The organism is Streptomyces sp. NPDC004284 (assembly GCF_042874035.1).
GTDB lineage: Bacteria > Actinomycetota > Actinomycetes > Streptomycetales > Streptomycetaceae > Streptomyces.
Genome location: NZ_JBIAMJ010000012.1, coordinates 57,414 through 114,584, shown reverse-complemented (window position 1 = coordinate 114,584; position 57,171 = coordinate 57,414). Strand labels below are relative to the sequence as shown.

The 57,171-nt window shown below is 72.9% G+C and carries 45 protein-coding genes (2 of these 45 running past the window's edge); 12 read left to right on the top strand and 33 right to left on the bottom strand.

Annotated features, from left to right (window positions below; translation table 11 throughout):
* The 4 genes from ACFYUS_RS27360 to ACFYUS_RS27345 form a co-directional block, all read right to left on the bottom strand.
* Positions 1-871, bottom strand: the 5' end (the start) of a protein-coding gene (locus tag ACFYUS_RS27360; RefSeq protein ID WP_388857428.1) for an ATP-binding cassette domain-containing protein. It extends 929 nt beyond the left edge of the window; the window shows 871 of its 1,800 coding nt (coding positions 1-871); the start codon lies at positions 869-871; its stop codon lies off the left edge, out of view.
* A 122-nt stretch (positions 872-993) separates the two neighbouring features.
* A complete protein-coding gene (locus tag ACFYUS_RS27355) occupies positions 994-1,764 on the bottom strand; it encodes an NUDIX domain-containing protein (RefSeq protein ID WP_388857425.1) in 771 nt (256 codons plus the stop codon).
* A 109-nt stretch (positions 1,765-1,873) separates the two neighbouring features.
* On the bottom strand, positions 1,874-3,961 hold the full coding sequence (locus ACFYUS_RS27350) for a glycogen debranching N-terminal domain-containing protein (RefSeq protein ID WP_388857422.1): 2,088 nt from the start codon (positions 3,959-3,961) through the stop codon (positions 1,874-1,876).
* A 115-nt stretch (positions 3,962-4,076) separates the two neighbouring features.
* Positions 4,077-5,549: a DUF4192 domain-containing protein gene (locus ACFYUS_RS27345; RefSeq protein ID WP_388857419.1), complete on the bottom strand. Its 1,473-nt coding sequence runs from the start codon at positions 5,547-5,549 to the stop codon at positions 4,077-4,079.
* Positions 5,550-5,691: 142 nt separating this feature from the next.
* Between ACFYUS_RS27345 and ACFYUS_RS27340 the strand changes: the two genes are divergently transcribed.
* Together ACFYUS_RS27340 and ACFYUS_RS27335 are read left to right on the top strand one after the other, a co-directional pair.
* Entirely contained in the window at positions 5,692-7,875 is a 2,184-nt protein-coding gene (locus ACFYUS_RS27340) for a RecQ family ATP-dependent DNA helicase (protein ID WP_388857416.1), read from the top strand.
* Between the two features lie 231 nt (positions 7,876-8,106).
* Entirely contained in the window at positions 8,107-8,736 is a 630-nt protein-coding gene (locus ACFYUS_RS27335) for a hypothetical protein (RefSeq protein ID WP_388857413.1), read from the top strand.
* 83 nt (positions 8,737-8,819) lie between these two features.
* On the opposite strand, the gene ACFYUS_RS27330 is transcribed toward ACFYUS_RS27335, so the two are convergent.
* The 3 genes from ACFYUS_RS27330 to ACFYUS_RS27320 all read right to left on the bottom strand — a co-directional run bounded on the left by ACFYUS_RS27330 (position 8,820) and on the right by ACFYUS_RS27320 (position 11,021).
* Positions 8,820-9,446, bottom strand: coding sequence for a hypothetical protein (locus tag ACFYUS_RS27330; RefSeq protein ID WP_388857410.1), 627 nt, complete (start codon positions 9,444-9,446; stop codon positions 8,820-8,822).
* 106 nt (positions 9,447-9,552) lie between these two features.
* Positions 9,553-10,263, bottom strand: a complete 711-nt coding sequence (locus ACFYUS_RS27325) for a ribonuclease HII (protein WP_388857407.1) — start codon at positions 10,261-10,263, stop codon at positions 9,553-9,555.
* A 140-nt stretch (positions 10,264-10,403) separates the two neighbouring features.
* Positions 10,404-11,021 carry a TetR/AcrR family transcriptional regulator gene (locus tag ACFYUS_RS27320; RefSeq protein WP_388857404.1) on the bottom strand — a complete coding sequence of 206 codons (618 nt, stop codon included), beginning with the start codon at positions 11,019-11,021 and terminating at the stop codon, positions 10,404-10,406.
* A 134-nt stretch (positions 11,022-11,155) separates the two neighbouring features.
* Between ACFYUS_RS27320 and ACFYUS_RS27315 the strand changes: the two genes are divergently transcribed.
* Positions 11,156-12,709, top strand: a complete 1,554-nt coding sequence (locus tag ACFYUS_RS27315; protein ID WP_388857401.1) for an MFS transporter — start codon at positions 11,156-11,158, stop codon at positions 12,707-12,709.
* A 275-nt stretch (positions 12,710-12,984) separates the two neighbouring features.
* Here the strand turns inward: ACFYUS_RS27315 and ACFYUS_RS27310 are convergent, their stop codons facing one another.
* From ACFYUS_RS27310 to ACFYUS_RS27295, 4 genes are all read right to left on the bottom strand, one after another.
* Entirely contained in the window at positions 12,985-13,893 is a 909-nt protein-coding gene (locus ACFYUS_RS27310) for an ADP-ribosylglycohydrolase family protein (RefSeq protein WP_388857398.1), read from the bottom strand.
* A gap of 12 nt (positions 13,894-13,905) precedes the next feature.
* Positions 13,906-14,565, bottom strand: coding sequence for a histidine phosphatase family protein (locus tag ACFYUS_RS27305; protein ID WP_388857395.1), 660 nt, complete (start codon positions 14,563-14,565; stop codon positions 13,906-13,908).
* A 79-nt stretch (positions 14,566-14,644) separates the two neighbouring features.
* The gene (locus tag ACFYUS_RS27300) at positions 14,645-15,250 is read right to left on the bottom strand and encodes a YdbC family protein (RefSeq protein WP_388857392.1); all 606 of its coding nucleotides are present in this window, start codon (positions 15,248-15,250) and stop codon (positions 14,645-14,647) included.
* Between the two features lie 42 nt (positions 15,251-15,292).
* Positions 15,293-16,027 (bottom strand): arylamine N-acetyltransferase, encoded by a 735-nt coding sequence (locus tag ACFYUS_RS27295; RefSeq protein ID WP_388857389.1) that lies wholly within the window; start codon positions 16,025-16,027, stop codon positions 15,293-15,295.
* A gap of 237 nt (positions 16,028-16,264) precedes the next feature.
* Here ACFYUS_RS27295 and ACFYUS_RS27290 point away from each other — a divergent pair, with 237 nt between their 5' ends.
* Positions 16,265-16,795, top strand: coding sequence for a TerD family protein (locus ACFYUS_RS27290; RefSeq protein WP_388857386.1), 531 nt, complete (start codon positions 16,265-16,267; stop codon positions 16,793-16,795).
* A 118-nt stretch (positions 16,796-16,913) separates the two neighbouring features.
* Here ACFYUS_RS27290 and ACFYUS_RS27285 read toward each other — a convergent pair whose 3' ends face one another.
* Positions 16,914-19,808: a vitamin B12-dependent ribonucleotide reductase gene (locus tag ACFYUS_RS27285; RefSeq protein ID WP_388857383.1), complete on the bottom strand. Its 2,895-nt coding sequence runs from the start codon at positions 19,806-19,808 to the stop codon at positions 16,914-16,916.
* A gap of 173 nt (positions 19,809-19,981) precedes the next feature.
* Positions 19,982-20,488: a transcriptional regulator NrdR gene (nrdR, locus tag ACFYUS_RS27280; protein ID WP_388857379.1), complete on the bottom strand. Its 507-nt coding sequence runs from the start codon at positions 20,486-20,488 to the stop codon at positions 19,982-19,984.
* A gap of 435 nt (positions 20,489-20,923) precedes the next feature.
* Between nrdR and lexA the strand changes: the two genes are divergently transcribed.
* Complete coding sequence (gene lexA / locus ACFYUS_RS27275; protein ID WP_388857376.1) at positions 20,924-21,712, top strand: transcriptional repressor LexA; 789 nt, start codon at positions 20,924-20,926, stop codon at positions 21,710-21,712.
* A 113-nt stretch (positions 21,713-21,825) separates the two neighbouring features.
* On the opposite strand, the gene ACFYUS_RS27270 is transcribed toward lexA, so the two are convergent.
* The 5 genes from ACFYUS_RS27270 to ACFYUS_RS27250 form a co-directional block, all read right to left on the bottom strand.
* Complete coding sequence (locus ACFYUS_RS27270; RefSeq protein WP_388857373.1) at positions 21,826-23,799, bottom strand: ATP-dependent DNA helicase; 1,974 nt, start codon at positions 23,797-23,799, stop codon at positions 21,826-21,828.
* Positions 23,800-23,849: 50 nt separating this feature from the next.
* The gene (locus ACFYUS_RS27265) at positions 23,850-25,694 is read right to left on the bottom strand and encodes an IucA/IucC family protein (RefSeq protein WP_388857370.1); all 1,845 of its coding nucleotides are present in this window, start codon (positions 25,692-25,694) and stop codon (positions 23,850-23,852) included.
* A 60-nt stretch (positions 25,695-25,754) separates the two neighbouring features.
* Positions 25,755-26,411, bottom strand: coding sequence for a GNAT family N-acetyltransferase (locus tag ACFYUS_RS27260; protein WP_388857367.1), 657 nt, complete (start codon positions 26,409-26,411; stop codon positions 25,755-25,757).
* A 54-nt stretch (positions 26,412-26,465) separates the two neighbouring features.
* On the bottom strand, positions 26,466-28,325 hold the full coding sequence (locus ACFYUS_RS27255) for an IucA/IucC family protein (protein WP_388857691.1): 1,860 nt from the start codon (positions 28,323-28,325) through the stop codon (positions 26,466-26,468).
* A gap of 563 nt (positions 28,326-28,888) precedes the next feature.
* On the bottom strand, positions 28,889-30,358 hold the full coding sequence (locus ACFYUS_RS27250; protein WP_388857364.1) for a diaminobutyrate--2-oxoglutarate transaminase: 1,470 nt from the start codon (positions 30,356-30,358) through the stop codon (positions 28,889-28,891).
* 319 nt (positions 30,359-30,677) lie between these two features.
* Between ACFYUS_RS27250 and ACFYUS_RS27245 the strand changes: the two genes are divergently transcribed.
* Together ACFYUS_RS27245 and ACFYUS_RS27240 are read left to right on the top strand one after the other, a co-directional pair.
* Positions 30,678-31,853 carry a trypsin-like serine peptidase gene (locus tag ACFYUS_RS27245; RefSeq protein WP_388857360.1) on the top strand — a complete coding sequence of 392 codons (1,176 nt, stop codon included), beginning with the start codon at positions 30,678-30,680 and terminating at the stop codon, positions 31,851-31,853.
* Positions 31,854-31,971: 118 nt separating this feature from the next.
* Positions 31,972-33,144 (top strand): trypsin-like serine peptidase, encoded by a 1,173-nt coding sequence (locus ACFYUS_RS27240; RefSeq protein ID WP_388857357.1) that lies wholly within the window; start codon positions 31,972-31,974, stop codon positions 33,142-33,144.
* A gap of 83 nt (positions 33,145-33,227) precedes the next feature.
* On the opposite strand, the gene hflX is transcribed toward ACFYUS_RS27240, so the two are convergent.
* From hflX to miaA, 6 genes are all read right to left on the bottom strand, one after another.
* A complete protein-coding gene (gene hflX / locus ACFYUS_RS27235) occupies positions 33,228-34,721 on the bottom strand; it encodes a GTPase HflX (protein ID WP_388857354.1) in 1,494 nt (497 codons plus the stop codon).
* A gap of 229 nt (positions 34,722-34,950) precedes the next feature.
* Complete coding sequence (locus ACFYUS_RS27230) at positions 34,951-36,441, bottom strand: M1 family metallopeptidase (RefSeq protein ID WP_388857351.1); 1,491 nt, start codon at positions 36,439-36,441, stop codon at positions 34,951-34,953.
* Between the two features lie 555 nt (positions 36,442-36,996).
* Positions 36,997-39,153 (bottom strand): RelA/SpoT family protein, encoded by a 2,157-nt coding sequence (locus ACFYUS_RS27225; protein ID WP_388857348.1) that lies wholly within the window; start codon positions 39,151-39,153, stop codon positions 36,997-36,999.
* Between the two features lie 175 nt (positions 39,154-39,328).
* Positions 39,329-40,207 carry a diaminopimelate epimerase gene (gene dapF, locus ACFYUS_RS27220; protein WP_388857346.1) on the bottom strand — a complete coding sequence of 293 codons (879 nt, stop codon included), beginning with the start codon at positions 40,205-40,207 and terminating at the stop codon, positions 39,329-39,331.
* 217 nt (positions 40,208-40,424) lie between these two features.
* Complete coding sequence (locus tag ACFYUS_RS27215; protein ID WP_388857688.1) at positions 40,425-40,943, bottom strand: hypothetical protein; 519 nt, start codon at positions 40,941-40,943, stop codon at positions 40,425-40,427.
* A gap of 108 nt (positions 40,944-41,051) precedes the next feature.
* Positions 41,052-41,990, bottom strand: a complete 939-nt coding sequence (gene miaA, locus ACFYUS_RS27210; protein WP_388857343.1) for a tRNA (adenosine(37)-N6)-dimethylallyltransferase MiaA — start codon at positions 41,988-41,990, stop codon at positions 41,052-41,054.
* A gap of 210 nt (positions 41,991-42,200) precedes the next feature.
* Here miaA and ACFYUS_RS27205 point away from each other — a divergent pair, with 210 nt between their 5' ends.
* Positions 42,201-42,458: an antitoxin gene (locus ACFYUS_RS27205; protein WP_388857340.1), complete on the top strand. Its 258-nt coding sequence runs from the start codon at positions 42,201-42,203 to the stop codon at positions 42,456-42,458.
* A 58-nt stretch (positions 42,459-42,516) separates the two neighbouring features.
* Here the strand turns inward: ACFYUS_RS27205 and ACFYUS_RS27200 are convergent, their stop codons facing one another.
* Positions 42,517-43,230, bottom strand: a complete 714-nt coding sequence (locus tag ACFYUS_RS27200; RefSeq protein ID WP_388857337.1) for a class III extradiol dioxygenase subunit B-like domain-containing protein — start codon at positions 43,228-43,230, stop codon at positions 42,517-42,519.
* Between the two features lie 247 nt (positions 43,231-43,477).
* Positions 43,478-45,001: a tRNA (N6-isopentenyl adenosine(37)-C2)-methylthiotransferase MiaB gene (gene miaB / locus ACFYUS_RS27195; protein WP_388857334.1), complete on the bottom strand. Its 1,524-nt coding sequence runs from the start codon at positions 44,999-45,001 to the stop codon at positions 43,478-43,480.
* A 183-nt stretch (positions 45,002-45,184) separates the two neighbouring features.
* Here miaB and ACFYUS_RS27190 point away from each other — a divergent pair, with 183 nt between their 5' ends.
* From ACFYUS_RS27190 to ACFYUS_RS27180, 3 genes are read left to right on the top strand one after another with little or no spacing between them, the layout of a single operon-like run.
* Positions 45,185-45,865: a DedA family protein gene (locus ACFYUS_RS27190; protein ID WP_388857331.1), complete on the top strand. Its 681-nt coding sequence runs from the start codon at positions 45,185-45,187 to the stop codon at positions 45,863-45,865.
* A 44-nt stretch (positions 45,866-45,909) separates the two neighbouring features.
* Positions 45,910-47,043: a sensor histidine kinase gene (locus ACFYUS_RS27185; RefSeq protein WP_388857328.1), complete on the top strand. Its 1,134-nt coding sequence runs from the start codon at positions 45,910-45,912 to the stop codon at positions 47,041-47,043.
* Complete coding sequence (locus ACFYUS_RS27180; protein WP_388857325.1) at positions 47,034-47,678, top strand: response regulator; 645 nt, start codon at positions 47,034-47,036, stop codon at positions 47,676-47,678. The genes ACFYUS_RS27185 and ACFYUS_RS27180 overlap by 10 nt, the downstream gene beginning before the upstream one ends.
* Here the strand turns inward: ACFYUS_RS27180 and ACFYUS_RS27175 are convergent.
* Positions 47,663-48,748, bottom strand: a complete 1,086-nt coding sequence (locus ACFYUS_RS27175; RefSeq protein WP_388857322.1) for a CaiB/BaiF CoA transferase family protein — start codon at positions 48,746-48,748, stop codon at positions 47,663-47,665. The two genes, ACFYUS_RS27180 and ACFYUS_RS27175, sit on opposite strands and share 16 nt — an antisense overlap.
* Positions 48,749-48,900: 152 nt before the next feature.
* Here ACFYUS_RS27175 and ACFYUS_RS27170 point away from each other — a divergent pair, with 152 nt between their 5' ends.
* Complete coding sequence (locus tag ACFYUS_RS27170; protein ID WP_388857320.1) at positions 48,901-49,317, top strand: organic hydroperoxide resistance protein; 417 nt, start codon at positions 48,901-48,903, stop codon at positions 49,315-49,317.
* 62 nt (positions 49,318-49,379) lie between these two features.
* Here the strand turns inward: ACFYUS_RS27170 and hemL are convergent, their stop codons facing one another.
* The 6 genes from hemL to ACFYUS_RS27140 form a co-directional block, all read right to left on the bottom strand.
* Entirely contained in the window at positions 49,380-50,684 is a 1,305-nt protein-coding gene (gene hemL, locus ACFYUS_RS27165; RefSeq protein ID WP_388857318.1) for a glutamate-1-semialdehyde 2,1-aminomutase, read from the bottom strand.
* Positions 50,681-52,735: an acetate--CoA ligase family protein gene (locus ACFYUS_RS27160; RefSeq protein WP_388857315.1), complete on the bottom strand. Its 2,055-nt coding sequence runs from the start codon at positions 52,733-52,735 to the stop codon at positions 50,681-50,683. The genes hemL and ACFYUS_RS27160 overlap by 4 nt, the downstream gene beginning before the upstream one ends.
* Entirely contained in the window at positions 52,732-54,063 is a 1,332-nt protein-coding gene (hemA, locus tag ACFYUS_RS27155; RefSeq protein WP_388857312.1) for a glutamyl-tRNA reductase, read from the bottom strand. The genes ACFYUS_RS27160 and hemA overlap by 4 nt, the downstream gene beginning before the upstream one ends.
* A gap of 4 nt (positions 54,064-54,067) precedes the next feature.
* Positions 54,068-55,087, bottom strand: a complete 1,020-nt coding sequence (gene hemB / locus ACFYUS_RS27150) for a porphobilinogen synthase (protein ID WP_388857309.1) — start codon at positions 55,085-55,087, stop codon at positions 54,068-54,070.
* Positions 55,088-55,220: 133 nt separating this feature from the next.
* Complete coding sequence (locus ACFYUS_RS27145; protein ID WP_388857306.1) at positions 55,221-56,021, bottom strand: aspartate/glutamate racemase family protein; 801 nt, start codon at positions 56,019-56,021, stop codon at positions 55,221-55,223.
* Positions 55,990-57,171: the 3' portion of an FAD-dependent oxidoreductase gene (locus ACFYUS_RS27140; RefSeq protein ID WP_388857303.1), read on the bottom strand. 84 nt of this gene lie beyond the right edge of the window; the window shows 1,182 of its 1,266 coding nt (coding positions 85-1,266); the start codon falls outside the window, past its right edge; it ends in the stop codon at positions 55,990-55,992. The genes ACFYUS_RS27145 and ACFYUS_RS27140 overlap by 32 nt, the downstream gene beginning before the upstream one ends.

The following is a 57,171-nucleotide window of genomic DNA, read 5'->3' as shown; positions in this document are numbered from 1 at the left end:
CGTCGCCTCCTCTCTCGTCGGCGAGCCGGTGGATCGGTACGCCGTGCCGGAAGGCGGTGTCGCCGACGGCCGCACAGTCGCTGCCGTAGACGGACAGACGGTTGCCGTCCTCGGCGACCACCTCGACGGGGCGGCGGGCGGCCCTGGCCTCCTGGGTCACGGCTGCGGCCAGCCGCGTGGCGTGCGGGGTCCGGACGACGACCCTGGGACGCAGACGGGTACGGGCGAACTCGACGGCCTCCTGGTCCGCGACGAGCCGGCCTCCGTCGAGGGTGACGACGCGGTCGGCGTTACGGGCCGCGTCCTTGGGGTCCTCCGTGGTGTACAGCACGGTTCCGCCCTCGGCGGCATGTGCGCGCAGCAGCTCGTACAGCCGGCCGCTCTCGGGTACGGAGAGACCCGCGGCCGGCTCGTCGAGGAGCAGGGTGTGAGGGGCGCCCAACAAGGCGGAGGCGAGCCCGAGTCGACGGTCCGCGCCGATCGGCAGGGTGCCGATCCGGCGGCACTCCAGGCCGGTGAGTCCCACGGCCCGCACCAGTTCGTCGGCCCGTGCGGCAGGAACTCCGGTGGCGGCGCAGAGCATCCGGAGCTGCCCCCGGAGGGTGCGGGAGGGGTGTCCGGGGACGTCACCGAGGAGCACGCCGACCTCGCGAGGGGGGTGGGCGATGCGGTGCAGCGGTCTGCCTCGGAAGTAGGTGATCCCACGGCCCGGCTCGAGTTCGAGCATGAGCCGGAGAGTGGTGGTCTTGCCGGATCCCCGGGGGCCGAGGAGCGCGGTCACGGTGCCCGGCCGGGCCTCGAAGGTCAGATCGTCCACGGCGGGCGGGCGATCGCGGCGGGGAGTGCTGGTCAGTCCGATTGCCTGGAGCATCGCTTCTCTCGCGGTAGGTGACACCGCTCCGCGGCAGGGCGGCGCTACCGCAGCAAGATAACGCTACATTTCGGACTTTCGGTGCAGGTTTGACGCTCAGGGGCGCCGCACGCGCACGGCTCTCAGACCTCGGGGCGCAGCATCGGCGGATTGAGGAGAGTGGCCCCACCTGCCCGGAAGAGCTGTGCGGGGCGCCCTCCCTGACGGGTCGTGGTGCCTCCGGCCGGCACCAGGAAGCCGGGCGTGCCGGTCACCTTGCGATGGAAGTTGCGCGGGTCGAGGGACACGCCCCAGACCGCCTCGTAGACGCGCCGCAGCTCTCCGACCGTGAACTCCGGCGGGCAGAAGGCCGTGGCCAGGGAGGAGTACTCGATCTTGGAGCGGGCACGCTCCACCCCGTCCGCGAGGATCCGGGCGTGGTCGAAGGCGAGCGCCCCCGGCCCACCGTCCTCGACCGCGGAGGCCCCGTCCTCGCCGAGGAGCTCCTCGACCGGGGCCCAGCGGGCGCTGTTCGCGTCACCGCCCGCGCGCGGCGCGGGAAGGTCCGGCGCCAGCGCCAGGTGCGCGACGCTCACCACCCGCATGCGCGGGTCACGGTCAGGGGCCCCGTACGTCGCCAGCTGCTCCAGGTGCGCACCGTTGCTCGGTACGGGCGGCGGGGCGGCCGGGTCGTGGGCACAGAGGCCCGTCTCCTCGACCAGCTCGCGCGCCGCCGCGGCGCCGAGGTCCTCCTCGGCCTGTACGAAACCGCCGGGCAGCGCCCAACGCCCCTGGTACGGCGCTTCTCCTCGCCGTACGACCAGGGTGCACAGTGCGTGGCGCCGCACGGTGAGCACGACCAGATCGACGGTCACGGCGAAGGGAGGGAAGGCCGAGGGGTCGTAGGGAGGCATGCCGCGATCATAGTCGTCTTCCTGACGATAAACACGCCTCGCGGAAGCATCGACCACGACTTCCTCACCGTGCCACGAGGCTTCCCTCGTCTCCGTGCCCGGCATCCCGTCACACCCCCAGCTGAAGGCCCTCTGCGGCCTCCTCGACCATACCGAGCCCCAGCCTGCCGACCCGTACGGCGAAGGGTTCGCCGGCGACCACGAGCCCCGACAACCGGATCGCGCCGAGCGGGGCCGAGGCCAGCGGGTGCACCGATACGGACCGGCCCGGTGCGTCGGGTCTGATGCCTGCGAGGGCCAGGAGCGCGTGAACCGCTCCGGCAGCCGCGACGGCCGCCGGCCGGCACGCCGCCGGGTGAGGCACCGGGCGCCCGCCCGTCGTCCGCTGCTCTCCCGCGTACATCTCGGGGAGCCGGTGGGTGAAGGCCTCCGCCGCGTCGAGCAGCCCCCGCAGCAGGGAGGCGGCCTCCTTCTCGTGACCGGAGGCGGCAAGACCGGCCACGGCGACCGCCGTCTCGTGCACCCGGACCGCGCCGGCACGGTGGCCGAAGGGGTTGTGGCCCGGCTCCTTGGTTCCCAGGCTGCGCAGTCCCCAGCCGGTGTCGAGCGCCGGGGTACCGAGCAGCCTGGCCACCTGTTCGGTCTCCGTCCGGTCCAGGAGGCCCGGTGCGTGTCGGCCGCCGCCCAGCAGCCCGGTATCGAGCAGGTGCGCGGCCCAGCCGCCCAGCTGGGACCAGGTCCGGCCGTCGGGCGCGCGGGCGACGGCGGGACGACCCCCCGCCGGGTCGTCGAGCCAGAACTCGCGCCGGAACCGCTCGCGCAGAGACCGGGCCTCGTCCCGCAGGGTGTCTCCCCCGGGCCGTCCGCAGCCGTCGAGAAGGTCGGCACCGAGCAGGGCCGCACGGTGGGCGTGGGCCTGGGTCTCGGCCCGCCAGGGCCCGGCGGGCCCCGGGTCCGGCACGAACCCGTTGCGGTCGGCCGTACGCCGGAGCCAGTCGAGGCAGCGCTCCGCCACGGGAAGCAGCTCATCCAGGTCCGCGGACGGGAGGCCCCAGCGGCGTGCCTCGGCGAGCACGGCCGGAAAGGCGAGGGTGGCTTCGATGCCCGTGCAGCGGGGCGGGAGGTACGGGCCGGCGTCCCTGAGCGGCCCCTGGAGGCGTCCGGAGTCGGGTCCGCTGCCGGAGAGTTGGGTGCGCCCGAGGGCCCGCAGGGTGGTGGCGGCGAGCCGGGTGCCGAGGGGCAGGGCCATGCGGGCCGCCCAGAGCGCCTCGGCGGTGACCGGTCCGCAGCGCCAGGGGACGCCGGCCGCGAAGTACACGTCCGCGGGATGGGCCGGGTCGCGCTGGAGCAGGGCCCGCAGGTCCTCGACGGAGATGCGGAGCAGTTCGCCCGGCCGCGGGTCGTCTCCCTCGGCACGGGCCTCGGCGAGGAGGTGGCCGCCAGGTCGTCCGGAGCCCGCCCCCGAGGAGGCGGTGGGGCGGGCGGGCGACTCCCCGCGGACCCGCAGCCGGAGTGTGAACGCGGCTCCGGGGGCCAGCTCGGCCTCCCAGCGCAGTACTCCCGCCGCCGCCAGGGAGTCCATGGGCGGCGGGTCCGCCGTGACGGCGACGGATCGGCCGTCGCCGTCGGTCCATCGCAGTCCGGTGCCGTGGACGCTCGCGGCGAGGTCGGGGCCGGTTCTCCCGGACGCCACCGAGCCCAGGTCCGCGAGATCCGTGCCCAGAGCGACTTCCACGGGGAGCCGGAGGGGCCGGGCAGCGGAGCTGCGCAGGGTGATCCGCTCGGTTCCGTCGGCGCTCCGCGTGCGTTCGACGGTGAGTGCCGGGTCGGGTCCGGCCTCGCCGGGGACCCGTAGGGCTCCGAGGAACACCGCCCGGTCGGCGGCTGCCATGCGGCCCTGGAGCGCGACGGGTTCACGCCCCGCCACCCGCAGGACGCAGCGGGACAGGAGCCGCCTCCCCGCGTCGTACACCCCCTCGGGTCCTTCTCCCGTGAGTTGGCCGTGCTCGGCGCAGACGGTGAGGGCGGGCAGGGCCACGCAGAGGAGCGCACCGTGCACCGAGGGAAGTTCCGCGGGACGCGTCGCGCGCGGGAAGACGACGCCGGCGCCGGACGTGTGTCCGGAGGCGTGGCCGGACGGCTGGGTGCTCGGGTGTCCGGCGGGGCGGCCGGGGGCCGGAACGGGGCTGGGAGCCATGGCGGGTACGGGGTGCTCTCTGTGCGAACCGGGCGGCCGGCAGGGTGTCGGCGGGACGGTTCGTACGACTCCGCCAGAGAGCTGAACGCGCTCGCGGGCGGCCGGGTCACGGTCGTCATCGGTCGCTCCTGGAACCGCGGTGCCCGCCGTGCCGCGGAGTGCCGCCTCCCGGCCTCGTGGTGGCGGGTCCGGCGGGGCGTACTCCGGCGGTCGCCCGGCGCTCGCTGCCGGCGGTCTGCCGCCCCGGCTTCCGGAGGGCCTGCGTGGTGCCCGGCCTGCGGGTGGCTCGCGTCCGGACCCGTCGTGAGGGCGAGGGGGCCTCCTGCTCCGAGGCCGCCCGGGCGTCCCGCTCGCTCCTCAGGCAGGAGCGGAGCGATTCGGGGTCGAGACCTTCGTTGCACGCCTGGTGCAGCAGCCGGGCGAACACGTACTCGGGGTCGGCGTCGAGTGCGAGTCCGAGGGCGACCCGGGCGGTCGGCTCGTCGCCCAGAGACCAGGCCGTCCAGCCCGCGAGGGTGAGGGGTGCGGCGGCGTGCTCCTGGTAGGGCGTGACACAGCGCCGGGCCAGGACGCGCCAGAGCCGCAGGGCCGCGGTCCCCTCCCAGCCCTCCATCCACTCGGCGACGCGGTCCCGGGTGACCCGGTCCTGCAGGCCGAGGACCAGGGCGGCCGCCTCGTCGGTCGTGATCAGGGCGTCGTCGGCCGCGTCGGCCGCGACCGCGGCACCGGCCCGCAGTCCCGGTACGGCCGGCCGTACCGGGACTGCCGTGCTCAGTGCGCCCGCCGCACCGGTCTGGCCATCGTGAATCCCCGAGCTCTTCGCGCTCAGAGGGACCTGCGGGCTCTTCGGGTCGACGAAGCGGCGAAGGGCCTCACGGGCGAGACGCAGCGTCGCTCCGCGCACCTCCTCCCGCCCCTGGCCTTCGGCGCCTTCGAGGATCCGGGGGACGATCGAGGCCGCCGCCGTGTCGAGGGCGGCCCGCTGTTCCTCGTCCCCGGGCCCGCTGCGCGGCTTCAGCCGGGCCTGCATGTCCTTCAGGGAGCCCCGTACCTGCACTCCGGCGTACGCCGCGGCCGCCGCCATCACCGAGGTGCCGCTGAGTGCGAGCGGGGTGCCGTCCGGCGGGCAGCAGCGCTGGTCGGGACAGCAGTACGAGAAGTACAGCCCGTCGGTGATGCAGAGGGCCTCGTAGACGGGGATGTCGAGGGCGCCGCAGGCGGTCCTGAGGCGCTGTGCGAAGGGCCTCAGCCGCTCCATGACCCTGCGGCCCGTCTCGCCGGGCGCGGGGTCCTGGCACAGGAAGACGACGATGCCGTCCGGCCGTGCGCCGGATCGGGCGCCGCCCTCGACGAGGCACTCCGCGAGGTGATCAGCCGTGGACGGCCACTCCTGGGGCGAGCGCGGGATTCCGAGCCTGACCCGGCCGCCGAAGCGGCCGTGCTCGCCGTGGAGGGCGACCAGGACGACGGAGTCTGTGGGGTGGAAGCCCAGCACGAACGGCAGGGCGTCGGCCAGCTCCGCCGGGCCGCGCAGGGTGATCTGCTGGCGACGGGAGGATGCACTGGTTTCGTGGTGATTCGCGTTCATGGTCAGGACGGTCTCGTGATCTCCCGAAATCCGAAACCCCTGTGGATAACTCCCGGGACGGGGCATTCGCCACCTCGTCGAGTTATCCACAGGTTCGCCGTCTCATTCGCGCGATGTCCGAGGCATCGGGTTGCATGGGGGCATGACCCAAGCAGCCCCGCTGGAAGACCGCGCCGCCCTCCGAGCCGCCGCCGACGCCGTGCTCGCCCGTCTCGTCTCCGACCCGACCGGCAGGGCCAGACTGCGCGAGGACCAGTGGCGGGCCATCGAGGCCCTGGTCGCCGATCGGCGCCGTGCCCTGGTGGTGCAGCGGACCGGCTGGGGCAAGTCGGCCGTGTACTTCGTGGCGACCTCACTGCTCCGCGAGCGCGGCGGCGGCCCGACCGTGATCGTCTCCCCGCTGCTCGCGCTGATGCGCAACCAGGTGGAGGCGGCGGCCCGGGCGGGCATCCGCGCCCGGACGATCAACTCCTCGAACACCGAGGAGTGGGAGACGATCCAGGAGGAGGTGGCCGCCGGCGAGGTGGACGTGCTCCTGGTGAGTCCGGAGCGGCTCAACAATCCCGACTTCCGCGACCAGGTACTGCCACGGCTGGCCGCCGCCACCGGGCTGCTCGTGGTCGACGAGGCGCACTGCATCTCGGACTGGGGCCACGACTTCCGGCCCGACTACCGTCGGCTGCGGACGATGCTGGCCGACCTGCCCTCCGGCGTTCCGGTGCTGGCCACCACGGCGACGGCGAACGCGCGGGTGACGGCCGACGTGGCCGAGCAGCTCGGCACGGGGGCGGGCACGGACGCCCTCGTCCTGCGCGGGCCCCTCGACCGGGAGAGCCTGAGTCTGGGCGTGATCAGACTGCCGGACGCCGCGCACCGGCTGGCCTGGCTCGCCGACCATCTCGGCGAGCTCCCCGGCTCCGGGATCATCTACACGCTGACGGTCGCCGCGGCCGACGAAGTCACCGCCTATCTGCGCCAGTGCGGGCACACCGTGTCCTCCTACACCGGCCGGACGGAGAACGCCGATCGGCAGCAGGCGGAGGACGACCTCCAGGCCAACCGGGTCAAGGCGCTCGTGGCGACTTCGGCGCTCGGCATGGGCTTCGACAAGCCGGACCTGGGTTTCGTGGTGCACCTCGGTTCCCCCTCCTCCCCCATCGCGTACTACCAGCAGGTCGGCCGGGCCGGGCGAGGGGTGGAGCACGCGGAGGTGCTGCTCCTGCCGGGGCAGGAGGACGAGGCGATCTGGCGTTACTTCGCCTCGGTGGCCTTTCCGCCCGAGGAGCAGGTGCGCCGCACGATCGACGTGCTCGCGCAGGCGGGCCGGCCTTTGTCCCTGCCCGCCCTGGAACCGTTGGTCGAGCTGCGCAGGACCCGGCTGGAGACCATGCTCAAGGTCCTGGACGTGGACGGCGCGGTGCGCCGCGTCAAGGGCGGCTGGGAGAGCACCGGTCGGCCCTGGGCGTACGACACCGAGCGGTACGCCTGGGTGGCGCGGCAGCGGTCGGCCGAGCAGCAGGCGATGCGCGACTACGCGGCGGCGACCGGGTGCCGGATGGAGTTCCTACGGCGCCAGCTGGACGACGAGGAGGCCGCTCCGTGCGGTCGCTGCGACAACTGCGCGGGCGCCCGCTTCGACCCGAAGGTGTCGGTGGCGGCGCTGGACGCGGCCAAGGGCGAGCTGGGGCGGCCCGGCGTGGAGGTCGAGCCCCGGAAGATGTGGCCCACCGGGCTCGCCGCGGTCGGGGTCGATCTGAAGGGCCGTATCCCGCCCGGGGAGCAGGCGTTCGGCGGCCGGGCCCTGGGGCGGCTCTCGGACATCGGCTGGGGCAACCGGCTGCGTCCGCTGCTTGCCGACGGCACGCCGGACGGGCCCGTGCCGGACGATGTGGTGCAGGCGGTGGTGCAGGTGCTGGCCGACTGGGCCAAGGGGCCCGGGGGGTGGGCATCCGGGGCGCCGGACGCGCCGGCCCGGCCCGCCGGTGTGGTCACGGTCGCCTCCCACCGCAAGCCGCGTCTGGTGGGCTCGCTCGGACAGCAGATCGCCGAGATCGGCAGGATGCCTTTCCTCGGCGCGGTGGAGTACGCGCCGGAGGCGGAGGGGTTCCGGCTCTCGCGGACCAACAGCGCCCAGCGGGTCGTCGGCCTGCAGCGGACTCTGACGGTCCCTCCGGACCTGGCCGGGCGGCTGGCGGGCGCCGGCGGGCCGGTTCTCCTCGTGGACGATTCCTCCGACACCGGCTGGACGTTGGCGGTGGCGGCGCGGCTGCTGCGGCGCGCCGGAGCGGAAGGGGTGTTTCCGCTGGTGCTCGCCGTCCAGGGGTGAAACGGGTGGGGAAACGGGGAGTGAACAATGAGCAACTGGGCAGGGATATGAAAGGCATACCAACTCATTCCCGTCAGCGGCCTCAATTGCTCGTTGCCGCTCGCGCACGGGCCAGCAAGAATTGGGGAACCGCCCCCGCACGGCTCGTCAGCGGTCCGGAAGGACTGTGCCGTGGTGCGCCCTCACCCGACCTTGCCCGCGCCCAGCGGGCGCGTATCCGAAGGGAGGACCGTGACCCTCGGATTCGCTCCGCCCACAGCCGCCTCGCTCAGATCGTCGTCCGAGTCCGCCAGCCGCCTCGCCCGGATACTCGAGCCCTCGGAGTGGGCCGCGGCCGGAATTCCCTTGCTGCGCAATCCTCGTGAGGTCGTCAGCGGACTGCACTCGCGCCATGCGCCCACGCCCTCGACGGCGGTCCTCGCCGTCCTGGACCACGAGGAGCGGCTCGCCGCCAGTGCCTCGTTCGTCCGCCGTCCCGTCGCGGCGGACGGCTGGGAGTTCCGCAATGCGCTCCTGGCGCATCTGCGGCGGGTCATACCGCACGACCTCCGCAGACGCGCGCCCGTGAGAACCGCGGTCCTGCTGTACTGCCGCGAGGGCGACGAGCGCTGGACGGAGGAGGACGGAGCCTGGATGTGGGGGCTCCGGGACGCCTGCACTCTGCACGGGCTCCGCTGCGGCGCGTACATCACGCTGACCGGAGGGGGCTGGCAGGTGCTCGGCGAGGGTCGCGGTGGCCGTCGGCCGAGCTCCGACTCGCTTCCCGTGCCGCTGGGCGAGGGGCCGACCGACTTCGATCGGCTCACGCCGAGGACCGCGAGCGGCGCGATCGAACCCCTGCGCCGGGCCGCCGCGCGCTGACCGCTCGGGCGGCTCCAGGACTCCGCCGTTCCCCCGCCGGGTCCCCGCCGGGCCCGGTGGGGACCCGGCGGGGGAACGGTCGGTCAGACGCCGGCGCCGACTCCGAGGAGCGCCGTGACGCGCTGCGGGTCACCGCAGACGACGAGCAGCGCGCCCGCGCGGTCCATCGCCGCCGGAAGGGCCCGGGCGGCCGTCTCCTCGTCGCCGCCGTTGACGGCGACGATCACCACGGGGCGGGCGGTGGCCCGCTCCACGGCGGAGGCGCCGGCGAAGAACACGTCGTCGCCGGTGTCCTGCTGGGCCCAGTAGGCGGCCTCACCGAAGGACAGCTCGTGAGCTGCCCACGGGTGCGGGTCGCCGGTGGTGAGCACCAGGATCTCGCCGGGCGCCCGTCCGCTCTCCAGGAGCAGGTCCAGGGCCTCCTCTGCGGCGTCGAGCGCGCCGTCGAGCGGGGCCGGGATCAGCTGCAGCTGCGGGGTGGTGCGCTGGTCGGAACGATTCTCCGGGCGCTTGGCCGGAGACTGCCCGGCACCGGGGTTCGACGCCGGTGCGGCGGGCTTGGGCGGACCGGGGCGTCCGGGACGCGGAGAGGCCGCGGAACGCGGGCCGGGTACGGGACGGGGGGTCGACGCGGGGCGGCCGGCGGCCGCGGTGGCGCGGGGACCCTGGGCGCTCTCGTGAATCTGAGGCTCCTCGGGGATGAGAGGCATGAATGGATGTCTATCAAACGCCGCTGCGCGGAGCACCGGCGGGTGGGCACACATGTGCACCCCGGCCACATGGACGGCCCTTCGGGAGGGCTCCGTGACCGGAAGTTCAGAAGTCGAAGCCGAGTTGGCCCCCGCTTTCCAGCGCGGCCGCCTCGGCGGAGAGGCGGACCTTCTTGAGGTGGCGCCACTGGGGCAGCGCGTCCAGGTACGACCAGGAGAGGCGGTGGTACGGGGTGGGTCCCAGCTCTTCGAGCGCCGCCTTGTGGACCGGCGAAGGGTAGCCCGCGTTGGCCCCGAAGGCGTACGCCGCGTACTGGCCGCCCTCGCCCTCCAGCTCGGCCATGAGGGCGTCGCGCCGGACCTTCGCGATGACGGAGGCCGCCGCGACGGCGATGCAGGACTGGTCGCCCTTGATCACCGTACGGACCTGCCAGGGGCTGCCGAGGTAGTCGTGTTTGCCGTCCAGGATCACCGCGTCGGGCCGCACGGGAAGACCTTCGAGGGCCCGGACGGCCGCGAGCCGCAGCGCCGCGGTCATCCCGAGTTCGTCGATCTCCCGCGGAGAGGCATCACCGAGCGCGTACGCGGTGACCCATCCCTCCAGCTCCGCCGCCAGCGTGTTCCGGCGCTTGGGAGCGAGCAGCTTCGAGTCGGTGAGTCCTTCGGGGGGCTTACGAAGGCCGGTGACGGCCGCGCACACCGTGACGGGGCCGGCCCACGCCCCGCGTCCGACCTCGTCGACCCCGGCGACGATCTTGGCGCCGGTGGTGGCTCGGAGCGACCGCTCGACGGTGTGGGTGGGAGGTTCGTACGGCATGGCGCCAGACAGGTTACGCCGCCTGGCGCCACCCGCGATACCCGGATTCGCCTCGGCGGGCGCCGAAGGCCCGTCCCGCGACACCCGTGAGCGCACCTCGGAGCCCGCCGTCGCCCCGCCCTGGAAGCTCCCGGCCCTGCTCAGGCGCGCAGCAGCGGCACCATGACCCGGTCGATCAATCCGGCGATCTCGCCTTCTGACCATTCGCTTCCGCACACCTTGGAGCGGTACATCATCATGGCGGGGATGACATCGAGGACGAGATCGTCGATGGCGTCGGACCGCACCTCTCCACGCGAGATTCCGCGCTCCAGCACGTCCCGGAAGAGGCGCTTCGAGGGTTCGACCACGCCCGTCTCGATCAGCCCGTGGAAGCGCGCGGCGGACTCCGCATCGCATTCGTGAAGCACGGCCCGCAGGGCGAAGCCGGGCTTGGAGTACATCACCTCCCGGACCCGGCAGCACAGCTCGTACAGGTCCTGACGCACACGGCCGGTGTCGGGAGCCTCGTCGAGCCTCGGCAGTCCGGCCTGGAGGGCGTCCGCGACGAGGTCTTCCTTGGACGGCCACCGCCGGTACACCGCCGCTTTGCCGGTCTGCGCGCCGACCGCGACACCCTCCATCGTGAGGCCGCTCCAGCCGACGCTGCCCAGCTGGTCGAGCGTGGCCTCCAGGATCGCCCGCTCGAGCACGGGACCGCGGCGCCGCAGCACCGCCCCCTCCGGCCGGGCGGCGGCCGTGGAGCGCGAAGTAACCATCAGGATCTCTCCGTTGACGCGATTCGATTCGTCGGCAGCGCTCAGTGAACGGTTGCGTTCACTGAGGGGGACTCACTACCGTTGACGAACAGTGAACGGTGTCGTTCACTAATTCTTCCGTGGGGGGATCCATAGTGACAACTTCTCCGGTGGACACACAGACCAAGGACGCGCCAGCTCGCACCGCAGGTCGGCCGGGTATCGCCTTGACCGTCATCGCCGCCTGCCAGCTGATGGTCGTCCTCGACGCCACCATCGTGAACATCGCACTGCCTCACATCCAGAACGCGCTCTCCTTCTCGACCACCGACCTGTCGTGGGTGCTCAGCGCCTACACGCTCACCTTCGGCGGGCTCCTGCTGCTCGGCGGACGTGCCGGCGACATCCTCGGCCGCCGCCGGGTGTTCATGGCGGGCATCCTGCTCTTCACCTTCGCGTCGCTGCTCGGCGGCTTCGCCCAGGAACCGTGGCAGCTGCTCGCCGCACGGGCCTTGCAGGGCGTGGGCGGCGCGATCGCCTCGCCCACCTCGCTCGCGCTGATCACCACGACGTTCCCCGAAGGACCGGAGCGCAACCGGGCGTTCGGCGTGTTCGCCGCGGTCTCCGCCGGTGGTGGCGCGATCGGCCTGCTCGCCGGCGGAGCGCTCACGGAGTGGCTCGACTGGCGCTGGGTCTTCTTCGTCAACGTGCCGATCGGGCTGCTGATCGCCTTCCTGACCCCGCGCTACATCGCGGAGTCCGAGCGCCACCCGGGCCGGTTCGACATCGCGGGCGCCGCGACGTCGACGCTGGGCATGGCGGCGCTGGTCTACGGGTTCATCCGGGCGTCCGGGGAAGGGTGGAAGGACGGCCTGACCATCGGCTCCTTCGCCGCCGCGGTGGTCCTGCTCGTGGCGTTCGCCGTGGTGGAGTCGCGGGCCAGGGAACCGATCACGCCGCTGCGGATGTTCGCGGACCGCAACCGCTCGGGCACGTACGTCATCATGCTCAGCCTGTCGTCCGCGATGTTCGGGATGTTCTTCTTCATCGTGCTGTGGGTGCAGAACGTCCTGGGCTACAGCCCGGTCCAAGCCGGACTGGCGTTCCTTCCGGTGACCGTCGCGATCGGCCTCGGCGCGGGCCTCGCCCAGCGTCTGCTGCCGGTCCTCGGGCCCAAGCCGTTCATGGTGACCGGCGCGACGCTCACCGGCGTCGGCCTCTTCTGGCTGACGTTCATCTCGTCGGACAGCAGTTACGTCGCCGGCGTGCTCGGCCCGATGGTCGTGTTCGGCTGCGGTATGGGCCTGAACTTCGTGACGCTCACGCTCACGGCCGTCTCCGGAGTGGCCCAGCACGAGGCGGGTGCCGCTTCGGGCCTGCTCAACGCGACCCAGCAGGTCGGCGGCTCGCTCGGCCTCTCCATCCTGGTCACCGTCTTCGGCACGGCCGGCCGCGAGGAGAGCGAGAAGCAGCTGCCGGACTTCCTCGCGCACGCGACGCCCGAGCAGCAGGCCGAGGCCCTGAAGGCGAAGGAGCTGCCCGCGCCCTGGGGCCACGAGGTGCTGACCTCCGGCATCTCCTCGGCCTTCACGGCGGCCATCGGCATGGTGCTGATCGCGTTGGTCACGGCCGTCCTGGTGATCCGGGTCCGCAAGAGCGACCTGGAAGCCCTGAGCGGCCGCGCCGAGGCCGCGGGCCCGATGGCCTGACCACGCGCGCGCGTACCCGGGCCGCGGGCTCGCCACACACGCGTACCCGACCAAGGTCCTGATCACGCGCACGTACCGGGCCGAGAACCCGACCACGCGCGCGCACCCGGGCCAAGAGGCTCACCACGCGCGCGTACCCGGCCAGAAGGGCCGCCCACACGCGCGTACCCGGGTCCGTGGCCCGAGCCCGCCGCGTACCCGGAACCGCCCCAGGCCCGTGCACGCGCCGGTGTCCCCCGGATCCCGCTCGGGGATCCGGGGGACACCGTGCCGTTTCAGGCCGTCCCGTCCGGGACCCACCCCGGAAGGTCCTCGGTCTGCCGCAGCCAGTCCGCCGGGGGCGCACCGGTGGCGGCGGAGGCGACCACTCCTCCGGCGATGGCGCAGGTCGTGTCGACGTCGCCACCCACCTGCGCGGTCGTCCAGAACACCCGCTCGAAGTCGCCGAGCCCGCGCGCGGCCGACCAGAGCGCGAAGGGGACCGTGTCGTGGGCGCTCGTCCGGCGACCGCTGCCGAGCACCGCGGCGACCGTGTTCGCGTCGCCGTAGTCGAGCATGTCGCGGGCCCTGCGCAGGCCCGCCCCGACCGCGCTGCGCGGCACGAGGGCGATGACCCCGTCGAGCAGTGCCTCGGGCGTGGGCGGCCCGGCCGGGTCGGCGGCGATCGCGGCCGCGGCGGCGACGGCCATGGCGCCCACCACGGCTTCCCGGTGCTGGTGGGTGGTGTACGCGGAGATCTCGGCCTGGTGTGTCGCCTGCTCCGGGTCGTCGGCGTACCAGGCTCCCAGCGGGGCGATCCGCATCGCGGCGCCGTTGCCCCAGGATCCCTGCCCGTTGAAGAGCGCGGCGGCCAGCTCCCGCCAGTCGCCACCCTCCCGGATGAGCCGGAGCATCCGGTTGACCGCCGGGCCGTAGCCCCGGTCGAAGTCGTGGTGCTGTGCGAAGGACAGGGCCAGGGCGTCCTGGTCGATCCGGCTGTGGTGGACGAGGACGGCCAGGACGGAGCAGGCCATCTCGGTGTCATCGGTCCACTGCCAGGGGCCGGCGGGCAGCTCGCGCCGCTTCAGCAGGGGGTAGTGGGCGGGTACGAAGAACTGGGAGCCCAGGGCGTCTCCCACGGACAGCCCGCGCAGGCTGGCCAGGGCGCGGTCGAAGCGCCGGTCGGGTGAGGAGTCAGCGGTCATCGGTCTGCCACTCTATCCGGTGGGGCCGTACGGTTCCGGGGTACGCCAGCGTTCGAACGGCCTGTCCAGGCGGTATCTGCCGTCCTCGCCGAGGAGGAGCGTGCGGGTCTCGGCGTTGCCGGGGTTGGACAGCGACTCGAAGTCGGCAACGGTCCAGTGGAACCAGCGCATGCAGAACAGTCGCATGGTCAGCCCGTGGGTGACCAGCAGGACGTTGGGCGGATGGTCGGGGGCCTCGAAGCTGCGGTACAGGCTCTCCAGGAAGGCGCCGACGCGGTCGTAGACATCGGCACCGGACTCGCCCTGGGCGAAGCGGTAGAAGAAGTGCCCGTACGCGTCCCGGTAGGCCTTCTGCAGGCGTACGTCCTCCCGCTCCTGCCAGTTGCCCCAGTCCTGCTCCCGCAGCCTCGGCTCCTCCCGCACCCGGACCTGCTCCGCGGGGAGCCGGAAGGCCTGGAGGGTCTCGTGGGTGCGGCGGTACGGCGAGACGTACACGCTGACCGGTTCCTCCCCGAAGAGCTCCCGCAGCCGCTCCCCCGTCTCCTCCGCCTGCCGCCACCCGGTCCCGGTCAGCCTCAGGGCGTGGTCGGGCTCCCGTTCGTACACCGTGTCATCGACATTGCCCTCGGACTCTCCGTGCCGTACGAGAACGATGCGCCGCGGTCTTGCCATACCCCGACCCTAGTTCGCCGCTCTCCGGCGGGCTCAGCCGAGGCGGCGCCCGAAGCCCATCCGGGGAAGATCGGCGGGCTCAGACCGTCCAGGACGGTTCGAGCTGCACCACGTCCCCGTTCAGGGCCGCCACGTCGGCCGCGGTACGGGCCCGCAGCCCGAGCCGCTCCACGCGCTCGACCCGGTACTTTCCGTGCTCGGCGGCGGACTGCCACATCGAGAGCACCAGGAACTCGCTGCCGGGCGCTTCACCGAACAGGCCCCGGAGCATGCCGGGGGACCCGGCCATGGCCGGGTTCCACACCTTCTCCTGCATGAGCGCGAAGTGCTCGGCCCGGTCCTCGTGGACCCGGCAGTGCGCCACCCGTGCCACGTCGGCGTCGGCGAAGCGCGGCTCGAAGCCGGTCTTCACGTCGAAGCGGTGGTCGAAGAGCTTGACCTGGCTGTCCTTGAACGTGCCCACCTGCGCGGCCGCGAGACGGTCGTGCGACCGCGCCATGAACGAGTCGTAGAAAGCCCGGCTCTCCCAGAACGCGAAGATGTGGGCGACGTCCGGGCGACCCCGACTCCACCCGCCGCCCTGGCCCCGGAATCCCGGCTCACCGAGCAGCCCCGCCCATTTCCGCTGCCCCCGCTCGAACCCTCGACGGTCGACCACGGTGCAGCGAATCCACTTGACCAGCACCGCGCCATCGTACGGGGCCGGAGAGCGCCCCGGCAGACCCCGTCAGACTCCCGCTGCCTGCAGTCGCTCCAGGCCCTCGCGCTCCTCGGCGTCCAGTTCGATCCCGAAATCGGCCTCCAGAACCGCCGCCAACTCGACGGCATCCACGGCCCGTTCCTCGGCGGATCCGTCCGTGTGCACGATCGAAAGCGTCTCGCGCAGCAGGGATCTGCGCACCTCCGCGCCGGGCCGCTGGACCACGACCTGGCCGAGGAAACGCGACAGCGGATGGCTGGAGCTGTAGTGGTTCATGATGACGAAGTCCCCCGGGTAGAGGCGCTGCGGCGAGAACGCGTACAGATCGGTCCAGCCCTCCGGCCGCAGCGAACGCAGCACGTGGACGCCCTCGTCCTCGACGCCGATCCCGAACGTCCAGCCGCTCTGCTCCACGCGCGCGCCGTCCCGCAGCGGCACGGGCTCCAGCACCCCCTGCCAGCCGAACCCGACGTCGGCGAGCCACTGTTCGCCCTCGATCGTGACGACGAGCAGCGCGTGGGTGATGGGCGTCAGCGCCGGGCCCCGCGAGCGGACTCTGGCCCCGCGGCCGGCCACCTGGAAGCCGATCCTCTCGAGAGCCGCCGCGAAGAGGGAGTTCTGCTCGTAGCAGTAGCCTCCCCTGCGCCGCTCGACGAGCTTGCCCTGAATGCTCTTCAGATCCAGCGGGATCGACCGGCCGAGGGCCACGTCGAGGTTCTCGAAGGGAACGGCCCCGACGTGCGCCCGGTGAAGGGCCGTCAAGGTCCGCAGATCAGCGGCGAGTTCTCCGTCCCGTCCGCTGTCGTATCCGATTCTGGCCAGATATGCGTCGAGATCCAGCTCGTCACCGCTCCACAAACCGCTCTCCCCCTCAAGCGTCGGGTCCTCTGTCGTAGGCACATGACACCATGAGCAATCGGCCCACGACCACGAACTTTTGAGCGGTCGACGGTACGAGGCGAGGCGTGCGCGGGGGCGTGCGCGGAGAGGGGAAGCACCATGAGCGGACTCAACAAAGGGGTGGGGCGCGTCGAGGTCACGCTCAAGTGGGACCCCGCCCCGGCCGGCGCACCGGCGCACGACCTGGATCTCGTCGCCGGGGTCTTCACCACCGGCGACCCGCACGGCGCTCCGGCCCATCTGGTGCACTTCGGGAGCCGCTCCCCCGACGGCACGATCACGCTTCACCGCGACAGTCGCACGGGCCAGGGATTCGGTTACGACGAGGCCATGACGCTGGAGCTGGACCGGCTGGACCCGCGGTACGCGCGCGTGGTGGTGGGCGTGGCCATACAGCAGGGCGGCGGGCGGCTGACCTTCGGCGACATAGCGAACACGGGCATACGGGTCCGCGAGGGCTACACCGACCTGCTGACCCACGACTTCACGGACGTCCCCGGGGCCCGCTCGGCGACGGTCGTCGAGTTCACCCGCGACGGAGCGGACGGCTGGTCGTACCGCTCGATCAGCCGCGGCTTCGACGCCGACCCGCAGGCCTTCGGCACGCTCCTGGGCTCCGCGGCGTCCTGAGCGCCCCACCGACCATGCGAAAAGGGGCGCCGACCGATGGTCGACGCCCCCTCACGGGCGATCGGAGAGCCGATCCGGTGCGCTCAGCGGCTCCCGCCGCTCAGCGCACCGGCCGCCGTCAGCTGCAGCCGCTGGTCGAGCCGCAGCCCTCGCAGATGTAGCAGGAGCCGGCCCGCTGCATCTTCGTGCCGCAGGAGAAGCAGAGCGGGGCGTCGGCGCTGATGCCGAGCTGCATCTCGACGAGTTCCGCGGAGGTGTGGGCCTGCTTCGGGGCCGGGACCTCGACCTTCGGGGCCGGGGGCGCGACGGCCTTCAGCTCCTGGGTGCGGGGCGCGGACTGGGCCAGGGCCTCGACGTCGACGTCCTCGTCGTCGGGCTGCTCGTACGAGCCGGTGTCCAGGTGGCGCTGGCGCTCCTCGGCCGAGTGGATGCCGAGGGCGGAGCGGGTCTCGAAGGGCAGGAAGTCCAGCGCCAGGCGGCGGAAGATGTAGTCGACGATCGACTGCGCCATCCGCACGTCCGGGTCGTCCGTCATGCCGGCCGGCTCGAAGCGCATGTTGGTGAACTTCGAGACGTAGGTCTCGAGCGGGACGCCGTACTGCAGGCCGACGGAGACGGCGATGGAGAAGGCGTCCATCATGCCGGCGAGGGTGGAGCCCTGCTTGGACATCTTCAGGAAGACCTCGCCGAGACCGTCGTCCGGGTAGGAGTTGGCGGTCATGTAGCCCTCGGCGCCACCGACGGTGAAGGAGGTGGTGATCCCCGGGCGGCCCTTGGGGAGGCGCTTGCGGACCGGGCGGTACTCGACGACCTTCTCGACGGCCTCGCGGATCGTCGCCTCGGACTTCGCGGTGACCTCGGCCTTCTCGTCCTCCTTCTTCTTGGCGGAGAGCGGCTGGCCGACCTTGCAGTTGTCGCGGTAGATCGCGAGCGCCTTGACGCCCATCTTCCAGGCCTCGAAGTAGACCTCCTCGACGTCCTCGACCGTGGCCGTCTCCGGCAGGTTCACGGTCTTGGAGAGGGCGCCCGAGATCCACGGCTGGATGGCGGCCATCATGCGGACGTGGCCCATCGCGGAGATGGAGCGCTCGCCCATGGCGCAGTCGAAGACCTCGTAGTGCTCGGTCTTCAGGCCGGGAGCGTCGACCACGTTGCCGTGCTCGGCGATGTGGGCGACGATCGCCTCGATCTGCTCCTCGTGGTAGCCCAGGCGGCGCAGGGCCTGCGGGACGGTGCCGTTGACGATCTGCATCGAGCCGCCGCCGACGAGCTTCTTGAACTTGACCAGGGCGAGGTCGGGCTCGAGGCCGGTGGTGTCGCAGGACATCGCGAGACCGATGGTGCCGGTGGGGGCGATGACCGAGGCCTGGGCGTTGCGGAAGCCGTTCTTGGCGCCGAGGCGGACGACGTCCTGCCAGGCCTCCGTGGCGGCGGCCCAGATCGGCGAGTCGAGGTCGTCGAAGCGGACGGCCTTGGTGTTCTCGTCGGCGTGCTGCTGCATGACGCGCTGGTGCGGCTCGGCGTTGAGGGCGTAGCCGTCGTACGCGCCGACGACCGCGGCGAGTTCGGCGGAGCGCTTGTACGAGGTGCCGGTCATCAGGGAGGTGATGGCGCCGGCCAGGGCGCGGCCGCCGTCGGAGTCGTACGCGTGGCCGGTCGCCATCAGCAGGGCGCCGAGGTTGGCGTAGCCGATGCCGAGCTGGCGGAAGGCGCGGGTGTTCTCGCCGATCTTCTGGGTGGGGAAGTCGGCGAAGCAGATGGAGATGTCCATCGCGGTGATGACGAGCTCGACGACCTTGGCGAAGCGCTCGACGTCGAAGGACTGGTTGCCCTTGCCGTCGTCCTTGAGGAACTTCATCAGGTTCAGCGAGGCGAGGTTGCAGGACGTGTTGTCCAGGTGCATGTACTCGCTGCACGGGTTCGAGCCGTTGATGCGGCCGGACTCGGGGCAGGTGTGCCAGTGGTTGATCGTGTCGTCGTACTGGATGCCCGGGTCGGCACAGGCCCACGCGGCCTCGGCCATCTTGCGGAAGAGCGCCTTGGCGTCGACCTCCTCGATGACCTCGCCGGTCATGCGGGCGCGCAGGCCGAACTTCCCGCCGGACTCGACGGCCTTCATGAACTCGTCGTTCACGCGGACGGAGTTGTTGGCGTTCTGGTACTGGACGGACGTGATGTCGTCGCCGCCCAGGTCCATGTCGAAGCCCGCGTCGCGGAGGGCGCGGATCTTCTCCTCCTCCTTGACCTTGGTCTCGATGAAGTCCTCGATGTCGGGGTGGTCGACGTCGAGGATGACCATCTTGGCCGCGCGGCGGGTGGCGCCGCCCGACTTGATCGTTCCCGCGGAGGCGTCGGCGCCGCGCATGAAGGAGACCGGACCGGAGGCGTTGCCGCCGGAGGAGAGCAGCTCCTTGGAGGAGCGGATGCGGGAGAGGTTCAGGCCGGCGCCGGAGCCGCCCTTGAAGATCATGCCTTCTTCCTTGTACCAGTCGAGGATGGACTCCATGGAGTCGTCGACGGACAGGATGAAGCAGGCGGAGACCTGCTGGGGCTGCGGCGTGCCGACGTTGAACCAGACCGGCGAGTTGAAGCTGAAGATCTGGTGCAGGAGGGCGTAGGCCAGCTCGTGCTCGAAGATCTCGGCGTCGGCGGGCGAGGCGAAGTAGCCGTAGTCCTCGCCGGCCTTCGTGTACGTCTTCACGATCCGGTCGATGAGCTGCTTGAGACCGGTCTCGCGCTGCGGGGTGCCGACCGCACCGCGGAAGTACTTGCTGGTGACGATGTTGACCGCGTTCACCGACCAGAAGTCGGGGAACTCGACGCCACGCTGCTCGAAGTTGATCGAGCCGTCGCGCCAGTTGGTCATGACGACGTCACGGCGCTCCCAGGCCACCTCGTCGTACGGATGCACGCCGGGGGTGGTGTGGATGCGCTCGATACGCAGGCCCTTGCTCGCCGACTTGGCTCCCTTGGTGCGGGAACCACGTGCCGGGCCGCTCGCCGTCTCTGTCATGCCGCCTCCCATATAAGGGCAAAACACTCTTTGGCACCCAGATAGTCCCAGGGCACCATCTTCTGTACGTCTTTCTGTACTGCTGCCACAGGGACCGCAGGGGTCACCCGGGGCACGTCTACCAGGCCGCACGGCGGCCGGTCGCCGGGCCGTCGAGCGGCCCGGACCGCCGATCAGTCGGCGGCGGTGGCGGGAACGGGGACCTCGGGGGTCGCACCGGTCCCGTTCTCAGCGGGAGGCCGCACGCGGAGTTCCGCGATGGCGGCCTCGAAGTCTTCGAGGCTGTCGAAAGCCTTGTACACGGACGCGAAGCGCAGGTACGCGACGAGGTCGAGCTCCTGCAGGGGGCCGAGGATGGCCAGGCCCACGTCGTGGGTGGTCAGCTCGGCGCTCCCGGTGGCGCGCACCGCCTCCTCGACCCGCTGGCCGAGCATGGCGAGGGCGTCCTCCGTGACCGGTCGCCCCTGGCACGCCTTGCGAACGCCGGAGATGACCTTGGTACGGCTGAAGGGCTCGGTGACGCCGGAGCGCTTCACCACCATGAGCGAGCACGTCTCCACCGTCGTGAAACGACGGGAGCAGTCGGGGCACTGGCGGCGGCGTCGGATCGACGTCCCGTCGTCGGTGGTGCGACTGTCGACGACACGGCTGTCGGGGTGCCTGCAGAAGGGGCAGTGCATTGGTTCCGACCCTCCTCACGGCACGACTGACGAGCCTCGCACGGCCCGTCAAGGCCTTGCGAAGCGACCACCAGCATAGGCGATACGAGCACCCCCGGCAGACCGGGACCACTATCCCTGGGTGGTCGATGCCATCCAACCACTAGATCTTGGGTTGAGGCGGTTTCGAACCCTCCGCGTGTCGCGACGCGGGCGCTGCCCCGGATTCAGGCCTCCGGGTGCGACATTGGGGGGTGCACCGGTTGCGCGCGGCCCAGCGGCGAAGGCTACCTTAACGACCGATTTGGGACAGCGGTACAAGCGTGCTCATACACCCCCACACATACGCGCGTAAGGCAATTCGCGAATTTTCACTCGAACGTGTGTTTGGCGCAACCTTTCGAAAGCCACTACCGTTGTGCCAGCCAGGGAGACCATTCGAGAGGGGCCGACGACGTGACCACCACCGCAGACAGTGCCACCATCACCGCCCAGGACCGCTCCCAGGGCCGACTCGAGCCGGTGCACGCCATGAACGACGTAAGCATGAACGGCGAGGAGCCCGGGCGACCCGCCCGCGCCCTCCCCGGGCGACCTCCAGGCATCCGCGCCGACAGCTCCGGTCTCACGGACCGGCAGCGCAGGGTCATCGAAGTCATCCGCGACTCGGTCCAGCGGCGCGGCTACCCGCCGTCGATGCGGGAGATCGGTCAGGCCGTCGGCCTCTCCAGCACCTCCTCCGTGGCGCACCAGCTCATGGCGCTGGAGCGCAAGGGCTTCCTCCGTCGCGACCCGCACCGGCCCCGCGCGTACGAGGTCCGCGGCTCCGACCAGCCGAGCACCCAGCCGACGGACACCACCGGCAAGCCGGCCGCGTCGTACGTCCCGCTGGTCGGCCGGATCGCGGCCGGTGGCCCGATCCTGGCCGAGGAGTCCGTCGAGGACGTCTTCCCCCTCCCCCGCCAGCTGGTCGGCGACGGCGAGCTGTTCGTCCTGAAGGTCGTCGGCGACTCGATGATCGAGGCCGCCATCTGTGACGGGGACTGGGTCACCGTCCGCCGCCAGCCCGTCGCGGAGAACGGCGACATCGTCGCCGCGATGCTCGACGGCGAGGCCACCGTCAAGCGCTTCAAGCGTGAGGACGGCCACGTCTGGCTGCTTCCGCACAACTCGGCGTACCAGCCCATCCCCGGCGACGAGGCCACCATCCTCGGCAAGGTCGTGGCGGTGCTGCGGCGGGTGTGACCCTCCCCGTCGGCTCTGACCGGGCCCCGGGACCCCCTGCGCCGGTCCCGGGGCCCTGCCGTGTCCTGGCACGAAGGAAATCCGTCGGACAGGACGCTCCGGGCCTCCGCTGTCTAGGCCCCCGTCGTCTTCGAGGCGGCGTCGATGGCCGCGAGCGACTTCCGTACCTGGTTGCGGTCCGTGGTGTACCAGAAGTCGGGCAGTGAAGCCTTCAGATAGCTGCCGTAGCGGGCCGTGGCCAGCCGGGGATCGAGGACCGCCACGACCCCCCGGTCACCGGTGGCCCGCACCAGTCGGCCGGCGCCCTGGGCCATCAGCAAGGCCGCGTGGGTCGCCGCGACCGCCATGAAGCCGTTGCCCCCGGCCTCCTCGACGGCCTTCTGCCGGGCACTCATCAGCGGGTCGTCCGGGCGCGGGAACGGGATCTTGTCCATGACGACCAGCTGACAGCTGGGCCCCGGGACGTCCACCCCCTGCCAGAGCGACAGCGTGCCGAAGAGACAGGTCTTCGGATCGGCCGCGAAGTTCTTGATCAGCTCGCCCAGCGTGTCCTCGCCCTGGAGCAGGATCGGCAGCTCCGGGACCCGGGTCCGCAGTTCCTCCGCCGCCTGCTGCGCCGCGCGCATGGAGGAGAAGAGACCGAGGGTCCGCCCGCCGGCCGCCTGCATGAGCTCGGTGAGCTCGTCGAGCATGTCGCCCCGCTGCCCGTCGCGCGCGGGCTTCGAGAGGTGCTTGGCGACGTACAGGATGCCCTGCTTCGGATAGTCGAACGGGGAACCGACGTCGATGCCCTTCCAGACGGGCAGGTCGTCTCCTGTGGTGCCCTCGGGGGCCAGCCCGAGAGAGGCCCCGACCCCGTTGAAGTCGCCGCCTAGCTTGAGCGTGGCCGAGGCGAGCACCACAGACCGCTCCGTGAACAGCTTCTCCCGCAGCAGCCCGGAAACGGTCAGCGGCGCGACCCGCAGCGAGGCACCGAACCGGTCGTGACGCTCGTACCAGACGACGTCGTACTCGGAACCGTGGGTGATCCGCTCCGCGACGCCGTGCACGGTCTCCACGGACGCCATCGCCTGCTTGCGGACCGCGTCCTCGTCCTGCACGGACCGGTCCCGGGTGTTGCCCAGGGCCGTGATCACGGCGCGGGCCGCGTCCCGCAGGGCCATCAACGCGTACGCGAGGTCCTCCGGGACCTCCTCCAGGCGGCCCGGCAGCGCCAGCTCCATGACGCGCTCGAAGCCCTCCGCCGCCGTCTGCAGCTGATCGGCCGTCTTCTCGTCCACGAGCTTCGCGGCCCGGCGCACCGCACGGTTGACCTGGCCCGGCGTGAGCTCGCCGGTGGCGACACCCGTGACGCGGGAGACCAGCTCGTGGGCCTCGTCGACGATCAGCACCTCGTGCTGCGGGAGCACCGGGGCGCCCTCGATGGCGTCGATGGCGAGCAGGGCGTGGTTGGTGACGACGACGTCCGCGAGCTTGGCACGCTCGCGGGCCGCCTCGGCGAAGCACTCCGGCCCGTACGCGCACTTGCTCGCGCCGAGGCACTCCCGGGAGGAGACCGAGACCTGGGCCCAGGCCTTGTCGGACACGCCCGGCGTCAGGTCGTCCCGGTCGCCGGTCTCCGTCTCGTCCGACCAGTCCCGCAGCCGCAGCAGGTCCTGGCCCAGCTTGCTCGTGGGCGCGGCCGCCTCGAAGGGGTCGAAGAGGCCCTCCTCCTCGTCCTGCGGGACGCCTTCGTGGAGCCGGTGCAGACAGAGGTAGTTCGACCGGCCCTTGAGCATGGCGAACTGCGGCCGGCGGCGCAGCTGCGGATGCAGCGCGTCGACCGTCCGGGGAAGATCGCGCTCGACGAGCTGGCGCTGGAGCGCCAGGGTGGCCGTGGCCACCACCACCCGCTCGCCCTGGGCCAGCGCCGGCACGAGATAGCCGAGCGACTTGCCCGTGCCGGTGCCGGCCTGGACGAGGAGGTGGGAGTTGTCGTCGATGGCCTCGGCCACGGCCTCGGCCATGGTGACCTGGCCGGGCCGCTCCGTGCCGCCGACGGCGGTGACGGCGGCGTGGAGGAGGTCGGGGAGGGATGGCTTCGTCATAGCCCTTCCAGCCTACGGGGCGGCACTGACAGTCGGGGCACGCGCACACCTCACGCGAGCGGGTTGGGGACGGTGCCGTGGACGGCCGCGTGCGGACGCTCGGGCCGGTCCCGGTATCCGTCCAGGTGCAGACGGTTGCGGTTGAGACAGAGCCGCTCGATCCGCGGGGTCAGGAGGTCGAAGAGCTCGAACCGTTCCTTCAGCTCGGGGAAGCGCGTCTGGTGCCGCAGGATCTCCGCCCGGACGAGGCTCCAGAAGTCCTCTTCGGGCACGCCGAGTTGTTCCTCGCACAGCGGCGCCAGGTAACGGAAGACTCCGACGAAGAGCCCCGAATGGATGAACTGGATCAGGAAGCCGGGCTCCTCCGTCAACAGGACGGCGCGGACATCATCCGAAAGGGTGGCGTGTTCGGGAAGGGGCTGGGCACAGATGTTCACATCGTCGACGAAGTCCTTGATCGCCAGGCGCACGGGGACGTCGTCGCCGTCGTACACGACGATGGCGTTCTCTCCGTGAGGCGAGAAGACGGTGCCGTACCGGTAGAGGAAGTGCAGCAGCGGGGGGAGCAGTGCGGTGAAGAGGTGCTGGAGCCAGACGGCCGGGGCGAGCCCGGAGCGCTCGACGAGCTCGGCGACGAACGCCCGCCCTTCGGGGTCGGTGTGGAGGAGGGAGGCGAGGGTGCGGGCCCGCTCGCCCGGGGGCAGCCGCAGCGGTTCGCGCCAGATCGCGCCGAGCAGTTCCTTGTACTGGTACGGGACTTCGGGCAGCCGGTCGTACAGGGGGTGCTCGACCGTGACGGAGGCGACCTCGCCGAGGAGGATCACTCCGCACTCGTCCCGCAGGAACGGGTCGTCCTCGCGCAGGCCCTGGACCCAGGCGGTCACGGCGGGCGCGGCGAGGGTCCGCTCGGTGGGCAGTCCGCGCCAGACGAGGGTGTTGAGCACCGACAGCGGCAGTTTGACGGTGTGCCGGTCGGGGCGACTGGTGTTGAGGAAGGTGCGGACGGACTGCTGCGGCAGACGCAGATCACCGTCGGCGGGGAGCGGGACGATGGTTCCGGCGGCGATGGCCGAGGCGTAGAGCGGCAGCAGGATCTCGTCCCACTGCCAGGGGTGGACGGGCAGCAGGAGGTAGCCGTCGGGTTCGTGGCCGCGGGCGGTCAGCGCCGCGCGGAAGGCGGCGTGCGTCTCGGGGTCGAGTTCCCTGGCGTACAGCAGGTCGGGGGTGTCGAGGCCGGGCACTCCCCGGTAGGCGGCGAGGCGGTTGCTGACGGCGATCCACGGCAGTCGGGTCGCGCGGCGGGCCTCGGGTGCCCAGCGGGCGGCGTCGGTGGCGGAGAAGCCGATGCGGCCTTTGTTGAGGACGAGCCAGGGGTGGCCGGTCTGGTGGCCTTCGAGTTCCGCGTAGGAGAGCTCGGCCAGGCGGGCGGCGGTGAGGGCCGTGTGGTCGAGGCGGGCGTCGGCGGCGAGCGTCGTGGAGAGCTCGCGGATCAGATGGCCGAGGGTGGCGCCGTCGAGTTGGAGGAGGCGGCGGGCACGGAGCAGGAATTCGAAGGGGTCGGTGAGGGGCCGGCCCTCGTGGGTGATCGAGCCGACGGTGACGCGCCAGCTGCCGTAGGCGCCGCGGCGGGCACGGAAGGTGAGCGTGGTGCCGTCGTCGAGGCGGAGTGCGTGACGGTCGGGCTCTCCTTCGTCCATGGGGACGGGTTCGACGATCTCCTCGTAGGCGAACTCGGAGAGGGCCTTGGCGAGGAGGCGGGAGGACGCCCGTGCCCAGGCGGCGGCGTTCAGCTCGGGGGGCGCGAGCAGTTCGGGTGCCGGCACGGGGCCGGTGGTGGGAGCCGGGGCGGGAGGGGCGGGTCGTGCGGAGTCGTGAGGTGCAGGGGATGTCGACACGAGGACTCCTCGGGGTGGGAACCGCTGGGGGACGAGCGGAGTTTGCGAGACAGGGGGTGTTCACAGAACGTGACGCAGGGCCCGGTCACGGATCATGAGCGCGGCTCTTTTGTCGGGAAGGTCGACTTCCGCCGCGAAGCGGAAGCCGCCGCTGAGGAACGCGGAGACGGAGGGGGTGTTACGGATGTCGGGTTCGGCGAGGACGCGGGTGCAGCGGGGACGGTGGTCGAGGACCAGATCGGCGACGGCGCGCAGCAGCGTGGTGCCGACGCCGCGCCCCCGGTCGGTGACGCCTCCGATCAGCAGGTGGATACCCGTGTCGTGGGGAAGCGCCGGGTAGTGCCGGGCGAGCGGGTCGAGATCGGCGCGGTAGATCTCGAAGTAGCTCATGGGTGTGCCGTCGAGGACGCCGAGGCAGGGGACGCTCCGGCCGTCGCCCTCCAGTTGGGCACGGACGTGCTCGGCGGTGACGGTGTCGGGTCCGGCGAGCTCCCAGAAGGCGGCGACCGCGGGGTCGTTCATCCACCGGGTGAGCAGCGGCAGGTCCCGTTCGAGTCGCACGGGTAGGAGCCGGAAGGAGCCCGCGGGGGTGGAGACGGGCCCCCAGGCGGCGACGGAGTCCAGCAGGTCGCCGTCGAGGAGGGCGACGAGGTCGTCGACCCTCAGGTCCAGGGTGTCGTCCCCGGGCGGGTCGACCGGTGGGCGGGTGGGTGACACGGTGTCGCTCTCCTCTCGGCGGTGCGGTCGGGGCGTGGGGCGCCGTCGGCGGTTTCAGGTACGGAGGGGGTTGGTGACGGTGACGTACACGGACTGGGTGTCGACGGGCCCGACGAGCTCGTCCAGGCCGTGCAGGCGGGTGAGGAGATTGGCCTTGGTGCGCAGGGTCGCGGCTTCCAGGAGCCGGTGCGGAAGGGGCGAGCCCAGGCTGGTGGAGGAGGTGAGGAAGCTGCGGAAGGCGGCGAGCAGGACGCGTTCGTCGGCGAGGTGCTGGGCGCCGAAGGCGCCGATCAGACCGAGGACGTTGTTGATGCCGAGGTAGTAGGCGAAGCGCTCGTCGGTGACCTGGTCGGAGACGAAGGTGTCGCTGTCGGCGCCGATGCCGGGGAGGCGGCTCTCCAGCTCGCCCCGGTGGGACTCGCGGAAGTAGTAGCCCTGGTTGTCACGGTAGCGGCCGCCGATCGGCCAGCCGTCCGGGTCCAGGAGCACCAGGGTGTTCTGCTGGTGGGCCTCCAGGGCGATGCCGGCATGACCGTCGAGCCAGAGGACGGGGCGGATGACCTGATCGAGGTAGCGGAGGAACCACTCGGTGGCGACGGCGGTCGTGGGACGGCCGGTGCGGACGGAGAGCCGGCCGATGACGTCGGCGAGCCGGGAGCGCATGGTGGTGGCTCCGGGCCAGGGGCGGGGTGTCGTGAGGGAGGCGATGCAGACGGCGTCGTCGCCGGGCCCGAAGGGGTTGTGGCGGATCATGACGTCGAGGCCGGGGACGGGGGTGCCGTCGGGGGCGTCGACGGCGAGCCAGGCGGGGTCGCGGACGATGTCGAAGCCCGGGTGGGCGGCCTGCCACTCGTCGACGAGGCCGGTACGGAGCAGCCGGTGGACCTCGACGCCGCGGTGGAGTTCCTTGCGGAGGTTCTCCCGGCGGGAGTTGGTGATGCGCAGGCCGAGGGAGAGCTTGAGCATGGCCCGGGCGCCCGGGCGGTGCACGGTGCGGACGGAGGAGGTGGGGTGCCAGGGGCTGCCGTGGAGACCGAGGTCGTGGAGGAGTCCGGCGTCGAGGAGGGCCCGGACGTCGGGGCGGTGCAGGAGTTCGCGGGCCTGCCAGGGGTGCAGGGGCAGCGGTGCGGTGCCGGCGGGGAGCGCGAGCCCTTCGGTGAGACCCGAGGCGAGTTGTTCGGCGCTGACGGGCCGGCCCTGTTCGGTCCAGGCGGAGTCGGTGGCGAGGAGGGTGCGGTCGACGGCGAACCAGTGGAGGGGGAAGGAGCCGTGGAGTTCGGGTGAGTAGATCCGTCCCTCTGCCTCGGAGAGTCCTTCGCGGCTCTTGGGGGTGGGGTGGAGCGGGTGGCCGAGCAGCAGCGCCTGCTCGGCGGCGAGGAAGAGGTCGGCGTCCGGGTGTGGTTGGGGCCGGCGGCGGCACTCGGTCAGGAAGTCGGCGGTGCGGCGGGCGGAGTCCGCGACCCGGCCGACGAGCTCGGTGCCCTCGGCGCGGCCGGTCTCCCGGCTGAGCAGAGCGGCCACCGTGACGGCGTCGGCGGCCGGCGCCGAGGCCGGGAGCCCTTCGAGGGCGGGGGCCCCGAAGCGGTGCCAGCCGGTGGGTGACCAGTAGCGGACGGGGACGAGGAGGGCGGTGCCGCTGGCGTCGAGGGGGATGCGCAGGGTGGCGGAGCCGGGTGCCGGGAGGTTCTTCTCCCGGACCCAGCAGCGGAGGAGGTTCTCGACGGCGGCGCCATCGGCGGCGCGCTGCGGGTCGGGGTCGTCCAGCGGGTCGGGGCCACCGGCCGGGCGGGGCGTCCGGGGCTCGTACGGTCCGGCGTGCTGGCGCGGGACCGTGTGTTCCTCGGCGGCCCGTGCCCCCGGGCCGAACGTCTCAGAGGCGAACGCCTCGGAGCCGAAAGCCTCGGAGGCGAGCATCTCGGAGCCGAAAGCCTCAGGGCCGAGCGGATCCGAGCCGAGCAGATCGGGCTTGAACGTCTCGGAAGCGAGTGCTTCCCGGCCGAACACCCCGGCGTCGAGCGGCTCCGGGCCGCGCGAATCGGAGCCGCGCGAATCGGAGCCGAGCGCTTCGGAGCCGAGCGCTTCGGAAGCAAGCGCTTCTCGGCCGAACGCTTCGGCGCCGAGCGCTTCCGAGCCGAACGCTTCCGAGCCGAACGCCTCGGAGTCGAACGCTTCGGAGTCGAGCAGATCGGGGCCGAACGTCTGGGGGCCGAACGTCTCGGGGTCGAGCGGTTCTCGGTCGGAGGGCTCGGGGGTGAGGGGAGCCGGGTCGAGGTTTTCAGGCCGGAGTGGCTCCGGGCGAGGGGTGGGGTTGTTCCGGTGCCCGCTGGGGGGCGCTTCGGGGTGGAGGACTCCCGTGTGGAGCGCTTCGGGGTGGAGGGCTCCCGGGTGGAGGGGGGTGGGGTGGAAGGGCTCCGGATGGAGGGGGGTGGGGGTGTGGGGGGGTTCGGTGGTGGGGGCCGGGGAGGTGGGGGTGGCGTTCACGGGGCTTCCTTGGGGGTGGGGCCGGTGGGACGGTCCGCGGCGTTCCGGGGGGTCGTGGCCCGGCGGGAGGCGGGCGGGTGGGGGGTGTGGGCCCGTTCGGCCGCGGCCAGGGCGTCGGCGAAGCGGTCGAGGACGGCGGTGGCCTGCTCGTCGGTGAGGGTGAGCGGGGGCAGGAGCCGGACCACCGCCGAGTGGCGGCCGCCGAGTTCGACGATGAGGCCGCGGGCGAGGCACTCCTGCTGGACGGCGAGGGCCAGGGCGGGGGCGGGGGGCGGTGCGGTGTCGTGCGGTCCGGCGGCGTCGGGATCGACGAGTTCGACGCCGATCATCAGGCCCCGGCCGCGGACGTCGCCGACGCAGGGGTGGTCGGTGGCGAGGCCCTGGAGTCGGCCGAGGATGTGGGCGCCGAGGGTGCCGGCCCGTTCGGCGAGTTTGTTCTCGCGGACGTACGCGAGGGTGGCGGTGCCGGCGGCCATGGCGAGCTGGTTGCCTCGGAAGGTGCCGGCGTGGGCGCCGGGTTCCCAGGCGTCGAGCGCCGAGCTGTAGACGATGACCGCGAGCGGGAGGGAGCCGCCGATGGCTTTGGAGAGGACCATGACGTCGGGCACGACGCCGCTGTGCTCGACGGCCCAGAAGGTGCCGGTGCGGCCGACCCCGGTCTGGACCTCGTCGACGATCAGGGGGATGGAGCGGTCGGCGGTGATGCGGCGCATCCGGCGCATCCAGTCGTCGGGGGCGGGGATGACGCCGCCCTCGCCCTGGACGGCCTCGACGATCATTCCGGCGGGGGTGGTGACGCCGCTCTTGGGGTCGTCGAGGAGGTTCTCGGTCCAGTGGGCGGCCAGTTCGGCGCCGCGCTCGCCGCCGACGCCGAAGGGGCAGCGGTACCGCTGGGGGTAGGGCAGCCGGGTCACGCGGACGTCGGTCGCTCCTCCGGAGGCGTCGAGGGCTCCGGCCGTCATGCCGTGGTAGGCGCCGGTGAAGGCGAGGAGGCCGCTCCGGCCGGTGGCCGTCCGGACGAGCTTGAGGGCCGCCTCGACGGCGTCGGTGCCCGCCGGTCCGCAGAACTGGATGCGGGCGTCGTCGGCGAGTTCGCCGGGGAGGGTGGCGAACAGTTCGGAGGTGAAGGCGTCCTTGACGGGGGTGGCGAGGTCGAGGACGTGGAGGGGCGCCCCCGAGTCGAGGACCTTCCTGATGGCTTCCAGGACCACGGGGTGGTTGTGGCCGAGGGCGAGTGTCCCGGCGCCGGACAGGCAGTCCAGGTAGCGGCGGCCGTCGGCGCCCTCGATGGTCAGCCCCCGGGCCCGCACGGGGACGATCGGAAGGGATCGGGCGTAGGTGCGCGCGGCGGACTCGCGCTGGGACTGGCGGCGCAGGATGCCCTCGTACTCGCCCCCTTGGTCCGTCGGCCGGGTCTGCGTGCGCGCGGCCGGTGGAACGGCCGGAGCTGATTCGGTCACGGCCACGGCTCGGTGTCCTCCCGCGGTAACAGTTGCGTTGCACATCGGGACGTCGCGGAGCCGCCGCAAGGGCCGCCCTGAACGCCACCGTCGTGTCCCCCGTACGTACCAACGACGGGAACTGCCGGGGATCACGGGCCGGGAGGCAGGAACTTGGCGTGTCCCGGATCACGGCACGGCAACGGCTGAACGATGCCCGGAACCGTGGACGGGGCGCGTACCGTCCCCTCCGGCACCGGCATAGTGGGGGCCGTCGGCCGTGTCCGCGAGGACCGGCCGCTGTTCGCCCATGCACACGTTGACGTAGTCCCAGGGGGATCACCAGATGCGATCGATTCGTCCGCTGCTGATGGCGGCTTCCGCCGTCGCGGCGCTGACGCTCACCGTCACCGGCTGCGGTCCGAGCGAGGAGAACGCGGGGGGAGACAAGCCCGTTGCACCCGTGAGCCTGGACCCGAACAAGATCAAGATTCCGGAGGACCTGAAGAACCGTCTGAAGGAACACGGGATCGACCTCGACAAGTGGCGGAACGGCGAGTGGAAGAACTGGGACCGCGACAAGTGGCTCCGTGAGGCCAAGGACTTCGTCAACCCGATCATCGAGGACCTCTGGGACCCGGACCGGATGCGCGAGGCCGAGCGTCCCGACAAGCCGGTCGAGGAGGAGGACATCTCGGGCGACAAGGGTGTCACCGACCCGACTCCGGACCCGGTGAAGGCGAAGGCGGTGGCGGCGCAGTACCACGCCAACGCCGCCGAGTCCGGCAAGGTCTTCTTCGACAGCCCCGAGGGCTCGATGGTCTGCTCGGCCACGGTCGTGCAGGACCCCGCCCACCCGGGCAAGTCCAACCTGGTCTGGACGGCCGGGCACTGCGTGCACAAGGGCAAGCAGGGCGGCTGGTACCGCAACATCGCCTTCGTGCCCTCGTACAACGACTCGGCGATGGAGACCTCCGCGCTGGAGAAGGCGACGCGGGAGCAGATCGCGCCGTACGGCGTGTGGTGGGCGGACTGGGTCAAGACCTCCGACCAGTGGATCGCCGAGGGTGCGTCCACCGGCGGCGCCGGCGCTCCGTACGACTTCGCGGTCATCAAGGTGACCCCGGAGAAGGGCGGCTCGGGCAAGTCGCTGGAGGAGACGGTCGGTTCGGCGCTCCCGGTGAACTTCAACGCCCCCGCGGTGCCGAAGATCGCGGGCATGACGGCGACCGGCTACCCGGCGGCGCCGCCGTTCGACGGCCAGAAGATGTTCCAGTGCCAGGACAAGCCGGGCCGGCTGTCCCTGAAGGCCGAGCAGCCGACGATGTACCGGATCGGCTGCACGATGACCGGCGGTTCGTCCGGCGGCGGTTGGGTCGCCAAGGGTGCCGACGGCAAGCCGGCGCTGGTGTCGAACACCTCGATCGGCCCGTCGACGGCGGGTTGGCTCGCGGGTCCGCGCTTCGGTCCTGAGGCCAAGGCCGTCTACGAAGAGGTCAGCAAGAAGTACGCCGGCCAGTAGGCACGGCATGCCGGGGAGGCGGGGCCCCAGGGTCCCGCCTCCCTCCGCGTTCCGCACAACCGGCATACTGTGCACCGCTCATGACACGTCCATGGCAATACCAACGGGGAATGTCTTCATGCGTTCTGTACGGCTCATACCCGCCGCCCTCGGCCTGGTCACCGCGCTCGCGCTGACCACCACGGCCTGCGGCCCCACCGAGACCCCGGCCGACTCCAAGCCGGCCACCGGAGCGAGCAGCTCCGCACCCGCCACCGACGGCGGCGACGCCGGCGCCGACCTCACCAAGGACCTCGCCGACAAGCTCAAGAAGCACGGCGTCGACCTGGACAAGTGGAAGAACGGCGAGTGGAAGAACTGGGACCGCGACAAGTGGCTCCGTGAGGCCCAGGACTTCGTCAACCCGGTCATCGAAGGACTCTGGGACCCGGCGCGCATGCAGTCGGCGAAGAGCCCGGACCAGACGATCACCGCGCAGGCCGGCACCGGCGGCACCGACCCGACGCCCCGGCCCGTCACCGCGCAGCGCGAGAAGACGCCGTACCACAGCCACGCGGCCCCGGTCGGCAAGATCTTCTTCGACTCGCCCGAGGGCTCCATGGTCTGCTCCGGCACCATCGTGAAGGACCCGCGCCACCCCGGGAAGTCCAACCTGGTCTGGACGGCCGGCCACTGCGTCCACGCGGGCAAGAAGGGCGGCTGGTACCGCAACATCGCCTTCGTCCCGGCCTTCAACGACCTGGGCAAGTCCCCCGCCGCGCTCCAGAACGCGCAGCCGCAGGAGGTGTACCCCTACGGCCAGTTCTGGGCCGACTGGGCCGTGACCTCGGGCGAGTGGATCAACGCGGGCGGCACCAACCAGGCCTGGCCGTACGACTACGCCGTGCTGCACGTGCAGCCGGAGCGTGGTTCGAAGTCCCTGGAGGAGACCGTCGGCGCCGCCCTGCCGGTCGACTTCTCCGCGCCGACGGCCGCGCAGTCCGGGACGATGGGCGCCTGGGGCTACCCGGCGGCGCCGCCGTACAACGGCATGATCATGCACAAGTGCCTCGACCGGCCGACGCGGCTCACCACGGCTCCGGCCACGCCGACGATGTACCGGATCGGCTGCACCATGACCGGCGGTTCGTCCGGCGGCGGCTGGTTCCGCGTGCTGCCGAACGGCAAGACGGCGCTCGTGTCGAACACGTCGATCGGCCCGGCCGGCGGCAACGGCTGGCTCGCCGGACCCCAGCTGGGCCGCGGCGCCCAGGCGGTCCACGAGATGGTCAGCAAGAAGTTCGCCCGCTGATCCGAGGGCCTGGAGAAAAACGCCAGAGGGCGCTGCCCCTCCCGTGACGGGAGGGGCAGCGCCCTCTGGCGTACTGCCGTGGATCAGTGCGCGGCCGGGACGTACGGCGCGAGCAGCGCCGCCAGTTCCTCGTGCACACGGGCCTTGAGCAGGGTGCCCTCCGGGGTGTGCTCCTCGGACTGCACCTCGCCCTCGGCGTGCACCCGCGAGACCAGACCGCCCTGCGTGTACGGCACGAGGACCTCCAGCTCGACCTCCGGGCGCGGCAGCTCGGAGTCGATGAGCGCGAGCAGCTCGTCGATGCCCTGGCCCGAGCGGGCCGAGACCACGAGGGAGTGCTTCTCCATCCGCAGCAGACGCTGGAGGACCAGCGGGTCGGCCGCGTCGGCCTTGTTGATGATGACGATCTCCGGCACGTCCACCGCGCCGACGTCCCGGAAGACCTCGCGCACGGCGGCCAGCTGCTCCTCCGGGGCGGGGTGCGAGCCGTCCACGACGTGCAGGATGAGGTCGGACTCGGCGACCTCCTCCATCGTGGAGCGGAACGCCTCGACCAGGTGGTGCGGCAGGTGCCGGACGAAGCCGACGGTGTCGGCCAGGGTGTAGACCCGGCCGGTGGGCGTCTCGGCCCGGCGGACGGTCGGGTCGAGGGTGGCGAACAGCGCGTTCTCCACCAGCACGCCCGCGCCCGTGAGCCGGTTGAGCAGGGAGGACTTGCCGGCGTTGGTGTATCCGGCGATGGCGACCGACGGCACCTTGTTGCGGCGGCGCTCCTGCCGCTTGATGTCGCGGCCGGTCTTCATCTCCGCGATCTCCCGGCGCATCTTCGCCATCTTCTCGCGGATGCGGCGCCGGTCGGTCTCGATCTTGGTCTCACCGGGACCGCGGGTGGCCATGCCGCCACCGCCGCCGCCGCCCATCTGACGGGAGAGCGACTGACCCCAGCCGCGCAGTCGCGGCAGCATGTACTGCATCTGCGCGAGCGCGACCTGCGCCTTGCCCTCTCGGGACTTGGCGTGCTGGGCGAAGATGTCGAGGATGAGGGCGGTCCGGTCGACCACCTTCACCTTGACGACGTCTTCGAGGGCGATGAGCTGGCCGGGGCTGAGCTCGCCGTCGCAGACGACGGTGTCGGCGCCGGTCTCGAGCACGATGTCGCGCAGCTCGCGCGCCTTGCCCGAGCCGATGAAGGTGGCCGGGTCCGGCTTGTCGCGGCGCTGGATCACGCCGTCGAGCACGAGGGCGCCCGCCGTCTCGGCGAGGGCAGCGAGCTCCGCGAGGGAGTTCTCCGCGTCCTGCACCGTCCCGGAGGTCCAGACACCGACCAGCACGACGCGCTCGAGGCGCAGCTGGCGGTACTCGACCTCGGTGACGTCCTCGAGCTCGGTGGAGAGGCCCGCGACACGGCGCAGGGCCGCGCGCTCGGAGCGGTCGAACTGGTCGCCGTCCCGCTCTCCGTCGATCTCGTGGCTCCAGGCGACGTCCTCTTCCATCAGGGCATCGGCCCGAAGGCTCTCGGTACGGCTCGTCTCCGCGAAGCTCTGCTCGTCCTGGGAAGGGGAAGAAGAGGAGGTCATTGGGTCCTAACGTCGATGGGTGGAGATGTGTGTCTGTGCCGGTCACAACGCCTGCGGGCACCGGAAGATTCCCGGCCGCGGCCGCGTCGCCGACCTGAAGATGGTGACACGGCCGCGCCGGGGGCGTCACCCCGGTTTCGATGCGGTTCCCGCCGGGGCCGCCGCCCCGGTTCCGGTGCGGTTCCCGCCGAGTCGTCACCCGGATTCCGGTGCGGTTCCCGCCGGGGCCTCACCGGGGTTTCGGCGCGGTCCGCGTGGTCTCGGCGGGGCGGCTGCGCCAGTCCGGGTGTCCGGGCATGGGCGGGGTCTTCGCCTCGTACAGCCAGGCGTGGAGGAAGGCGGTGAGGTCCCGGCCGGCGACCTCGCCGGCGAGCGCGATGAAGTCGGCGGTGGTGGCGGTGCCGTCCCGGTGCTCGGCGACCCAGCGGCGCTCCAGGCGCTGGAAGGCCTCGGTGCCGATCTCCTGGCGGAGCGCGTAGAGGACGAGGGCGCTGCCGTCGTAGACGACGGGCCGGAAGAGGCTGATCTTGTGATCGGGCGAGGGGGGCTCGGGGGCGGCCGGCGGCCCGCCGGCGGCGCGCCAGCCGTCGGAGGAGGCGTAGGCGGCCTTCATGCGCCGCTCCAGGGACTTGCCGGCGGTCTCCTCGGCGTACAGCGCCTCGTACCAGCTGGCGTGTCCCTCGTTGAGCCACAGGTCGGACCAGGCGCGGGGCGAGACGCTGTCGCCGAACCACTGGTGGGCCAGCTCGTGGACCATGACGGAGTCGACGTACCACTCCGGGAAGACGGGCTCGGTGAAGAGGCCGCGCTCGAAGAGCGAGAGGGTCTGGGTCTCCAGCTCGAAGCCGGTGTCCGCGTCGGCGATGAGCACCCCGTACGTCTCGAAGGGGTACGGGCCGACCTGCTTCTCCATCCACTCCAGGTGGCCGGGGGTGCGGCGCAGCCAGGGCTCCATGAGCTGCCGGTCGGCGGTGGCCACCACGTCCCGTACGGGCAGCCCGTGGGGGCCGGCGCGGTGGACGACGGTGGAGCGGCCGATGGAGATCTGGGCGAGCTCCGTGGCCATGGGGTGCCGGGTGCGGTACGTCCAGGTGGTGGTGGCGCCGTGGTCGACGCGGCCCTCGGGGAGGCCGTTGGCGACGACGGTGAGCTCGCTCGGGGCGGTGATCCGGAAGGTGAAGTACGCCTTGTCCGAGGGGTGGTCGTTGGAGGGGAAGACCCGGTGGCCGGCGTCGGCCTGGTTGGCCATGGCGAGGCCGTCGCCGGTGCGGACCCAGCCGCCGGTCTCGGCGGGGCCGGTGGGATCGCTGGTGTGGGTGACGGCGATCTCGACCTCCTCCCCCGCGTCGATCGGGACGACCGGGGTGACCACCAGGTCCTCGCCGCTGCTGGTGTACTCGGCGGGCAGGCCGTCGACGGTGACGGCGGAGACCGTGCCGTGGGTGAAGTCGAGGTTGAGCCGCTCCAGGTCGTCGGTGGCGCGGGCGTCGATCCTGGTGACGGCGGCGAGCGGCTTCGTGTTGACCCCCGGGTAGGTGACGTCGAGCGTGTACGCGAGGACGTCGTAGCCGGGGTTGCCGAGCTGCGGGAAGAGCGGGTCCCCGATGCCGAGCGGCGCCGGGGCGGGCAGCGCGGCGGCGACCAGCCCGGCCGACGCGGCGACCAGGACGGCGGAGCGGAGCCACCGCGCGCGGGGCAGGGGGGTTCGGACGAGCGGCATGGGCCAGGGCCTTTCCGGAGGAATCGCCCTACGGCTACCAGTGCTGCCGCCGCACACCGGGGCGGCGCGCGGCCCGGCCACCCGAAGGGGGTCGTCGGCTCGGGCCGCGCGAGTGGCGGGCGCCGGGAGAAGGTCGCCGGGAGAAGGTCGCCAGGAGGCGGGCTCCGGGAGACGGTCGCCCGAAGGCGGATGCCTGAAGGGTCGCCCGAGGGCAGGGGGGCGGCCCAGGCCGCGCAAGGGGCGTGTGCCAGGAGGCAGGCGCCGGGGCCAGGCGCCCGAAGCCGATCACCCGAGGGCGGTGGTCCGCTCAGACCGCGCGTGGTCACCCGAGGACGGTGGTCGGGCCCCGGCCACGCGAGGAGCGGGCAGCCGAAGCGGCTGCGTCGGCCCCGGCCGCGCCAGTCACCGGCGGCCGGAGCCGTGGCGTCAGTTCAGGCCGCGCCAGTCACCGGCAGCCGAAGCAGCGGTGTCGGCCCCGGCCGCACCGGTCACCGGCAGCCGAAGCAGCGGCGTCGGCCCCGGCCGCGCCAGTCACCGGCGGCCGGAGCCGTGGGGTCAGTTCAGGCCGCGTGGAGGGTGGGCGCGGCTGACGTCGTAGACGCCGGGGACGTCTCGCATGGCCTTCATGAGGGCGGTGAGGCCGGCCGCGTCGGGGAGGTGGAGGGTGTAGGTGTGGCGGACCCGCTGTTCGCTGGGGGGCTCGACGTTCGCGGAGACGACGGCGGCGCCGAAGGTGGCGATGGCCTCGGTGAGGTCGGCGAGGAGTCCGGGGCGTCCGAAGGACTCGGCGACGAGGGTGACGCGGCCCTGCGGGGTGTCGCCCCAGCGGACGGCGACGGGCTCGCGGCCGAGGCCGCGCATGGCGTCGACGGCGGAGCAGCGGGCGCGGTGGACGGTGACCGATCCGCCGCGCACCCGGAAGCCGGTGATCTCGTCGGGCGGTACGGGGGTGCAGCACCCCGCGGGCCGGACGGCGGCGGGCGGCTCGCCGTCCAGGTCGGCGTGGAGTTCGGCGCCGGGGCGGCGGTCGGCGGGGACGCTGGGCTGCGGCCGGGGGTCGGTGGGGGCGGCGGGCGGTGCGGCGCTCTCGGGGTGCGCCTGGAGCCAGCCGGTGATCGCGATCCGGGCGGCGGGCGTACGGGCGTGGTCCAGCCACTCCGGGGACGGCCCGGAGACGGCGTCCTGGGCGAGGAGGAGCTGGACGGTGTCGCCGTCGCCGAGGACGGTGCTGAGCGGCGCGAGGCGGCCGTTGACGCGGGCGCCGAGACAGCCGTGGGCGGCCTCGCCGTGCTGTGCGTACGCGGCGTCGACGCAGCTGGCGCCGGCGGGCAGGCTGATCGTGCCGGGGGCGCTGCCGTCGGCGCGGAAGACGGTGATCTCGTCGTCCTCGGCGAGGTCGGCGCGGAGCGAGGTCCAGAAGGTGTCGGGGTCGGGGGCGGACTGCTGCCAGTCGAGGAGGCGGGAGAGCCAGCCGGGGCGGGTGGGGTCGACGCGCTCGCCGTCGTCGGTCCCCGGAAGGCCGGCCCCCTGGAGGGGGCCGTCCGGTTCCTGGCCCACGTGGGGGTTGCCGAGGGCGACGACTCCGGCCTCGGCGACCTTGTGCATCCGGTGGGTGCGGATGAGGACCTCGGCGACGGCGCCGTCGGGGGCGGCGATCGCGGTGTGCAGGGACTGGTACAGGTTGAACTTGGGGGCCGCGATGAAGTCCTTGAACTCGGAGATCACCGGGGTGAAGCAGGTGTGGAGCTCGCCGAGGACCGCGTAGCAGTCGGCGTCCTCGGCGACGAGGACGAGGAGCCGCCCGAAGTCGCAGCCGCGCAGCTCGCCGCGCTTGAGGCGGACGCGGTGGACGGAGACGAAGTGCCGGGGGCGGACGAGGACCTCGGCGCCGATGCCGGCCTCGCGCAGGACGGCGGCGGCCTGTTCGGCGACGGCGCCGAGCTCGTCGCCGGCGCCGGGGTGGTCCGCGATGAGCGCGCGGGTGGTCTCGTACTCCTCGGGGTGGAGGATCGCGAAGACGAGGTCCTCCAGCTCGGTCTTGAGGGCCTGGACGCCGAGCCGCTCGGCGAGCGGGATGAGGACGTCGCGGGTGACCTTGGCGATCCTGGCCTGTTTCTCGGGGCGCATCACGCCGAGGGTGCGCATGTTGTGGAGGCGGTCGGCGAGCTTGATCGACATGACCCGGACGTCGCTGCCGGTGGCGACGAGCATCTTGCGGAAGGTCTCGGGCTCGGCGGCGGCGCCGTAGTCGATCTTCTCGACCTTGGTGACGCCGTCGACGAGGTAGGCGACCTCGTCGCCGAACTCGCGGCGCACCTGGTCGAGCGTCACCTCGGTGTCCTCGACGGTGTCGTGGAGGAGGGAGGCGGTCAGGGTGGTGGTCTCCGCGCCGAGCTCGGCGAGGATGAGGGTGACGGCGAGCGGGTGGGTGATGTACGGCTCGCCGCTCTTGCGGAACTGGCCTCGGTGCGAGGACTCGGCGAGGGCGTACGCCCGGCCGAGCACCGTCGGGTCGGCCTCGGGATGGTGGGCGCGGTGCGCCTCCGTGACGTGGCTGATGGCGTCGGGGAGCCGGTCACGGGGTGCCGGTCCGGCGGTGGCGTTCAGCAGGGCGGCGCGGCCGAGGCGGCGCAGATCGATCCGGGCGCGTCCGCGTCTGCGGACGGTCACGTCGGTGGGGGCGGCCTCGGGGTTGGTGGCCTCTGCGCTCATGGGGCACCTCCGGCGGAATCGACCGGCGGTGGGCGGGCCAGGCGTGCCCGGGGGGCCGGTGCTTGATGCTACCGACCCCACCACGTGGCGCAGTCACGCTCTCGCTCAGCGTGAATCGGATCACCCATTCGAGCGATACATCAGTCGTTGACAGTTTCGATTCCGTCGCGCGCGATCACGCGTCGGCCGTCAGCCACGTCGGGTCGACGACGCCCTCGGCGACGATGACGGCGGGGCCCGTCATGTCGACGCGGCCGTCGGGGTGCTCGGTGATGACCAGGGTCCCGCCGAGCACGTCCACGGTGTACGTGACGGGGGTGCCGGTCTCGGCGGGGTCGACGCCGTCCCGGCGGGCGGTGGCGACGGCGACGGCGCAGGCGCCGGTGCCGCAGGAGCGGGTCTCGGCGGCGCCGCGCTCGTGGACGCGCATGGCGACGTGGCGGGGGCCCCGGTCGGCGACGAACTCGATGTTCACCCCGTCCGGGTAGACCGCGGCGGGCTCGTACGGCGGCTCGTCGTACAGGTTCCCGGCGTGGCCGAGGTCCTCGACGAAGGCGACGGCGTGCGGGTTGCCCATGTTCACGTTGCGGGCGGGCCAGCTGCGGCCGTCGACGGTGACGGTGACGCCGGCGTCGGGGAGGACCGCGCGGCCCATGGCGACGGTGACGGAGCCGTCCTTGTCCAGGTGGACGTGCTTGACGCCGCCGCGGGTGGCGACGGCGACCTCGCCGGCGGTGACGTGTCCGGCGTGCTCCAGGTAGCGGGCGAAGACCCGGACCCCGTTCCCGCACATCTCGGCGACCGAGCCGTCGGCGTTGCGGTAGTCCATGAACCACTCCGCCTCGTCGGCCAGGTGGCGCGCGTCGGGGTGGGCGGCGCTGCGCACGACGTGCAGCACCCCGTCGCCCCCGATGCCGGCCCGCCGGTCGCAGAGCCGCGCCACGACGGCGGCGGGCAGGTCGACCGCGTTCTCCGCGTCGGGGACGATCACGAAGTCGTTCTCGGTGCCGTGGCCCTTGAGGAAGGGGATTGCTGAGGTCTGCGTGCTGGTCACGCGATCAACTGTACGGGGCGGGCCCACCGTCGACCCGTCCTGTCCACAGGCCGGTCCCACCGCCCCCCGCGCGCCCCGGCCCATCCCCTCCCGGGCCCATGTCCGCACGGGCCCGGGCCGGGCCCGCCACGGGACGAGCGGCACCGCACGGGCGAGGGACCGTCGTGCGGGATCGGGCCGGACCGCGGCCCGTACGGGCGCCGGCCCGCGCGGTCGTTCAGCGGAGGCGGGCGACGCGCCAGACGGCGAGGGAGACCAGGGCCGCGATCGTCGACAGGTACAGGGCGAGGACGCGCCAGTCGGGGCGCTCGCCCGAGCCGCGCGGGGGGAGTCCGGGCCAGGTGTAGCCGACCTTGCGGGCGGCCATCATGCCCCAGCCGGCCGCGCAGGAGCTGATGAGGAGGCCGAGCATGGCGACGACGGCGCCGCCGTCCCCCGAGCCGAAGGCGAGCGGGAACGCGAACATGAGCGAGCCGACGGCGGCCAGGCCCACGATCGGGGCGAGCTGCCAGATCCGCAGCCGGCGCTGGGGGCGCAGCTCGACCTCGACCTCGTCGGCGTCGACCTCGACGGTGGTGCCCACCGCGTCGTCGGGACCGTCCGGGGTCAGCCCCGGGGCCCCGAGGGGGACGTCGTCCGTCGGGTGCGGGTGGCCCGGCGTGCCGCCCGACGGATCCGCCGTCGGGTCACCCAGGGCCGCCTCGTGCTGTTCTCTGTCGCGAGGGCCGGCCTCCATCGCCACGCGCCCTCCCCACTCGGACTTCACTTGGTCGATCGATGCTCGATGATGGCACGCTCATGACCGCCGAAATGACGGGCAGTGCGTCCCGATGCCATCACGTGATCAGGCTGTAACCGCTCGTTCGACCAACGACAGCGCCTCCCGCGGGAGTTCCCCGCGGTGATCGGCGGCTCCGCTGAGCCAGTGCACGCGCGGGTCGCGGCGGAACCACGAGTCCTGGCGGCGGGCGAAGCGCTTCGTGGCCCGCACGGTCTCGGCGCGCGCCTCGTCCTCGGTGCACTCCCCCGCGAGCGCCGCGAGCACCTGCTGGTAGCCGAGGGCGCGGGCGGCGGTACGGCCCTCGCGCAGCCCCCGCGCCTCCAGGGCGCGCACCTCGTCGACGAGACCGGCCTCCCACATCCGGTCCACGCGCGTGGTGATCCGTTCGTCGAGCTCGGGGCGGGCGACGTCGACGCCGATCTGGACGGTGTCGTAGACGGAGTCGGGACCGGGGAGGTTGGCGGTGAAGGGCTTGCCGGTGATCTCGATCACCTCCAGGGCCCGGACGATGCGGCGTCCGTTGCTGGGCAGGATCGCGCGGGCCGCCTCGGGGTCGGCGGCGGCGAGCCGGGCGTGCAGGACGCCGGAGCCGCGCTCCTCCAGTTCGGCCTCCAGGCGGGCCCGGACGGCGGGGTCGGTGCCGGGGAACTCCAGGGCGTCGACGGCCCCCCGTACGTACAGGCCGGAACCGCCGACGAGGACCGGGGTGCGGCCGGCGGCGAGCAGCCGGTCGATCTCGGCGCGGGCGAGCCGCTGGTACTCGGCGACGCTGGCGGCCTCGGTGACGTCCCAGATGTCGAGGAGGTGGTGCGGAACGCCGCCGCGCTCCTCGAGCGTCAGCTTGGCGGTCCCGATGTCCATCCCCCGGTAGAGCTGCATCGAGTCGGCGTTGACGACCTCGCCGCCGAGCTGCTGGGCCAGGAATACACCCAGATCGGACTTTCCGGCCGCCGTGGGGCCGACGACGGCGATGACCCGCGGGGCGGGAGCTGCGCTTCTCACCGCCCCAGTCTCGCAAACCTCCCGCCCTGCCCCCGAATGAACTACGGGACGGGCCCATCCGGCTTCGCCGTCCGAGTACGCTATGGAGTGGATATGGGCGTTTTTGCAACGTTTCGCCGTGCGAGGCAGGGCACGGACGAGCCGGGCGAGGGCGCCCGCAGGCGGACACGGAACGCGGGCCCCCGGGGGTCCACGGAGGGAAGGTGCCCCATGGGTCTCCTGGATTCGCTGAAGGCCAAGCTCGGCCCGGCCAAGGACAAGGTCGCCGACCTCGCGCAGCAGCACGGGGAGAAGATCGACCACGGCTTGGACAAGGCGGCGAAGATGGTCGACGAGAAGACCAAGGGCAAGTACAGCGACAAGATCCAGTCCGGTACGGGCAAGGCGAAGGACGCCCTCGACCGGATCGGTCACAAGGACGACGGCAAGCCCGGGAGCGGCGACGCGACGCCGCCGCCGGCCGCCTGACGAACGACGTCGTCCGACAGTCCCTCCGCGGCCGGCCGCGGTTCGTCCTCCTCGGGCCTCAGGACCAGGCCGCCACGAAGTACCCCACGCCGTACGGGGCGTCCTCGAAGAGCAGGCGGCCGTCGAGCCCCGCGCCCTCGGCGGCGCCCGCGAGGACCTGCCAGGGGGCGCGGCCGGCCGCCTTCAGCTCCTCGGCCAGCCCGGCGTCCAGCGCGAGCAGCGCGGCCGCGTCGGCCGTGCCGAGCGCCCGGGCGGCCTCCGCGTCGAAGCCGGCGGCCCGCTCGTCCAGGTAACCGGGGGCCTTCACGGTCCGGCACGCGCTGCCGTCGCCCATCACCAGCAGGGCGACGCGCTCGGCCGAGGCGGCGAGCCGGCGGCCGGCGGCCGCGCAGTCGTCCGCCGTCGCCGACCCGGCCACGCCCAGGCCCTCGATCGGCGCGTCGGCCCATCGGGCACGGGCGAGGAGCCAGGCGCCCACGGCGAGGGAGACGGGCAGGGGGCGGGCGTCGCCGTCGGCCGGCCCCTCTCCGAGCCGTACGGAGAGGTCGACGCCGAATCCGGCGAAGGAGCCCTCCGCGCCGGCCGGGTGGACGCCGTGCGCGCCCTCACCGGCGGCCCCGACGACGTACAGCCGGTCGGGGCGGGCCGCGGCGAGCAGCCCGACGGCGTCCGCGCAGGCCGTCCGCGCGGCGTCGAGCTCGGGGGCGGCCCCGGTCGCGACCTCGGGGACGAGGAGGGGCGGGGAGGGACAGACGGCTGCGGCGACAAGCATGATCGGCAGCCTACTGTGCGGGGCGGGGGCTTTCGGGTGCGGCGCCGCCCGTTGCGGGCCCGCGCCGTCGTGGGCCCGCGCCGTCGTGGGCTGTGCCGTCGTGGGCTGCGCCCCGCCCTGTTGTGCCCACCCTCCTCCGAGCTCTCGGCTTCGCTCGAGCAGGGGACCCCCCTCGCCCCGCGGGACGATTGCCCATACGGGCAGCGGGGCGCGGGCCCACCCGGGGTGGGCCCGCCCCGGGTTCTGCTCAGTGCGTGCCGCAGGCCGGGGTCTCGGCGGGCGGGAGGGGGGCGGGGGCGCCGATCTTCGGGAGGCCGAGGAGGACGCCGGACGGCTTGGGGGCGGTGGTGCGCTTCTCCCAGGCGTCGCCGGCGCGGGTGCGGCGGACGGAGCCGACGGGGCCCTCGGCGAGGAGGTGGTGGGGGGCGGCGTAGGTGATCTCGACGGTCACCACGTCGCCGGGGCGGACGCCCTCGTCCGGCTTCGTGAAGTGGACGAGCCGGTTGTCGGGGGCGCGGCCCGAGAGGCGGTGGGTCTCGCCGTCCTTGCGGCCCTCGCCCTCGGCGACCATGACCTCCAGGGTGCGGCCGACCTGCTTCTTGTTCTCCTCCCAGGAGATCTCCTCCTGGAGGGCGACCAGGCGCTCGTACCGCGCCTGCACGACCTCCTTCGGGATCTGGCCCTCCATGGTCGCCGCCGGGGTGCCGGGGCGCTTGGAGTACTGGAAGGTGAAGGCGTTCGCGAAGCGGGCCTCGCGGACGGTGTGCATCGTCTGCTCGAAGTCCTCCTCGGTCTCGCCGGGGAAGCCCACGATGATGTCGGTGGAGATGGCCGCGTGCGGAATGGCCGCGCGGACCTTCTCCAGGATGCCGAGGAAACGCTCCTGCCGGTACGAGCGGCGCATGGCCTTGAGGATCGAGTCCGAGCCGGACTGGAGCGGCATGTGGAGCTGCGGCATGACGTTCGGCGTCTCGGCCATGGCCGCGATGACGTCGTCGGTGAAGTCGCGGGGGTGGGGGGAGGTGAAGCGGACCCGCTCCAGGCCCTCGATCTGGCCGCAGGCGCGCAGCAGCTTGGAGAAGGCCTCGCGGTCGCCCAGGTCGGAGCCGTACGCGTTGACGTTCTGGCCGAGCAGGGTGATCTCGGAGACGCCTTCGGCGACGAGCGCCTCGATCTCGGCGAGGATGTCGCCGGGCCGGCGGTCCTCCTCCTTGCCGCGCAGGGCCGGGACGATGCAGAAGGTGCAGGTGTTGTTGCAGCCGACGGAGATCGAGACCCAGGCGGCGTACGCGGACTCGCGGCGGGTCGGCAGCGTGGAGGGGAAGGCCTCCAGGGACTCGGCGATCTCGATCTGCGCCTCCTCCTGGACGCGGGCGCGCTCCAGGAGGACCGGCAGCTTGCCGATGTTGTGCGTGCCGAAGACCACGTCGACCCAGGGGGCCTTCTTGACGATGGTGTCGCGGTCCTTCTGCGCGAGACAGCCGCCGACGGCGATCTGCATGCCGGGGCGCGTGGTCTTCATGGGGGCGAGCCGGCCGAGGTTGCCGTACAGCTTGTTGTCGGCGTTCTCGCGGACCGCGCAGGTGTTGAAGACGACGACGTCGGCGTCGCCGTCCGCGCCCTTGGGGGCCCGGACGTAACCCGCCTCTTCCAGCAGACCGGAGAGCCGCTCGGAGTCGTGGACGTTCATCTGGCACCCGTAGGTCCGGATCTCGTAGGTCTTGGTGCCGTCAACGGTCACTGCGGTGCTCCGGTCGCTGCTGCTCGTCATGCGTCCAAGGGTAGGCGGTCCGGGGAGAGCCCCCGTCCCACGCCGGAGGCCGCCGCACCCCTGCGGTTTTCCGCAGGGCGGACGGGCGGGAAGCCCCGTACCGGGGGTGAGGTGGGATTTCTAGCGTGGACGGTGCCGGGGCGGAGGGCCCCGGGAACCCGCTCGCCGTCCTGGAGATCCGCCGTGCCGATCGCTTCGCTCGTCTCTCACCCCGCCCTCGCCCTGGCCGGGGAGCCCGCCGGCGGATTCGCCGGATGGGCCGCCGGACTCGTCGACACCCTGGGCGGGCCCGGTGCCGGGCTCGCCATCGCGCTCGAGAACCTCTTCCCGCCGCTGCCCAGCGAGGTGATCCTGCCGCTGACCGGCTTCGCCGCCGGGCAGGGCGTGCTGAGCCTCGCCTCGGCGCTGTTCTGGACGACGCTGGGTTCGGTGGTGGGGGCGGTGGCGCTCTACTGGATCGGCGCGCTGTTCGGGCAGCGGCGGATGCACGCGCTCTGGGCCAGGCTGCCGCTGGTGAAGGTCTCCGATCTGGAGCGCACCGAGCGGTGGTTCGCCCGGCACGGCACCAAGGCGGTGTTCCTGGGCCGGATGGTGCCGATCTTCCGGAGTCTCATCTCCGTCCCGGCGGGCGTCGAGCGGATGCCCCTGCACGTCTTCCTGGCGCTCACGACCGCCGGCAGTCTCGTCTGGAACAGCGTCCTCGTCCTGGCCGGTTACTGGCTCGGGGACCGCTGGGACCTCGTCGAGGGGTACGTGGGCGTGCTGTCCAAGGCCGTCCTGGTGCTGGTCCTCGTGGCCCTGGCCGCGTTCCTCGCCGTACGGCTCCGGGGGCGCGGGCGGGCCCAGCACCGCCGTACCTCGTGAGCGGGGCGCGGGAAGCCGCACCGTACGAAGTAGGCTCCGGGATCGTGCGAGGGGACGAGGGGGAGGCTTCGGCGGGCCGGCGGTTCGTCGGTGTGCTGCTCGGCTGTCTCAGTCCCCTTCTCTTCCTGGTCTCCGGCGTCGTCCTCGGACCCCTTCTGCTGTGGCCCCGCGCGCGGCCCGTCCTGATGGGCGGGGCCCGACGGCTCGCCGCCCTGGAGCGGAGCCGCCGCTCGGTCTTCTTCGGCGACCGGTTCCCCGGCCCGTACGAGGTGCCCGACCGGCGGATCCTCCGGTACCTCGCCGCCCGTGTGGGGGCCGGTCTGGTGACCGCGCTCGTCCTCGGGCTCCTCGTCTTCGGCGAGGTCCTGGCCGTCCTGCTCGTCCGGGGCCTGGTCCGGGGCTCGCTCGGCTGGACCGAACTCCTCGGTCAGCTGCTGCTCGGCGGCGTCCTGCTCTTCCTCGACGTCCAGGGCCTGTACGCGCTGACCGCGCTCGACGCCCGCCTCGCGCGCGCGTGCTTCGGCCCCTCCGAGCAGGAGCTGCTGCGCCGCCGCATCGACGAACTCGCCCTCAGCCGGGCGGCCGTGGTCCAGGCCGTGGACACCGAGCGCCGGCGGATCGAGCGCGACCTCCACGACGGCGTCCAGCAGCGGCTCGTGGCCCTGGCCATGCTGCTCGGCCGGGCGCGCCGGGGCCGGGAGCGCGACCCCGGACAGGCGGACGCCCTGCTGCGGCAGGCGCACCGGGAGGCCCAGGACGTCCTGGCCGAGCTGCGGGACGTGGCCTGGCGGGTGTATCCCGCGGCCCTCGACAGCCTGGGCCTCGAAGAGGCGCTCGGCGGGGTGGCGCAGCGCTGCGGGATCCCGCTGCGCGTCCGCTTCGAGGCGGGGGACGCGCCGCTGCCCCGGCCGGTGGAGACCGCCGCGTACTTCGTGGTCTCGGAGGCCGTCACCAACGCCGCCAAGCATTCCGCCGCCTCCGCCGTCTCCGTGCGCGTCACGCGCGTCGGCCCGCTGCTCACCGTGCGGGTCGAGGACGACGGCCGGGGCGGCGCGGACCCGGCGGGCAGCGGGCTCACCGGGCTGCGCAGCCGGGTCGCCGCCCTCGACGGGACCCTGCGCGTCGACAGCCCCCTCGGGGGACCCACCACTCTTGTCGCGGAGCTGCCGTGCGCGTGATCCTGGCCGAGGACTCGACCCTGCTGCGGGAGGGCCTGGTGCGACTGCTCGTCGAGGAGGGCCACGAGGTGCTCGCCGCGTTCGGCGACGCGGAGACCCTCGTCGCCGAGGTCGAGGCGCGGCGCCCGGACGTCGTGGTCGCCGACATCCGGATGCCGCCCACCCACACCGACGAGGGTCTGCGCGCCGCCGTGGAGATCCGCGAGCGGCTGCCGGAGACGGGGGTGCTCGTGCTCTCCCAGTACGTCGAGCGCAGCTACGCGGCCCGGCTCCTCGCCGCCGGCGCGGAACGGGTCGGCTACCTCCTGAAGGACCGGGTGGCGCAGGTCGAGGAGTTCCTCGACGCGCTGGAACGGATCCACGCGGGCGGGGCGGCGATCGATCCGCAGGTCGTGCACCAGCTCGTCGTCCGCAGCACCCACGCCGATCCACTGGCCCGGCTCACCCCGCGCGAGCGGGAGGTCCTGGAGGTGCTGGCCCAGGGGTACACGAACGCGGCCATCGCCCGGCAGCTGCACCTCTCGCTGAGCGCGGTGGAGAAGTACCTCAACGCCGTCTTCGACAAGCTGGAGCTCCACCGGACCGACGGCTACAGCCGGCGGATCCTCGCCGTGCTGCGTTATCTGGAGGCCTGAGCCCATTCGGCGAGGACCTCGTCCGTGTGCTCGCCCGGGAGCGGGGCGCGGGACGGGGTCCCGGCCGGGGTGCGGTCGAAGCGGGAGGCGGGGGCGGGCTGGAGGGTGTCACCGACCTCCACGAACGCGCCGCGCGCGGCCAGTTGGTGGTGCTCGGCCGCTTCGGCGGCGGTGAGGACCGGGGCCACTCCGGCGTCCACGGCGTCGAAGAGCTTCACCCAGTGCTCGCGGTCCCGGCCGGCGAAGCGGGCGGCGACGAGGGCGCGCAGCTCGGGCCAGGCGGCCGGGTCGGAGCGGTCGGGGAGGCCGTCCGTCTCCGTCAGGCCGAGTTGCTCCAGGAGGTTCCGGTAGAGCCGGGGCTCGATGGCGGCGACGGCGAGGTGGAGGCCGTCGGCGGCGGCGTAGAGGGAGTAGTGGGGGGCGTCGGTGACGGTGTGGTTGCCGGGGACCGCGCGCCACTGGTGGATCAGGGTGGCGATCAGGGCGGCGCCGTCCGCGAGGGCGGTGTCGACGACCTGGCCCCTGCCGGAGCGCTCCCGCTCGTGGAGCGCGGCGAGCAGCCCGTGCACGTGGGCGTTGGCGCCGCCGGCGAAGCTGGAGAGGTACGCGGTCGGGGGCAGGACCGGAGCCCCGGTCGCCGGATCGGTGTCCAGGGCGCCCGTGAGGGCCAGGACCGCGAGGTCGTGGGCGGCGCGCCCGGCCCACTCGCCCTGACCGCCCCAGCCGCTGAGCCGCCCGTACACCAGGCGCGGGTTGCGGGCGAGGGCCGCCTCGGGGCCGATGCCGAGGCGGTCGGCGACGCCGGGGCGGAAGCCCTCGACGAGGAGGTCGGCGTGCTCGGCGAGCACGAGCGCCTGCTCGATCCCCTCGGGGCTCTTGAGGTCCAGGGCGACCGAGCGGCGGCCGCGGGAGAGCGGGTTCTCCGGGGGCCGCTCGCCCCCGGGGGCGGCGGGCGCCCTGTCGACGCGTACGACATCGGCGCCGAGACCGGACAGGACGGTGCCGACGAACGCGGTGGGCGCCGAGCCCGCGAATTCCAGTACCCGTACTCCGGTCAGCGGTCCCGCCATGGCCAACTCCCTTGAATTCATTGCTCGGTGGTTCACTCCACGCTATTCGGCAGCGCTCCGGGAAGGACTGCGGAGATCCGTAGCGCCGGGAATTCGGCGGCACCGGAGACTGGGGGAATTCCCCTCTTCTCCGCTGTCGAAAGGCATGAAGAATGGCCGTCGTCTACACCGCCGGGGTCACCTCCACCGGAGACGGGCGCAACGGCGCCGTGCGCTCCTCCGACGGGCTCCTCGACCTGCCGCTGTCGAGCCCCAAGGCCGTCGGCGGCTCCGGCACCGCGACCAACCCCGAGCAGCTCTTCGCCGCCGGCTACGCCGCCTGCTTCCACAGCGCGCTCCGGGTCTCCGCGCGCGAGTCCCGCACCGCGCTCACGGACGACACCGTCACCGCCGAGGTGGCGCTGCACAAGGAGGACGACGGCTTCCACCTGTCGGTGGTCCTCACCGTCGAACTGCCCGGGCTCGACGCCGCCGAGGCGCGACGGCTCACCGACGCCGCCCATGGCCGCTGCCCGTACTCGAAGGCGATCCGGGGGAACGTCGACGTGCGCGTGCACCTCGCCGCCTGAATCTCCGGACCGAGAAGGTCGAGCCCCCGTGGATCCCACGGGGGCTTTTCCTTGCCTGCGGCTCAGTGTTCCGGCGAAGCCGCCGCCGCTGCCGCCGCCGCTGCCGGGAGCGCCTCGACCACCCGGCTCACGGCCCGGTCGTCGTGCGAGGCCGAGACGAACCAGGCCTCGAAGGGCGAGGGCGGCAGATAGACGCCCCGGCGCAGCAGCTCGTGGAAGAAGGGGGTGTAGCGGTACGACTCGGTGGCGCGGACCCCGTCGAAGTCGACGACCGCGTCCTCGCCGAAGAAGACCGAGAACATGGTGCCGGAGTACTGCACCCGGTGCGCGACGCCCTCCTTGTCGAGGGCGGCGGAGACCTCGGCGCCGATCGTGGCCGAGACCTGGTCGAGCCGCTCGTACACCTCGGGGGTGCTGTGCCGGAGGGTGGCGAGGCCGGCGGCGGTGGCGACCGGGTTCCCGGAGAGGGTGCCCGCCTGGTAGACGGGTCCGGCCGGGGCGAGGTGGGCCATGACGTCGGCGCGGCCGCCGAAGGCCGCCGCGGGGAAGCCGCCGCCCATGACCTTGCCGAAGGTGAGGAGGTCGGGGGCGACGCCGTCCCGGCCGTACCAGCCGGAGCGGCTGGCGCGGAAGCCGGTCATGACCTCGTCGGAGACGAAGAGCGCGCCGTGGCGGGCGGTGATCTCCTTGAGGCCGGCGTTGAAGCCGGGCAGCGGGGGGACGGCGCCCATGTTGCCGGGGGCCGCCTCGGTGATGACGGCGGCGATCTCGTCGCCGATCTCGGCGAAGACCTTCTCGACCGCCGCCAGGTCGTTGTACGGCAGCACGATCGTGTCGCTCGCCTGGGCGCCGGTGACGCCCGGGGTGTCGGGCAGTGCGAAGGTCGCGAGGCCGGAGCCGGCGGAGGCGAGGAGGGCGTCCACGTGGCCGTGGTAGCAGCCCGCGAACTTCACGATCTTGCCGCGGCCGGTGAAGCCGCGGGCGAGGCGGATCGCGGACATCGTCGCCTCGGTGCCGGAGCTGACCAGGCGGACCTGCTCGACCGGGGCGACCCGGTCGACGATCTCCTCGGCGAGTTCGACCTCTCCGGTGGACGGCGCCCCGAAGGAGGTGCCCCGCTCCACGGCCCGGGTGACCGCCTCGACGACGGCCGGGTGGCGGTGGCCGAGGATCATCGGGCCCCAGGAGCAGATGAGGTCGACGTACTCGTTGCCGTCGCTGTCGGTGAGGTACGGGCCTTCGGCGGAGGCGATGAAGCGGGGGGTGCCGCCGACGGCGCCGAAGGCGCGGACCGGTGAGTTGACGCCGCCGGGGGTGACCCTGCGGGCGCGCTCGAAGAGGGCCTTGCTGTTCTCCGTACCGCTCATCGGGCCGTCTCCTCGGAGTCGTCGACGCTCAGCGCCGCGTCCAGGACGACCGCGCCCTTCTCCAGGACCCGGACCGGGTTGAGGTCGAGGGCGAAGCCGGCCGGCCAGTCCTGGACGAGTGCGGCGACCCCGTGGAGGAGTTCGGCGGCGGCTTCGACGTCCACGGCGGGCCGGCCGCGGGTGCCGGCGAGTATCTTCGCGCCGCGCAGCCCGGCGAGGAGCTCGGCGCCCTCGCCGGGGGTGAGCGGCAGGAGCCGGTGGCCGACGTCGTCGAGGACCTCGGTGAAGATCCCGCCGAGACCGGCGGTGAGGACCGGACCCAGGTCGGTGGTGTGGATGCCGACGATCAACTCGACTCCCTCGCCGACGAGTTCCTCGACGAGGATCTGACCGCCGAGCGCGGCGAGCCGCCCGTACGCCTCGGGCGCGGTGTCGGCGGTGACGCCGATCTCCACTCCCCCGGCCTCCGTCTTGTGGAGCAGGCCGGGGACGACGGCCTTGAGCACCGCCGTACCGCCGAGCTCCGTGACCGCGCGGGCCGCGTCCTCGGCGTCCGCCGCGATCCGGCCCTTCGGCACGGCGATCCCGGCCTCGGCGAGGAGCGCCTTGAGCTGCGGTTCCGTGGCGTCGGCGCCGGGGCCGGGCACCGTGCCGGGGCGCGGGGCCCCGGGGAGCGTCCGGGGGCGGCTGACCTCCCAGAGGGCGGCGGCGGCGCGCAGGGCGCGGGCCGGGGTCGGGTACTCGGGGAGGCCGGCCTCGCGCAGGTCGCGCGGGGCGTCGGGGGCGAGGAAGTCGGCTCCGGTGCGGGCGACGAGGATGGGCTTGCCGCCCTTCTCGGCGGCCCGGGAGAGGGCGTTGACGGCCTTCTCGACGTCCGGTCCCGCCATCACGCAGAAGGCGGCGACGATGATGTCGACGGTGTCGTCGGCGATCAGGACGTCGAGGGAGCGGTCGAACAGGGACGGGTCGCTGAGGACGGTGGCCGTGATGTCGACCGGGTTGTCGATGGCGCCGAAGGCGGGGACGATCTCGGCGAGCGCCTCCTTGCTGCGCGGCTCCAGGGCGCTGAGCTCCAGGCCGTGGGCCTCGACGGCGTCGGCGGCGAGGATGCCGGAGCCGCCGGAGGTGGTGACGACGGCGACGCGGTTCCCGACCGGGCGCCGCTCGGACTCGAAGACCCGGGCCACGTCGAGGAGTTCGTCGATGTCCTCGACGCGGACGATGCCGAGGCCGCGCAGGGCGGCGTCCAGGACCCGGTCGTCGGTGGCGAGGGCGCCGGTGTGCGAGGCGGCGGCGCGGCCGCCGGCCTCCGTGCGGCCGGACTTGAGGAGGGCGACGGGCTTGCCGGAGCCGGCCAGTTCGCGGAGCGTGCCGATGTCCGGGGTGTCCTCCAGGTAGCCGAGGAGGCCGGTGACCTCGGGGACGGCGGCGAGTTCGCGGAGGACTTCGAGGGCGGTGACGTCGGCGTCGTTGCCGGTGCTGACCACCCAGCCGGGGCGCAGGCCGCGCTCCAGGGCGAGGCTGGCGGCGCCGAAGCCGAGGGCGCCGCTCTGGCTGACGAAGGCGAGGGTGCCGGGCTCGAAGGGCACGGACTCGGCGCCGAAGAGCGGGCTGAAGGTGGCGAGGACGCGGTTCTCGTAGCCGACGGCCCCGATGCAGTTGGGGCCGATGATCCGCAGGCCTCCGGCGCGGGCCTTGGCGACGACCTCCGCCTGGAGGCGGGCGCCCTCCTCGCCGGTCTCGGCGAAGCCGGAGGAGGCGATGACGGCGAGCTTGACGCCTGCGGCGACGCAGTCGTCGACGGCGCCGGGGACCCGCTCGGCGGAGACCATGATCAGGGCCAGGTCGACGGGGCCGGGGGCGTCCTTGACGCTGGGGTACGCGGGGACGCCGAGGATCTCCGGGGAGCGCGGGTTGACCGGCAGGACGCGGCCCTTGTAGCCGTACCGGAGGAGGTAGTCGAGCGGCTTGCGGCCCAGGGCGCCGGGGCGCTCGCTGGCCCCGATGACGGCGATGGATTCGGCTTCCCAGAGGGCCGAGATGTCACTCATGCGATGGCCTCGATCTTCTTCTCGTTCGGGTCGTTCGGGTCGCTGTCACGGGGTGCTTCCGCCGCGGCGAAGAGCCGGGTGAAGGCGGCGATGTGCCGGGCGCCGTCCGGGTCGGCCGCGAGCTCGCGCACGAGGACGGTGGGCTGGTGCAGGGCCTTGTCGACGATGCGGCGGACGCTGCGGCCGATCTCCTGGCGCGCCGCGCCGTCGAGCCCGTCCAACCGGCGGGCGAGCCGGTCGAGTTCGGCTTCGGCCGCCTCGGTGGCGGCGGTGCGCAGGGCGGTGAGGACGGGCTTGGCGCCGGCGAGCCGGAGGCCGGTGCGGAACTGTTCGACCTCGGCGTCGATCAGCTCGTGGGCGGCCTGGACGCTGGCGGCGGAGATCTCGTCCTCCTGGCCCTCCTCCGCGATCCGGCGCAGGTCGACGAAGGTGACGCCGGGCAGTTCGGCCGCCGCGGGAGCGATGTTGTGCGGCAGTGACAGGTCCAGCAGGAACAGCTCGCGGCCGTCCCGGGCGGCGAGGGCCTCCTCGACGTCCCGGGCGGTGACGAGGTGGCCGGTGGCGGCGGTGGCGCCGACGACGACGTCCACCTCGGCGAGCAGCCGGGGCAGGTCCGTGAGGTCGTAGCCCACTCCTCCGGTGGTCTCGGCGAGCCGCTGGGCCTTCTCCGGGGTGCGGTTGGCGACGTGGACCCGGTCGAGACCGGAGCGGCGCAGTGCGGCGACGACGACTCCGGCGAAGGCTCCGGCGCCGATGACGAGGGCGGTCTTGCCGTGCAGGGAGCCGACCCGGCGTTCGAAGAAGCCGAGTCCGGCGGTGGCGAGGGAGCGGCCGGCCTCGTTGAGCCCGGTCTCGTTGCGGGCCCGCTTGCCGACGCGCAGGGCGGTCTGGACGGCCTTGGCGAGGACCCGGCCGGTGCGGTCGAGGCGCTGGGAGCGTTCGAGGCCCAGTTTCACCTGGCCGAGGATCTGGTCCTCGCCGACCACGACCGATTCGAGTCCGGAGGCCACGGCGAAGAGGTGGCGTACGGCTCCGTCGGCGTGGTGGCTGTAGAGGTGCGGGGCGATCTCCTCGTGGTCGACGCCGGTGTGCTGGGCGAACAGCTCGCCGAGGTCGCCGAGTTCGGGGGTGGAGGCGCGGGTCTCGGCGTAGATCTCCAGGCGGTTGCAGGTGGAGACGACGACGGCGGCGTCGATGCCGTCGACGGAGGTCGCGTCGGAGACGAGGTCCTCGGCGGGCCGGTCGGTGCCGGCGAGTCTCTCCAGGAGGTCGAGCGGGGCGCTGGCGTGGCTGATGCCGAGGACCAGCATGGTGGAGGACGAGGTCACCGGGTCACCGGTCCAGGCTCTGGGCGAACTCGGAGGCCCAGTAGGTGATGATCTGGGTGGCGCCCGCGCGGTGGATGGAGGCGAGGCTCTCGCGGACGACCTGGTCGCGGTCGATCCAGCCCTTGGCGGCGGCCGCCTCGACCATCGAGTACTCGCCGGAGACCTGGTAGGCGGCGACGGGGACCTGCACGTGGTCGGCGATCAGCCGGACGATGTCGAGGTAGGCGAGGGCGGGCTTGACCATGACGAGGTCGGCGCCCTCGGCGACGTCGAGCGAGACCTCCAGGAGGGATTCGCGGATGTTGCCGGGGAACTGCTGGTAGCCCTTGCGGTCGCCGCGCAGGGTGGACTCGACGGCGTCGCGGAAGGGGCCGTAGAAGTGCGAGGCGTACTTGGCGGAGTAGCCGAGGATGGCGACGGACTGGTGTCCGGCCTGGTCGAGGGCCTCGCGGATGCGGCGGACCTGGCCGTCCATCATGCCGCTGGGGGCGACGATCTGGGCGCCGGCGTCGGCCTGGACGACGGCGGCCCGCGCGTACAGCTCGATGCTGGCGTCGTTGTCGACGTCGCCGTTCGCGTCGAGGACGCCGGTGTGGCCGTGGTCGGTGTACTCGTCGAGGTTGATGTCGCCGATGATCACGGTGGAGTCGCCGACCTCGGCGGTGACGTCGCGCAGGGCGACCTGGAGGATGCCGTCCGGGTCGACGGCGCCGGTGCCGGTGGGGTCCTTGTGCTCGGGGATGCCGAAGAGGATGAGTCCGCCGACCCCGTTGGCGACGGCCTCGGCGGCGGCCTTGCGGAGGGTGTCGCGGGTGTGCTGGAAGACGCCCGGCATGGAGGGGATCTCACGCGGTTCGGTGAGGCCCTCGCGGAGGAAGAGGGGCTGGACGAGGTTGGCGGGGCCGACGCGGGTCTCGGCGGCGAAGCGGCGCAGCGCGGGGGTGCGGCGCAGGCGGCGCGGGCGGTAGTAGGGGGCGGCGGGGTCGGTGGCCGCGGTGTTGCGGCCGTAGGCGTCGTACGTCATGGGCGTGACTCCCTCGGAGGCGTGACGGCGTGCGGTGCGTGACGGTGGGGGTGCGGGCGCGGGGCGGGGTGCGGGGCGCGGCGGACGGGGTGCCGGGCCTCTGGTGCGGCGGATCCTGCGGACACGGCATCTCCTAGAGCGCCGAGCCCAGGAAGACCTGCTCCAGGTGCTTGGAGACGGGCTCGTCGGGGCGGCTGAACCAGTAGCCGTGGCCGCTGCGCTGGAAGAGCTTCAGCTCGCCCAGCTGGACGAGGGTCTCCGCGAGTTTCACGGCGAGTCCGGCGGGGTCGATCACGGGCAGGCCGTGGAGTTCGTGGATGCCGAGGTGCCAGAGGATCTCGTTGGGGATGCCCTCGGCGGGGATGATGACCTCGGCCCCGGCCCTGGCGGCGCGCTCGGCGGCCGCCGAGTACACCTCGACGAACTCGTCGAAGTCGCCCTCCAGGGAGCGGTGCACGGAGTCCCAGCCGCCGGGCACGACCTCGTACGAGCTGAGCGAGGACTCCAGGCGGTACTGGCGGATGTTGGCCCTGATGGGCTCCTCCAGGGGCGGCATGAAGCCGAGGACGCCGAAGCGCTGGCCGGTGAGGGCCGAGAGGAAGAAGGCCGTCTCGCCGTAGCCGAGGGTGGGGATGGAGGCGAGGTGGCGGGCGTCGCGCAGGCCGGGGTCCTGGCCCGCGGCGATCACCCAGGCGTCGTATCCCTCGCGCTCCGCGACGAGCGCGGACTCGGAGAAGTGGCGGCTGAAGAGGACCTGGGCGGAGTGGTGGCCGACGAGTCCGAAGGGGGTGCGGTCGGGGTACGTGTCGGCCGGCAGGGTCTTGATGTCGATGGTGGTGCCGGGTGCGGCGATCGCGTCGAGGTGTGCGCGGTACCACTGGTCGAGCAGCGGCAGGCGTCCCTCAACGGTGTGCTTGTGAAACCAGATCCGCATGTGCGTCACCTTTCAGGGGTCGTGGTGCGACGTCGAGAAGTGATGCCTTGAGCAGGTAGTCGGTGGCCGCGCGGGGGTCCTCGGCGGTGCGCCGCAGGTCGGCGAGGCGGGCGGGGAGCTCGGCCGGGCTGTCCAGGCCGGCGGTGCGGGCCTCGCTGCGCGGGAGGACCGCCGTCTCGACGACGGAACGGCGCCGCGCGAGGGCCGCGTCGAGCGGGGCCTCGTCCCCGGTGCCGTCCCGCAGGACGGTGGCGAGGGCCCGGCCGGTCTCCACGGCGTCGTGGAGGCCGCAGTTCATGTTCAGGCCGCCGGCGGTGGAGGTGAGGTGGGCCGCGTCCCCGGCGAACAGGACCCGTCCTGCCCGGTAGGCCGGCAGCAGGAACCGCGCGAGGCGGTAGGTGTGCGCGTCCGTGACGCGGACGGCGCGTCCGGCGGGGCCGGGCAGGGCCCGGGCGACCCGGGCCCGTACGGCTTCCGGCGCGAGGACCTCGTCGCGGGGCGTCCCGCGCCGGATCCGGAAGACGAGCCGCCAGTGGTCGGGCATCCCGAGCGCGCTGTACGAGCCCCGGGGGTCGCGGACGTACGTCAGCGGGGCGAGCCCGGGGACCAGTTCGTCGAGCGGGGAGTCGGTGACCACGCGCAGGGCGTAGTCGGGGTACTCCTCGGCCGTGCCGGGCAGCCCGGCGGACTCGCGCAGCCGGCTGCGGCTGCCGTCGGCCGCCAGGACGTACGGGTGGTGGGTGACGGTGACCCGTCCCGCCGCGTCCTCGGCGCGCAGCCGCACCCCGCCGCCGGTCTCCGTGGCCCGGGTCTCCGTGGCTCCGGTGGCGGTGGTTCCGAACCGTACGTCGGCGAGGCCGGTCGCGGTGAGTCCGTCGAGCAGCAGCGGGGTGAGGCGGGCCTGTTCGACGTGGAGCCGGTAGGGGTGGCGGGTGTGTCCGGCGAGCAGTCCGTAGTCCAGCTCGGCGTGCACGCCGCCGTCGAGGTCGCGCCACTGGACGCGGTCGACGGTGCGGCCCTGGCGGCGCAGGGCGGCCGCCACGCCGAGTTCGTCGAGGAGGTCGAGGGTGGCGGGGTGGAAGGTGGAGGCGCGGGACTCGGTGGCCAGTTCGTCCCTGGACTCCAGGACGGTCACCGGGATCCCGGACCG

What these genes read in the sequence shown, in the direction of transcription:
- ACFYUS_RS27355 (WP_388857425.1), bottom strand. Translation starts at nt 1,764, where the DNA reads ATGCCTCCCTACGACCCCTCGGCCTTCCCTCCCTTCGCCGTGACCGTC.
- ACFYUS_RS27350 (WP_388857422.1), bottom strand. Translation starts at nt 3,961, where the DNA reads ATGGCTCCCAGCCCCGTTCCGGCCCCCGGCCGCCCCGCCGGACACCCG.
- ACFYUS_RS27345 (WP_388857419.1), bottom strand. Translation starts at nt 5,549, where the DNA reads ATGAACGCGAATCACCACGAAACCAGTGCATCCTCCCGTCGCCAGCAG.
- ACFYUS_RS27340 (WP_388857416.1), top strand. Translation starts at nt 5,692, where the DNA reads ATGACCCAAGCAGCCCCGCTGGAAGACCGCGCCGCCCTCCGAGCCGCC.
- ACFYUS_RS27330 (WP_388857410.1), bottom strand. Translation starts at nt 9,446, where the DNA reads ATGCCTCTCATCCCCGAGGAGCCTCAGATTCACGAGAGCGCCCAGGGT.
- ACFYUS_RS27325 (WP_388857407.1), bottom strand. Translation starts at nt 10,263, where the DNA reads ATGCCGTACGAACCTCCCACCCACACCGTCGAGCGGTCGCTCCGAGCC.
- ACFYUS_RS27320 (WP_388857404.1), bottom strand. Translation starts at nt 11,021, where the DNA reads ATGGTTACTTCGCGCTCCACGGCCGCCGCCCGGCCGGAGGGGGCGGTG.
- ACFYUS_RS27310 (WP_388857398.1), bottom strand. Translation starts at nt 13,893, where the DNA reads ATGACCGCTGACTCCTCACCCGACCGGCGCTTCGACCGCGCCCTGGCC.
- ACFYUS_RS27305 (WP_388857395.1), bottom strand. Translation starts at nt 14,565, where the DNA reads ATGGCAAGACCGCGGCGCATCGTTCTCGTACGGCACGGAGAGTCCGAG.
- ACFYUS_RS27290 (WP_388857386.1), top strand. Translation starts at nt 16,265, where the DNA reads ATGAGCGGACTCAACAAAGGGGTGGGGCGCGTCGAGGTCACGCTCAAG.
- ACFYUS_RS27285 (WP_388857383.1), bottom strand. Translation starts at nt 19,808, where the DNA reads ATGACAGAGACGGCGAGCGGCCCGGCACGTGGTTCCCGCACCAAGGGA.
- nrdR (WP_388857379.1), bottom strand. Translation starts at nt 20,488, where the DNA reads ATGCACTGCCCCTTCTGCAGGCACCCCGACAGCCGTGTCGTCGACAGT.
- ACFYUS_RS27270 (WP_388857373.1), bottom strand. Translation starts at nt 23,799, where the DNA reads ATGACGAAGCCATCCCTCCCCGACCTCCTCCACGCCGCCGTCACCGCC.
- ACFYUS_RS27255 (WP_388857691.1), bottom strand. Translation starts at nt 28,325, where the DNA reads ATGCTCGCCTCCGAGGCTTTCGGCTCCGAGGCGTTCGCCTCTGAGACG.
- ACFYUS_RS27245 (WP_388857360.1), top strand. Translation starts at nt 30,678, where the DNA reads ATGCGATCGATTCGTCCGCTGCTGATGGCGGCTTCCGCCGTCGCGGCG.
- ACFYUS_RS27240 (WP_388857357.1), top strand. Translation starts at nt 31,972, where the DNA reads ATGCGTTCTGTACGGCTCATACCCGCCGCCCTCGGCCTGGTCACCGCG.
- hflX (WP_388857354.1), bottom strand. Translation starts at nt 34,721, where the DNA reads ATGACCTCCTCTTCTTCCCCTTCCCAGGACGAGCAGAGCTTCGCGGAG.
- ACFYUS_RS27230 (WP_388857351.1), bottom strand. Translation starts at nt 36,441, where the DNA reads ATGCCGCTCGTCCGAACCCCCCTGCCCCGCGCGCGGTGGCTCCGCTCC.
- ACFYUS_RS27225 (WP_388857348.1), bottom strand. Translation starts at nt 39,153, where the DNA reads ATGAGCGCAGAGGCCACCAACCCCGAGGCCGCCCCCACCGACGTGACC.
- ACFYUS_RS27215 (WP_388857688.1), bottom strand. Translation starts at nt 40,943, where the DNA reads ATGGAGGCCGGCCCTCGCGACAGAGAACAGCACGAGGCGGCCCTGGGT.
- ACFYUS_RS27205 (WP_388857340.1), top strand. Translation starts at nt 42,201, where the DNA reads ATGGGTCTCCTGGATTCGCTGAAGGCCAAGCTCGGCCCGGCCAAGGAC.
- ACFYUS_RS27200 (WP_388857337.1), bottom strand. Translation starts at nt 43,230, where the DNA reads ATGCTTGTCGCCGCAGCCGTCTGTCCCTCCCCGCCCCTCCTCGTCCCC.
- miaB (WP_388857334.1), bottom strand. Translation starts at nt 45,001, where the DNA reads ATGACGAGCAGCAGCGACCGGAGCACCGCAGTGACCGTTGACGGCACC.
- ACFYUS_RS27175 (WP_388857322.1), bottom strand. Translation starts at nt 48,748, where the DNA reads ATGGCGGGACCGCTGACCGGAGTACGGGTACTGGAATTCGCGGGCTCG.
- ACFYUS_RS27170 (WP_388857320.1), top strand. Translation starts at nt 48,901, where the DNA reads ATGGCCGTCGTCTACACCGCCGGGGTCACCTCCACCGGAGACGGGCGC.
- hemL (WP_388857318.1), bottom strand. Translation starts at nt 50,684, where the DNA reads ATGAGCGGTACGGAGAACAGCAAGGCCCTCTTCGAGCGCGCCCGCAGG.
- ACFYUS_RS27160 (WP_388857315.1), bottom strand. Translation starts at nt 52,735, where the DNA reads ATGAGTGACATCTCGGCCCTCTGGGAAGCCGAATCCATCGCCGTCATC.
- hemB (WP_388857309.1), bottom strand. Translation starts at nt 55,087, where the DNA reads ATGACGTACGACGCCTACGGCCGCAACACCGCGGCCACCGACCCCGCC.
- ACFYUS_RS27145 (WP_388857306.1), bottom strand. Translation starts at nt 56,021, where the DNA reads ATGCGGATCTGGTTTCACAAGCACACCGTTGAGGGACGCCTGCCGCTG.